At 50.3% G+C, this 57,671-nt stretch carries 31 protein-coding genes (2 of these 31 running past the window's edge); 20 read left to right on the top strand and 11 right to left on the bottom strand.

Translation table 11 applies throughout. From position 1 onward, the window contains the following. The 6 genes from ACYVFD_RS06845 to ACYVFD_RS06820 all read left to right on the top strand — a co-directional run. Window positions 1–2,056 carry the 3' portion of an ABC transporter permease gene (locus ACYVFD_RS06845; RefSeq protein ID WP_461089040.1) on the top strand. It extends 386 nt beyond the left edge of the window, so 2,056 of the gene's 2,442 nt are visible here — the last part of the coding sequence; its start codon lies beyond the left edge, outside the window; the stop codon is at window positions 2,054–2,056. 105 nt (window positions 2,057–2,161) lie between these two features. Further along, entirely contained in the window at window positions 2,162–4,594 is a 2,433-nt protein-coding gene (locus ACYVFD_RS06840) for an ABC transporter permease (RefSeq protein ID WP_461089039.1), read from the top strand. 73 nt (window positions 4,595–4,667) lie between these two features. Next, window positions 4,668–7,067: an ABC transporter permease gene (locus ACYVFD_RS06835; protein WP_461089038.1), complete on the top strand. Its 2,400-nt coding sequence runs from the start codon at window positions 4,668–4,670 to the stop codon at window positions 7,065–7,067. 226 nt (window positions 7,068–7,293) lie between these two features. Next, window positions 7,294–7,482 (top strand): hypothetical protein, encoded by a 189-nt coding sequence (locus ACYVFD_RS06830; protein WP_461089037.1) that lies wholly within the window; start codon window positions 7,294–7,296, stop codon window positions 7,480–7,482. Between the two features lie 45 nt (window positions 7,483–7,527). Next, window positions 7,528–8,637, top strand: a complete 1,110-nt coding sequence (locus tag ACYVFD_RS06825) for a DUF2911 domain-containing protein (RefSeq protein WP_461089036.1) — start codon at window positions 7,528–7,530, stop codon at window positions 8,635–8,637. 7 nt (window positions 8,638–8,644) lie between these two features. Next, the gene (locus ACYVFD_RS06820; RefSeq protein ID WP_461089035.1) at window positions 8,645–11,086 is read left to right on the top strand and encodes an ABC transporter permease; all 2,442 of its coding nucleotides are present in this window, start codon (window positions 8,645–8,647) and stop codon (window positions 11,084–11,086) included. Window positions 11,087–11,139: 53 nt separating this feature from the next. Here ACYVFD_RS06820 and ACYVFD_RS06815 read toward each other — a convergent pair whose 3' ends face one another. Next, window positions 11,140–13,125 carry a sensor histidine kinase gene (locus ACYVFD_RS06815; protein ID WP_461089034.1) on the bottom strand — a complete coding sequence of 662 codons (1,986 nt, stop codon included), beginning with the start codon at window positions 13,123–13,125 and terminating at the stop codon, window positions 11,140–11,142. Window positions 13,126–13,592: 467 nt separating this feature from the next. Between ACYVFD_RS06815 and mgtA the strand changes: the two genes are divergently transcribed. The 3 genes from mgtA to ACYVFD_RS06800 all read left to right on the top strand — a co-directional run bounded on the left by mgtA (window position 13,593) and on the right by ACYVFD_RS06800 (window position 21,268). After that, window positions 13,593–16,115 (top strand): magnesium-translocating P-type ATPase, encoded by a 2,523-nt coding sequence (mgtA, locus tag ACYVFD_RS06810; protein WP_461089033.1) that lies wholly within the window; start codon window positions 13,593–13,595, stop codon window positions 16,113–16,115. 209 nt (window positions 16,116–16,324) lie between these two features. After that, window positions 16,325–18,742 carry an ABC transporter permease gene (locus ACYVFD_RS06805; protein ID WP_461089032.1) on the top strand — a complete coding sequence of 806 codons (2,418 nt, stop codon included), beginning with the start codon at window positions 16,325–16,327 and terminating at the stop codon, window positions 18,740–18,742. A gap of 123 nt (window positions 18,743–18,865) precedes the next feature. Further along, window positions 18,866–21,268, top strand: a complete 2,403-nt coding sequence (locus ACYVFD_RS06800) for an ABC transporter permease (RefSeq protein ID WP_461089031.1) — start codon at window positions 18,866–18,868, stop codon at window positions 21,266–21,268. Between the two features lie 177 nt (window positions 21,269–21,445). Here the strand turns inward: ACYVFD_RS06800 and ACYVFD_RS06795 are convergent, their stop codons facing one another. The 4 genes from ACYVFD_RS06795 to ACYVFD_RS06780 form a co-directional block, all read right to left on the bottom strand. Then, on the bottom strand, window positions 21,446–23,725 hold the full coding sequence (locus tag ACYVFD_RS06795) for a family 20 glycosylhydrolase (RefSeq protein ID WP_461089030.1): 2,280 nt from the start codon (window positions 23,723–23,725) through the stop codon (window positions 21,446–21,448). Between the two features lie 245 nt (window positions 23,726–23,970). Then, window positions 23,971–26,523 (bottom strand): carboxylesterase family protein, encoded by a 2,553-nt coding sequence (locus tag ACYVFD_RS06790; protein WP_461089029.1) that lies wholly within the window; start codon window positions 26,521–26,523, stop codon window positions 23,971–23,973. Between the two features lie 61 nt (window positions 26,524–26,584). Next, window positions 26,585–28,045: an alpha-L-fucosidase gene (locus tag ACYVFD_RS06785; protein WP_461089028.1), complete on the bottom strand. Its 1,461-nt coding sequence runs from the start codon at window positions 28,043–28,045 to the stop codon at window positions 26,585–26,587. Between the two features lie 26 nt (window positions 28,046–28,071). Then, window positions 28,072–29,181, bottom strand: coding sequence for a glycoside hydrolase family 18 protein (locus ACYVFD_RS06780; RefSeq protein WP_461089460.1), 1,110 nt, complete (start codon window positions 29,179–29,181; stop codon window positions 28,072–28,074). Window positions 29,182–29,475: 294 nt separating this feature from the next. Here ACYVFD_RS06780 and ACYVFD_RS06775 point away from each other — a divergent pair, with 294 nt between their 5' ends. Both ACYVFD_RS06775 and ACYVFD_RS06770 read left to right on the top strand, forming a co-directional pair. Beyond that, window positions 29,476–30,708 carry an ROK family transcriptional regulator gene (locus tag ACYVFD_RS06775; RefSeq protein WP_461089027.1) on the top strand — a complete coding sequence of 411 codons (1,233 nt, stop codon included), beginning with the start codon at window positions 29,476–29,478 and terminating at the stop codon, window positions 30,706–30,708. Between the two features lie 32 nt (window positions 30,709–30,740). Continuing rightward, window positions 30,741–32,303, top strand: a complete 1,563-nt coding sequence (locus tag ACYVFD_RS06770) for an FG-GAP repeat domain-containing protein (protein ID WP_461089026.1) — start codon at window positions 30,741–30,743, stop codon at window positions 32,301–32,303. 221 nt (window positions 32,304–32,524) lie between these two features. Here ACYVFD_RS06770 and ACYVFD_RS06765 read toward each other — a convergent pair whose 3' ends face one another. Together ACYVFD_RS06765 and ACYVFD_RS06760 are read right to left on the bottom strand one after the other, a co-directional pair. Continuing rightward, the gene (locus ACYVFD_RS06765) at window positions 32,525–34,129 is read right to left on the bottom strand and encodes a SusD/RagB family nutrient-binding outer membrane lipoprotein (RefSeq protein WP_461089025.1); all 1,605 of its coding nucleotides are present in this window, start codon (window positions 34,127–34,129) and stop codon (window positions 32,525–32,527) included. 14 nt (window positions 34,130–34,143) lie between these two features. Beyond that, on the bottom strand, window positions 34,144–37,458 hold the full coding sequence (locus tag ACYVFD_RS06760; RefSeq protein ID WP_461089024.1) for a SusC/RagA family TonB-linked outer membrane protein: 3,315 nt from the start codon (window positions 37,456–37,458) through the stop codon (window positions 34,144–34,146). Window positions 37,459–37,765: 307 nt separating this feature from the next. Here ACYVFD_RS06760 and ACYVFD_RS06755 point away from each other — a divergent pair, with 307 nt between their 5' ends. Then, entirely contained in the window at window positions 37,766–38,260 is a 495-nt protein-coding gene (locus tag ACYVFD_RS06755) for an SRPBCC family protein (protein ID WP_461089023.1), read from the top strand. A gap of 31 nt (window positions 38,261–38,291) precedes the next feature. Here the strand turns inward: ACYVFD_RS06755 and ACYVFD_RS06750 are convergent, their stop codons facing one another. Then, complete coding sequence (locus ACYVFD_RS06750; RefSeq protein ID WP_461089022.1) at window positions 38,292–39,470, bottom strand: hypothetical protein; 1,179 nt, start codon at window positions 39,468–39,470, stop codon at window positions 38,292–38,294. Between the two features lie 264 nt (window positions 39,471–39,734). Here ACYVFD_RS06750 and ACYVFD_RS06745 point away from each other — a divergent pair, with 264 nt between their 5' ends. After that, window positions 39,735–40,448 (top strand): DUF5020 family protein, encoded by a 714-nt coding sequence (locus tag ACYVFD_RS06745; RefSeq protein WP_461089021.1) that lies wholly within the window; start codon window positions 39,735–39,737, stop codon window positions 40,446–40,448. A gap of 6 nt (window positions 40,449–40,454) precedes the next feature. Here the strand turns inward: ACYVFD_RS06745 and ACYVFD_RS06740 are convergent, their stop codons facing one another. Continuing rightward, complete coding sequence (locus ACYVFD_RS06740) at window positions 40,455–40,886, bottom strand: putative toxin-antitoxin system toxin component, PIN family (protein ID WP_461089020.1); 432 nt, start codon at window positions 40,884–40,886, stop codon at window positions 40,455–40,457. After that, the gene (locus ACYVFD_RS06735) at window positions 40,886–41,104 is read right to left on the bottom strand and encodes a hypothetical protein (protein WP_461089019.1); all 219 of its coding nucleotides are present in this window, start codon (window positions 41,102–41,104) and stop codon (window positions 40,886–40,888) included. The genes ACYVFD_RS06740 and ACYVFD_RS06735 overlap by 1 nt, the downstream gene beginning before the upstream one ends. 199 nt (window positions 41,105–41,303) lie before the next feature. Between ACYVFD_RS06735 and ACYVFD_RS06730 the strand changes: the two genes are divergently transcribed. The 3 genes from ACYVFD_RS06730 (at window position 41,304) to ACYVFD_RS06720 (ending at window position 46,952) form a co-directional block, all read left to right on the top strand. Beyond that, window positions 41,304–43,712: an ABC transporter permease gene (locus tag ACYVFD_RS06730; RefSeq protein ID WP_461089018.1), complete on the top strand. Its 2,409-nt coding sequence runs from the start codon at window positions 41,304–41,306 to the stop codon at window positions 43,710–43,712. 81 nt (window positions 43,713–43,793) lie between these two features. Next, a complete protein-coding gene (locus ACYVFD_RS06725; protein WP_461089017.1) occupies window positions 43,794–46,259 on the top strand; it encodes an ABC transporter permease in 2,466 nt (821 codons plus the stop codon). Between the two features lie 78 nt (window positions 46,260–46,337). Next, entirely contained in the window at window positions 46,338–46,952 is a 615-nt protein-coding gene (locus ACYVFD_RS06720; RefSeq protein WP_461089016.1) for a hypothetical protein, read from the top strand. On the opposite strand, the gene ACYVFD_RS06715 is transcribed toward ACYVFD_RS06720, so the two are convergent. Next, window positions 46,953–47,423: a Uma2 family endonuclease gene (locus ACYVFD_RS06715; protein ID WP_461089014.1), complete on the bottom strand. Its 471-nt coding sequence runs from the start codon at window positions 47,421–47,423 to the stop codon at window positions 46,953–46,955. Between the two features lie 45 nt (window positions 47,424–47,468). Between ACYVFD_RS06715 and ACYVFD_RS06710 the strand changes: the two genes are divergently transcribed. The 4 genes from ACYVFD_RS06710 to ACYVFD_RS06695 form a co-directional block, all read left to right on the top strand. Next, window positions 47,469–49,892 carry an ABC transporter permease gene (locus ACYVFD_RS06710; RefSeq protein ID WP_461089013.1) on the top strand — a complete coding sequence of 808 codons (2,424 nt, stop codon included), beginning with the start codon at window positions 47,469–47,471 and terminating at the stop codon, window positions 49,890–49,892. 79 nt (window positions 49,893–49,971) lie between these two features. Then, a complete protein-coding gene (locus ACYVFD_RS06705) occupies window positions 49,972–52,419 on the top strand; it encodes an FtsX-like permease family protein (RefSeq protein WP_461089012.1) in 2,448 nt (815 codons plus the stop codon). 230 nt (window positions 52,420–52,649) lie between these two features. After that, window positions 52,650–56,510 carry a glycoside hydrolase family 9 protein gene (locus ACYVFD_RS06700; RefSeq protein ID WP_461089011.1) on the top strand — a complete coding sequence of 1,287 codons (3,861 nt, stop codon included), beginning with the start codon at window positions 52,650–52,652 and terminating at the stop codon, window positions 56,508–56,510. A gap of 193 nt (window positions 56,511–56,703) precedes the next feature. Then, a protein-coding gene (locus tag ACYVFD_RS06695) for an ABC transporter permease (RefSeq protein WP_461089010.1) crosses the window boundary here: on the top strand, window positions 56,704–57,671 show its 5' end (the start). 1,459 nt of this gene lie beyond the right edge of the window; 968 of the gene's 2,427 nt are visible here — the first part of the coding sequence; its start codon is at window positions 56,704–56,706; the stop codon falls past the right edge of the window.

Below are 57,671 nucleotides of genomic sequence, written 5' to 3'. Positions count from 1 at the left end.
TCAGGTCTTTCAAATCCCATTGCTGCGTGGCCAGACTACTAAAGCATTGAGCCGCCCGAATACAGTTGTGTTGACCGAAAGCACAGCGAAACGATTGTTTGGTGCTACAAATCCTATTGGAAAGCAATTTGAAGTAGTGCAGGGGCCAAAACTCGAAGTGACCGGCATTTGTCCAGACCCTACGCATAATGCGCATTTCTCGTTTAACTTCCTGTCATCTACCCGTGGTTTTCCCGTGGCTGAGCAGCCCAATCACATCAGTTTTGCGGCACACACATACCTGCTCCTTCGCCCCAATACGCGCCCGGAAACTGTTCAGGCAAAACTACCCGCTGTGGTCGAAAAGTATGCGGCCGGAGAAATCGAGCGAAACTTCGGTGTTTCGTACCGCGACTATGTCAAAGCCGGAAACGGGTATTTTTATTTCCTGCAACCCCTCTCGAACATCCATCTCGATTCGCATCTGGAAGCCGAGTATCAACCGAATGGCAGCCGGGCGCTGGTGTCGATTTTCTCGATCATTGCGGCTTTCGTACTGCTGATTGCCTGCATCAATTTTATGAATCTGGCCACCGCCCGGTCGTCGGAGCGGGCGCGGGAGGTTGGGATTCGGAAGTCGCTGGGTTCCACCAAGCAACAACTGGCCGCCCAATTTCTGACCGAGTCCGTCTTGTTGAGCCTGTTCAGTCTGGTTATCGCCGGGTTATTAGTTTCGGCGCTGCTGGGCCCCTTCAACGCATTAGCCAATAAATCGCTGGCCCTGAGTTCGCTGGTACGCTGGGAAACGCTCCCCTTACTTATTGGTGGAGCCGTTGCTGTAGGCTTATTGGCAGGCAGCTATCCGGCGGGTGTATTATCCACTTTTGAACCGATAAAAGTCCTGAAAGGCAGATTCTCGTCAACCAAACAGGGGCATTTACTGCGCAACGGACTGGTCGTATTTCAGTTTGCCATCTCAGTACTGCTGATCGTTAGTACCATTGTGGTGTTCAGTCAGTTAAATTTTATTCAGCAGAAAGAGCTGGGCTTCACCAAAGAATCCGTGGTTACCGTAAAAGGTGCCTTTTTTCTGAATAAAAATACAGAAGCCTTTAAACAGGAAGTGGCCAAACTATCGGGTGTAACGAATGTGGGCGGAACCAGTAGCGCTCCAGGCGAAGAAGGTTTTTTTGGCATTGTCTTCCGCAAAAAAGGCGATAATGAAACCGTAACAGGCAAAGGTTGCGTGGTCGATGAGCAATATCTCCAGACCATGCAGATGAACATGCTGGCCGGGCGTCCATTCAGCCGACAGTTCGACGATTCGCTCTCGGTTATTCTCAATGAAGAAGCCTCCCGGCAGATGGGTCTGTCCGATCCTATCGGCAAACAGATTACCAGCCCCGACAATTTTACCCAGCAAAATGGTCCGCCGGTTACCTACACAATAGTGGGCATCGTCCACAATTTTCACTTTGGATCGCTACACCAACGTATCAGCCCACTATTTATCCTGAACAATCGTATTTTCCGCCAGACCGACAATCAGGTAGCCGTACGGGTCCGGGCCGATAATCCGAACGCGGTTGTGGGCCAGATCGAACAGATCTGGAAGCACTACCTACCCGACCAACCGTTTCATTACTCCTTTCTGTCGTCTGACTGGAGTGATTTGTACAAGTCGGAGCAGGTGGCTCAACGCATTTTCGGTGTATTTGCCCTGCTTGCCATTTTCATCGCCTGTATGGGATTACTGGGTCTGGCTATGTACGTGATCCGGCTGCGAACCAAAGAAATTGGCATTCGGAAAGTGCTGGGGGCAACCACCCCTGGCCTGGTGGCCCTGCTCTCGAAAGATTTCCTGAAACTGGTCCTGATTGCCATTGTCATTGCTACGCCTATTGCCTGGTACATGATGAACCGCTGGCTTCAGGATTTCGCCTATAAAATCGACATCGAATGGTGGATGTTTGCGGTGGCTGGGCTACTGGCCGTCGGAATTGCCATACTTACCGTAAGTTTTCAGTCGATCAAAGCAGCGTTGACCAATCCGGTTACGTCTTTACGAAGTGAATAACTAGCAGGGAGCATGGGGCTAGGAGCAAGGTGCATAGAGTGATTCAACCCTTGCACCTTTCTCCACGCTCCCAGCTCCCTGCTCCACGCTCCTAGCTCCTGTCCTATGCTTCAAAACTATTTCAAAATCGCCTGGCGGAATCTGGTCCGCAACAAAGCCTTTTCGGCTATCAATATCCTGGGGCTTGCCATCGGCATTGCGGCCTGTGTGCTCATTCTGCAATACGTCACGTTTGAGCTGAGCTACGATGATTTTCATACCAAAGGCAACCGAATCTACCGAGTTCTTCAGGATCGGTACGACAAAGGCAAGCTTAGTACGCAATGGGCGGGTGGCGCTCAGGCAGCCGGCAATTCGTTTAAGGCAGCCTTCGGCGAAGTTGAGGATTATGTAAAAGTCCTGAAACGCGGGGCACTCATTGCCGACTATGGCGAAAAAAGCCTGAAAGTAGAGCATGTCTTTATTGCCAGTGAATCGTTCTTCAAGATTTTCTCCTATCCGCTCGTCGCTGGCGATGTCAACACCATTCTGGCCGAGCCGAACACGATTGCCTTGTCGGAATCGGTAGCGCATCGGCTGTTCGGGAATGAGAATCCGATGGGGAAAACCATCCGAATCAATCAAAATCGGGCGGTTAAAGTAACGGGTGTGTATCAGGATATGCCCGCTAATACACATCTCCATGCCGACCTGCTGATTCCACATGTCACTTTCATCAAGGAAGTGGGCAAGGACAATAACCCCGATCAAGCCTGGATGTGGGACGGTGCCCTATCTTATCTGCTACTTCGGCCCGATCGCAACGGCGAACCGGCTAACCCTAAGGCCCTCGAAGCCAAATTTGTACCTTATATCCAGAAAACCATTGGCGCTGAACTGAAGAAATACGACGCCGATGCGGTGTACAAACTCCAGCCCCTGCGCGACATTCATCTGTACTCACACTTTATGGAGGAAGCCGAGCCCAATGGTGATGGCAACACGGTCTATCTGCTGCTAGGCATTGCGTTTTTCATTGTTGTGATTGCCTGGGTCAACTACATCAATCTAGCTACCGCACGCGCCATCAATCGGGCGAAGGAAGTGGGGGTTCGAAAAGCCGTAGGTTCGTTGAGGGGGCAGCTTATGCGTCAGTTTATGACCGAGTCGGTGGTGCTGAACGGATTGGCGGTTGCACTAGCGCTGCTCATTGTCGTTATAGCCATACCCATCTTCAATCAGTTATCCGGTCAGCAGATGTCCTTTTCGTTGTTAGGAAGCTCCACATTCTGGTTGCCTCTGATCGGGTTATTTGTGGTAGGAGCGTTTCTATCCGGGCTGTACCCTGCCTTTGTTTTGTCAGGCTATAAGCCCGTGTCGGTGCTGAAAGGGAAAGTTAGTACCTCATCGCAGGGTATTTTATTGCGCAAGTCACTGGTTGTATTCCAGTTTGCCGCATCGCTGTTTTTGCTGGTTGGTACGCTGGCCGTTTTCCATCAGATTCAATTTATGCGGGCACAAAGCCTTGGCCTCAACATCGATCAGACGCTGGTCATTAATCCACCCATTGTCAAAACCGATTCGACATTCATGCGGCAGATGCTGGCTTTTAAGGATGAATTGCTTCGACGGCCCGGCATCCAGTCCATTGCCGCTTCAACAGTGGTGCCGGGTCAGGCTTCGGACTGGAATGCGGGCGGTATCCGGCTAAAGGGAACCGACGAAAGCAAAAGCCAGCAGTATCGAATTATTGGCGTCGATTACGATTTCCTGAAAACTTTCGATCTGAAACTAGTGGCCGGGCGCAACTTTTCCAAAGAGTTCGGCAGCGACCCCAAAGCACTCATCTTCAACAAAAAGGCCGTGCAGCAACTGGGTTTCAACCGGCCCGAGGATGCCATTGGCAAGCAGATCGAGTTCTGGGGCGAAACGTTTACACTGGTTGGGGTTACGGATAATTTTCATCAGCAGTCGTTGCGCGATGCGTATGAACCACTCATCCTCCGTCTGATTCCCGACGTGCGGGGTTATTTCTCGATCAAGCTGGCATCCAGCGAACTCAACAGTACCATCTCAACCATTCGGACGGAGTGGAATCATTTTTTCCCCGGCAATCCGTTCGAGTATTCGTTTCTGGACGAGCGGTTTAACGAGCAGTACCGAGCCGACCAGCGATTTGGGCAGGTCTTTGGTCTATTTACTGGGTTAGCGATTCTGGTCGCCTGTCTGGGCCTGTTCGGATTGGCGTCCTTTACAACCGCGCAGCGCACCAAAGAAATCGGCATTCGGAAAGTGCTGGGCGCATCGGTAACCGAGATTGTGCAGATGCTGTATCGTGAGTTTGCTATATTGATTCTGATTGCCTTTATCGTGGCCACTCCATTAGCCTGGTACGCTGTCAGTCAATGGCTTAAGGGGTATGCGTTCCGGGCAGCGATCCAATGGTGGCTGTTTGCCCTACCGTTTGCCTTAGTACTGATAATTGCGTTACTTACCGTAAGTTTCCAGAGCGTCAAAGCCGCTTTAGTTAATCCCGTAAAATCACTTCGTTCTGAATAGCGGGGAGCGTGGTGCCTGGAGCAGGGAGTTATTTAGCCTTGCACCACGCTCCCCGCCCCTAGCTCCAAACTCCATGCTCACAAACTACCTCAAAATCGCCTGGCGGGGTCTGCTGAAAAACCGCCTGTTCACCTCTCTGAATTTGCTTGGGCTGGCTACGGGACTAGCCGTAGCGTTGCTGCTGATCCTGTATGTGAAAGACGAACTCCAGTTCGATAAGTACCATACCAAAGTCGATCGCATTTACCGGGTTGGGTTAACGGCCACCTTCGATGGCAAAAGCATGAACTGGGCCAATGCCCCCAATGCTGTTGGGCCAGCCCTCAAAACCGATATTCCTGCGGTAGAGCAACAGGTCCGGTTTCTCCGTCATAATTTCGGACAAACGGCTTTTGTCAAATCCGGCGATAAGAAATTTGCCGAGAACAATTTTTACTGGGCCGATGGTAGTCTGTTCGATATCTTCGACGTCGCGCTGGCAAAAGGAAATCCCAAAACTGCGCTGGATAGCCCACACAAGGTTGTACTGAGTCAAGCGACAGCCGAACGGTATTTTGGCAACGATAACCCGGTCGGCAAAACCCTGTACGTCGACAACCGAGATACGCTGGAAGTAACGGGCGTATACGAGAACTTTCCGGGCACCTCGACGCTGGATGCCGATATGATTGGCTCATTCAGCAGTGTTCGATGGGCGCGGAATCCAAGCTGGAGCAATGCCAGTTTTGAAACCTATGTTCTCCTCAGCCCGCAGGCGCAGGAAGCCCAAGTCGAAAGTCAGATGGCAGGGCTTGTGGATAAAAACGTTCCCAAAGCCGAGCAATGGTTCAAAATCTGGCTTCAGCCCTTTACAGACATTCACCTGCACTCAGCCGATATCACCAATGCCAACACGACCCGTATCGGCGACCTTCGTCAGGTAAAAATTCTGCTGATACTAGCTGTCGTTATTCTGCTGATTGCTTCGATCAATTACATGAATCTGGCGACGGCTAAAGCGCAGATTCGTTTCCGTGAAGTCGGCGTTATCAAAACAGTTGGCGCATCGGTTCAGCACCTGATTACCCGCTTTTATCTGGAAACCGGCCTGATGGTTACGCTGGCGCTCATGCTGGCGATTGGGCTGGTTACCCTAGGTCTACCGCTTTTCAATCAGATGACGGGCAAGCAAGTACCGTTTGTGGCACTGCTGACTCCAGAAGTAATCATCGGTCTATTGCTGATCGGATTACTCATCACGCTCATTGCCGGTTCGTACCCGGCTTTTTACCTATCGTCGTTTTCGCCAAAATACCTGCTCAGTACCTCTTTCCGAAATCAGTCGGGAGCGGGGTTATTCCGGCGCTCGCTGGTCGTGATTCAGTTTGCGGCATCGGTGATTCTGATGGTCTGTACCTTTATTTTTTATCAGCAGTTGCAGTTTATCCAGACGCAGAAACTGGGGTACGAACCAACACAGGTAGTCGCAATTATGACCTCGGCTGCGAAGGATAAAACGCAGATCGACGCGCTGATGAACGACTACCGAAGCCTCAGTAATGTAGAGGAAGTCTGTCGGGCGCAAACGTTTCCGGGGCGCGGTGGCAGCGGCCGTACGATCAGCCGGCCAGGCAGTTCGGGTAGTTCCAACGAAGGCATGGCTATTCAGACCAACCGGGTTGGAAACGAATTTATCAATGTACTGGGTCTGAAGCTCCTGGCCGGACGTACCTTACCCGCCACAAAAGACGAGAAAGACACGACGGTACAAGTTGTTCTGAACAAAACCGCTGTCGATTATTTAGGTCTGACTCCCCAAAAAGCTATTGGTCAGAAAGCACATAATCTGTTTGACCTAGACCGGGCCGAAATCATAGGTGTAGTTGACGATTTCCACTTCCAATCGCTGCATATGCCGATTGGTGCGTATGCCTTTCATAATGCCGATACCGAATCGCGACCTTATCTGCTGGTCAAAACCCGTACAGCCCAGTTGAGCCAGACCATGCGCCAACTGGAAGCTATTTTCCAGAAAGACATGCCCGATTCGGCCTTTGAGTATACCTTCCTGGATGAGTTTCTGAACACACTCTATCGGTCGGAGCAGCGCACGGCTCAGGTGGTACTGGTATTCTCGGCCCTGGCTATCCTGATTGCCTGTCTAGGACTCTTCGGGCTGGCAGCCTTCACCGCCGAACAACGCACCAAGGAAATTGGGGTTCGGAAAGTGCTGGGAGCATCCGTTTCCAGCATTGTTGCCCTGCTGTCAAAAGACTTTCTCAAGCCTGTACTGATCGCCATTTTGATTGCCAGCCCGATAGCCTGGTGGGCGATGAGTCAATGGCTGGAAGATTTTGCGTATCGCGTCAACATCGAGTGGTGGGTCTTCGTACTGGCGGGTCTTCTGGCCGTTGGCATAGCGTTACTAACGATCAGTTTCCAAAGCATCAAAGCCGCACTGACGAACCCAGTGAAGTCACTTCGTTCTGAATAGCAGCGGGCAAAGGGGTAAGGGCAAAGGGTCATTGCGACATCTTACCCCTTACCCCTTACCCCTTACCCCAGGCCCTATGCTCCTCTTCCCTGTCCACCCCCGTACAAATCCTGTCCGATAGCGGACACCGCCACCAATATAATCCCCTAAAATCCAACCAGTTAACTAGATGGCATAATCTTCGCTGTGTTGTAGTATAACCTTTCCTATTGACTACAACCGAACGATGAAAGCACAACTAATCTTTCTTAGCCTGTTCCTAAAAGGATTATGTATGCTGTTGATTATTGCTCTTTGCTTCCTGATTAAACCACCTCAGCCAGCCGATACACAGAAAGCTCAATCCTGTTTGACCCCTAAAAAAGGGGCCCTGGCTTTAGATACCATCAGGCAGGCTGACCTGATGAAGATTTAAAAGCCATTATCGTTGGCCTATCTGAAAAATCCCCTGTTTAGTCCCATGCGTAACTTAACTTTTACTATCAGCCTTTTTTTGTATGCTCTGGTTTGCCAGGCACAACTGACGACAGCCCCCATTGGAGGCAACAAAAAAGCATCCGTCTCCGAGCAAATTGGCCTTACAACCGTTACGATTCATTACGATCGGCCGGGTGTAAAAGGCCGGGAAGGGAAAATCTGGGGGACACCCATTGCGCATTATGGTTTTCAGGACCTCGGCTACGGACCGGGCAAACCGGCTCCCTGGCGGGCAGGAGCCAACGAAACCACGACAATCACATTTTCGGATGATGTGAAAGTAGAAGGAAAACCCCTCGCAGCCGGAACTTATGGACTGTTCATGAACCTGGGTGAGCAGGAAACGACCGTTATTTTCTCCAAAATTGTCGTCTCCTGGGGAAGTTTCTACTATGATCCGGCCCTGGATGTTCTTAAGGTGACCGTAAAAAATCAACCGCTGGATCGATCCGTCGAATTGCTTACGTATTCGTTCTTGAACCAGACCGATAGTTCGGCAGCCGTGGCGCTTTCGTGGGAAAAGCGTATGATTCCGTTTACGGTCAGCGTTGATCTGGTTTGGCAGCAAATGGCTTCGTTTCGAAAAGAATTACTTTCCAAACCGGGCTTTACCTGGCAATCGCTGGTGCAGGCGGCTACTTACTGCCTGGAAACCAGCCACGACCTGAATCAGGGGCTTATCTGGGCCGATCAGTCGATTAATGCCCGCTACATTGGCCAGAAAAACTTTCAGACGCTAAGTACAAAAGCTGCTGTTCTGACAGCCATGAATAAACCTGACGAAGCCTCTGCGCTCATGAAAGAAGCTATGCCGTTGGGTACGCTAAACGAATTGCATCAATATGGCCGTAGCCTGTTGAACCAGAAACGGAATCAGGAAGCGTATGCTGTCTTTAAAACCAACTACGACAAAAACCCGAATCAGTTTACTACAAACCTCGGCATGAGCCGGGCGTTGGTGGCATTAGGGAAGCCCAAAGATGCCCTGCCGTATTTGCAGGCAGCCCTCCCACAGGCACCCAATGCATTGAATAAAACGAACGTGGAGTCCATGATCAAAGCTATTACCGAAGGCAAGCCGATTATAAACTGATTTCTTTATGCTAACCAACTATATCAAAATCGCCTGGCGGACCTTGCAGAAGCAACGGGGCTTTTCGGCCATCAACATTTTTGGATTGGCCGTCGGTCTGGCTTGTTGTCTGCTCATAACACTCTATGTGCTGGATGAACTCAGTTACGACCGCTATAACGAGAAAGCCGATCGGATTTACCGAATACATTCCGACATAAAATTCGGTGGAAACGATATGCGGTTTGCTGTTTCGCCCGATCCAGTAGGCCCTACGCTCAAAAAAGATTATCCGCAGGTTGAACAGTACGTACGGCTGCATCAGCGAGGCACCTGGCTGGTAAAACGGGCGGGCGAAACTACCAATCTGCGCGAAGACAACGTTACATTCGCCGACTCTACGCTGTTCGACGTTTTTACGTTACCACTCATCGCCGGCGATCCAAAACGCGCACTGGCAGAGCCCAATACAATTGTCATCAGCGAATCAGCGGCAAAACGACATTTTGGTAATCAGAACCCAATCGGGCAAACGCTGCTTCTTGACAACCGACTGACGTTCAAAGTAACGGGCGTTATGCGCGACATGCCCAAAAACGCTCATTTCCATGCCGACCTTTTTCCGACTATGCTCAACGACGATTACCCATGGGGACAATGGCTGAGCAATAATCATTATACCTACATTGTGCTCAAGCCGGGCACCGATCCAGCCACTTTTGCCAAGAATTTTGAGACCGTTATCGAAAAATACGTAGGGCCTCAGGCACAGCAGATGATTGGTACCTCAATGGCTGAGTTCCGTAAGGCCGGAAATAGCATCCGATACTGGATGATGCCGCTAACCGACATTCATCTGTACTCAAAACAACAGATTGAACTGGCTCCTAATGGCGACATCCAGTATGTGTATATTTTCTCGGCGGTAGCGTTGTTTATCCTGCTGATTGCCTGCATCAATTTCATGAATCTGGCCACGGCCCGCTCGGCCAATCGGGCGCGGGAAGTGGGTGTCCGGAAAGTGATGGGTTCGGAACGGCAGCAACTGATTGGCCAGTTCATGACCGAATCGGTGCTGACATCGACGCTGGCAATGGTTCTGGCTATAGCCTTTGTGGCGTTGGCGTTACCCGGTTTTAATACCATTGCTGCTAAAGAACTAACCCTCGATCAACTTACCTCGTCCTACCTGTTACCCGCACTTGTGCTATTACCGTTCATTGTAGGTGCATTTGCCGGAAGTTATCCCGCTTTTTTCCTATCGTCGTTCCAGCCAATAAAAGTCCTGAAAGGAGGATTATCAGCCCTGAAAATGGGCTCAGGTATTGGCGGTGGTAGCCTGCGAAGTGGGCTAGTGGTGTTTCAGTTCATGATGTCGGTTATTCTGATTGTGGGTACCATTATCGTTTACCGACAGATTACCTACATCCAGACAAAAAATGTCGGCTTCAATCGCGAACAGGTCCTGACGGTCAACGATGCCTATGCCATTGGCAAGCAGGCTGAAACCTTCCGGCAGGAAGTATTGCGACTACCCGGCGTTCTGAATGGCAGTATATCGGGCTATTTACCTACCCCATCGAGTCGGAACGACAATGCGTTTTTTGCCGAAGGGCAAACCGATTTAAACAAAGGAGCCAACATGCAAACCTGGGGTGTCGATCACGACTATGTAAAAACGATGGGGATGCAGCTCGTCAGGGGCCGTGATTTTTCACGTGATTTCGGTTCCGATTCATCAGGAATTATTTTGAACGAAGCAGCCGTGCGTGTTTTTGGCTTTAAAGATCCGATTGGCAAACACGTCTGGCGATTCAATGATAATGAAGGAAAAACCCGGAAGTCGTACACGGTTATCGGCGTTATGAAAAACTTCCATTTCGAATCACTTCGACGGAATATCGGGGCATTATCGCTTGTTCTGGATTCAAACTCGGGAGCGGTATCGTTCCGGCTAAGTGGCAGTAATGTACCTGTGCTGGTCAAACAAATTGAAGCGAAATGGAAGCAGTTGGCACCAGGGCAACCGTTCAGCTACCAATTTATGAACCAAAGCTTCGACGAGATGTACCGGGCCGAACAGCGTGTTGGCACCATCGCCCTAACATTCGCGGCATTGGCCGTACTGATCGCTTGCCTGGGTTTGTTTGGACTGGCGGCTTTCATGGCCGAACAACGGACCAAAGAAATTGGGGTACGGAAAGTACTGGGGGCCAGTGTTACCAGCATTGTCGGTCTTCTCTCCAAAGACTTTCTGAAACTCGTGCTGATTGCGATTGTCATTGCCAGTCCAGTTGCCTGGTGGGCAATGAACCAGTGGCTGGCCGATTTTGCCTATAAAATTGACATCGAGTGGTGGATGTTTGCGCTAGCCGGGCTACTAGCCGTCGGTATTGCGTTGCTCACCGTCAGCTTTCAGAGTATCAAAGCCGCCTTGATGAATCCGGTCAAATCACTTCGTTCTGAATAGCGTGGAGCAAGGAGTGATTTAGCTATTGCCCCATGCTCCTTGTTCCACGCTGTCTACCGCCGAACGGGAAGATAAACCCGAAAAATACTTCCCTTTCCGGGCTGGCTGCTGGCCGTGATGGTTCCTCCATGGCGTTCAACGATTTTATGGCAGATGGCCAACCCAATGCCTGAGCCGGTGAACTCGCTACGTCCATGCAGTCGCTGGAATACCTGGAAAATCCGGTCCAGGTATTTTTCGTCGAAGCCGATGCCATTATCGGCAATGGAAATTTCGGCAAATTGGACATCTGACGACTTCTTTTTCATAGTCTTTGACGACGCCATTAGTCCGGCAGGCAAATCGGCATCATCGACCAAACGACCACTTATGTTCACAATGGGCATGGTGTCGTAGTAGCAGAACTTGATGGCGTTTGACAGCAGATTCTGGAATAACTGACGCATCTGCACCTGATCGGCCATGACCAAAGGTAGCCCACTCAGACGAATCTCCGCCTTTCGCTGATAAATCATTTCCCAAAGCTCATGCTCCTGCAATTCCTGAATCAAACTACCTATGTTTACCAGCCTAAACGAATCCTGTCGCGTTTCTACCTGCGAGTAGGCCAGTAAGTCATGAATCAGCAGACGCATGCGAATGGCGGATACATTAATTCGCCGAACAATATCCGAGGCTTCTCCATTGAACTGATCTGCATATTGAGTAGCCAGCATATCGGAAAAGGAAATTATTTTGCGTAGCGGCTCCTGCAAATCATGCGAAGCCACAAACGCAAACGACTGAAGATTTTCGTTGGACCGTTTCAGTTCGATATTTGCCTGTTCAAGTTGCTCCCAATATTGATGCGCAGGGGTAATGTCCTGCGCAGCCAGTACGACTCCGTCGCCAAAACGAACTACCGAAAAATCATACCAGCGATCAGCCCAGGGCACTTCCATCCGAATCGGTACGCCCGTTTCGATCACCTGCTTGCATTGGTCAAACAAAGGGGTATCGGCCGAACCAGAAATGTAGCGGGATACGCGTCGGTACTGAATCTTTTCAATTGGATTTTGAAGAATGTCGGCAGCCATCTGATTCAGCTTCATCATGCGTAAGTCGATGATTTCACCGGCTTCATCCCGAATGCTCTGGTTAAGCACAATGGCTGCGGGGGTCATATTCATCACCTGTTCGAGCAGGGCTACGTTCTGCTGCTGTTCCAGCTCGGCTTCTTTGTAAGCTGTCACATCGGTGTAGGTATACAGAATGCACCCATCCACACAGCTAAACGTCCCATCGAACCAGCCCTTCATGCCATACTGCTCATAAAAAAAGGTAATCCGTTTAATTTGCCGAGTCTCAACGGCTTCTATATAGTGCCGAAATAGATCGGAATTCTGCCAGCCCGGAAATAAGTCACCTACCAGGGCACCCGTCATCTCAGCCACCGATCGACCGGTGATGCGGGCATTGTATTCGTTGGTCAGTATGTATTGAAAGTCGATAATTTCGGCCCGTTCATTCCGAATGGGCTTAGCCAGCAACATACCAGCCTGGGTATTGTCTACTACCTGCTGATAAATCATGTCGCGATGCAACATACTCCGCTGAGACTGCTCCATCGCTATTGTAGCTGCGGGTGCGTTACTCAGAACAGACTCGGTAATAAGTTGCTGACGGCTAATGCTATTGTTATAACTCACCAGGACTCCATCCTCAAGCTTCGTCAACTGCATCTCATACGACGAGCCATTGCCCAACCAGCGACAATCCATCTGCAACTGAACAGGTCGTTCAAACTCCACGACAAGGCTAAACTGCCGGATCAAATACGAGCCATCGACACCAGTTATTAACCGGCTAAGTAATTGATCAACGAGTTCGGCTTGCGGCTGTCCCCATAACGCCAGCGCAGGGGCATTCAGCATAACGAGCCGAAAGTCTGTAATTTGACCATCAGAACCGCGAATGGTCCGATACAATTCCATGCTGGCAGTCGACGAATTCAAGCCAATATCAGGGAACACACTGGTTGGTGCAAACAAGGATTCCATACGGGTACATAACAAGTTGACGGTAGTATCACAGAGTAACGTATTCGATCGGGGCTATCAGAAAAATTCAGGAACTGGCCTGACAAACGAACCATTACTCACCAAAAGAAAGCGGTGTATAAATCTAATCTTTTTCAGCGTATAAATTGTCACCAATTTTTATGACCGGTATCTGAGCTCTCCCATACTCGACTATTTCCCTCGAGGGAAATAGCTTACTCACCATCAGCCTGCAAAGCCTAAAACCGCATTGGCCAACCCCGTAAAAAGCTTACGAAGCGACTAACGCCTTCGTTCATACGACCGCATGCTCCAGATCAGGCCCGCATTTATCGGTAGCAAGCCAACACTTGTCACCGACAAATGAAGGCTTTTTGTCTGATTTTTATCATAGGTCACCGACGGCCATCAATCGTATCATTGCGTCCAGGCAGTTAATTCTTTAACTGTCTTAACCTCTCATTACGTTGAACTCCGCCGAAAAAACAGACGCTTTCTGGACGCAGACAAGTGCTTACTGGTCGCAACAACTTGGCAGCTCCGAACATGGATTAACCGAGCAAGTCGCTCAACAACGACTAAAAGCTGCGACGGTAAAGCACCCCGAATCCGTTTGGCAAAAAGACATCCGGCTGTTTATTGTCCAGTTCAAAAGCCCGCTGATGCTTCTGCTCATCGGTGCTGTTCTCCTGTCTACGTTTTTAGGCGATACTTCGGATGTCTTGATTATCCTGTTCATCCTGCTATCGACGGGATTGATCAGCTTTTTTCAGGAGCGCAATGCCGGGCGGGTTGTGGAAAAATTGCAAGCCCTGATCACCATCAAAAGCGCCGTTCTTCGAGACGGTCAGGAAAAGGAGATTCCGGCTTCGCAGCTCGTACCGGGCGATGTGGTCTTATTCAATGCCGGGGACGTCGTTCCCGCCGATTGCCTGCTCATTCAGGCCAATGAACTGCAAGCGAATGAAGCTAGTCTGACGGGTGAATCGTTTCCGGTACGCAAGAAACCCTGTGTTTCAGACGAGAAAGCGGCTTTGTCGCAACGCCCGAATTGCCTATGGGAAGGCAGTAACATTGTCAGTGGCAGTGCCAAAGCTATGGTTATTCATACCGGAGCGAATACAGTATTTGGTAACGTCGTCCAAAGCGCCAGTTCGGTTGTCGAAACGGCTTTCGATAAAGGCCTGAAGGACTTTGGGTTTATGCTTATGCGGATTACGCTGGCGTTAAGCGGCTTCATTCTGGTTATTAACCTGATTAATCAGAAAAGCCTGATCGAATCGGCGCTGTTTGCGCTGGCGCTGGCCGTTGGCATGGCTCCCGAATTATTACCGGCCATCACCACCATTGCCATGAGTGCGGGTGCCAAACGCCTGCTGGACAAAAAAGTGATCGTTAAAAAACTGAATTCCATCCAGAATCTCGGCGAAATCAATCTGCTCTGTACCGACAAAACGGGCACCATTACCGAAGGCGCTATTCAGATCAACGGGCTTGTCGATGCGTGGGGCCAATCCAGCGACTTTGTCAAAACGATGGTGTATTACAATGCCCTTTTCGAAACGGGCTACTCCAACCCCATCGACGAAGCCATACGCGCCCTAACCTTCGATACATCCGTCGCGAAACCAACCAAACTTGGCGAAATCCCTTACGATTTTACCCGCAAACGGTTAAGCATTGCCATCGATACCGGTATCGAAAAACGGCTCATCAGCAAAGGAGCCTTTACCGAATGCCTCGCCATCTGCGCCACCGTACGCATGCCCGACGGAACCACGAACCCAATTGCCAGTTACCGACAGGCCATTGAACAGCAGTTCGAACAGTTTGGGCAAAACGGCATGAGAGCGATTGCGGTTTGCTACAAGAACAGCCAGCAGGTAACCTTTACCAAAGTCGATGAAAGCGATATGACGTTTGCGGGTTTTGTGCTGATGAAAGACCCGATCAAAGCGGGCGTTGTGGAGGCCATTGATGCCTTAAAACAACTCAACATCGACTTTAAAATTATTTCGGGCGATAACCGAATCGTAGCCCAGGCCATCGGCAGGCAGATTGGCATCAGCAATCCAGTGGTGATTACGGGTAAAGAACTGCTGGAAATTGACTCAGCCGAACTTCCCCAAAAAGTAAAATCAGCGCATATTTTCTCCGAAGTTGAACCACAGCAAAAAGAGCATATTATTCAGGCACTGCGGCACTCGTACACGGTGGCCTACATGGGCGACGGGATCAACGATGTGCCCGCCATCAATGCCGCCGATGTGGGAATCACCGTCGATAATGCGACCGATGTGGCCCGCGATGCCGCCGATTTTATCCTGCTCGAAAAAGATTTATCAGTTATTGCTGATGGCATTAGCGAAGGGCGAAAAACATTCGCCAATACGCTGAAATACATCTACATCAGCACCGGATCGACGTTCGGCAATATGTGCAGTGTGGCGCTGGCTTCGCTGTTTCTGCCCTTCCTGCCGATGTTACCCAAGCAAATTCTGCTGACCAACTTCCTGACCGACTTCCCGTTTCTGAGCATCCCATCCGACAATGTCGATCAGGAACAGATTGCCAAACCCGGTAAATGGGACATCCAACAAATTAAGCGCTACATGCTTGTGTTCGGCATTCATAGCTCGTTGTTCGATGTCATCACGTTCAGTACGCTTCTATTTGGTTTTCGCCTAAAAGAATCGGGTTTTCAATCGGGCTGGTTCATCGAGTCGATCCTCACTGAGTTGCTTATTTTCTTCATCATCCGTACCCGCAAAAATTTCTTTAAGAGCAGGCCCGCCCTGTGGATCAGCCTGTTGAGTATCCTGTGCATTCTGCTGACGGTATTCCTACCCTATTCGCCCTTTTCGGCGACGTTCGGTCTTACCCCGCCACCCGTTCACCAACTCGCAGCTATCCTACTGATCATACTAGGGTACGTAATCACCGCCGATCTGCTAAAGGTTTGGTTTTTCCGACGGTATAAGGGGGAATAGGCAGGGAGCGGGGAGCAAGGAGCTGGAGATAGCACGGTTTTGTCCCTGCCATTCCCGCAACCCCTACACCCTGCACCCTGCACCTCGCTCCCCGCTCCCTGCCCCTTAACATTTTTTAACAGCCTGTCAATCAGATTAAAAGGCAAACAAAACGCGATAGTCGATACCTTCACGGCATCAACTAGAAGGTCGCGCAAATCGTTTGTCTTATGCTCCAGAATTACCTTAAAATCGCTCTTCGCAATCTACGCCAGCGTCGGTTCTATGCGCTGGTTACGCTCCTCGGTCTTACGGTTGGTATTACCTTTCTGCTCCTGATCGGCAACTACATCCAGGGCGAACTGGCCGTCAATAAAACGCTACGGAATGTAAACCAACAGTATTTGATACAAAGCCGCTGGAAGGAGCCAACCATGGGCATGGACATCACCAGTCTGGGGCTTCTGGGGCCGACGCTCAAACAACGATACCCCAATCTGGTGGCTAATTACTACCGGTTCTACGGTGTTACGGCGATTGTGTCGAATGGCGACAAGCATTTCCGGGAAAGCATTGAGGTTGGCGACTCGACGCTGGTGTCGATGTTTGGATTTCCACTGGCCTACGGCGATCCAAAAACAGCCATGCTCGCACCCAATTCGATTGTGATTACGGAAGCGATGGCGCTGAAACTGTTTGGCCGTACCAACGTGCTCCGGCAACCTGTAACGGTCCAGACACCGCTGGGCGGCAAGCAGATTTTTACGGTAACGGGCGTGTTACAGGAACCACCCCGCAACAGTGTGCTCGATTTACTGCCTACTCGTGACCAGATTTTCATTCCGATGCGCGATGTGGGTTACTTCACCCCCAAAGCAAGCATCGACTCCTGGCAAAACCAATACATCCCGAACTATCTGGAACTACAACCGGGTGTTACGGCCGATCAACTTACCAAACCCCTTACGGATGTGCTGGCCAACTATGCACCACCAGGTTATAAAGAGAATTTGCATACCTATCTGAGCCCACTGACAACCTTTTATCTGGAGGCTAACAACGGGCTGGTCGAGAAAATGGTGCTGGCGCTGACCCTGATCGGTGTATTCATTTTGCTGATGGCCGTAGTCAATTTTGTCAATATCACCATTGGCATGTCGGCCACCCGCATACGCGAAATTGGTGTCCGAAAGGCATTAGGTGGGCTAAAAAAGCAGTTGATTGGCCAATTCCTGACCGAGTCGCTTTTGCTTACTGCTGGTGCTACTGTGCTGGCGCTGGGCTGTCACGAAATTTTCCGACCGATGTTTGCCAGTATACTGGAGCGCTCTATCCCCTCATTCATTAGCTGGTCGCCAGTGGCGTATGGGACACTTATTGGGCTGGTCCTGCTCATTGCCGTACTGGCGGGCAGTTACCCGGCTTTTATCCTATCGAATTTACCCTCGGTCGAATCGCTAAAAGGCAAGCTGACGGCATCGGTCCAGAAAGGAATTGGTTTGCGCCGGGCCCTGATCGTCTTTCAGTTTACGGTAGCCATTTTCGTATTTGTCGGGGCCATGGTGGTGGGTCGGCAGGTGACGTATTTTTTCAAGAAAGACCTGGGCTACACCAAAGATCAGGTCCTGACGGTAGCTTCGGTGCCACGTGACTGGTCGCCAGCAGGGGTGCAGCGCATGGAAGGTATCCGCAACCAACTGGCGCGGGTGCCGGGTGTCAGCGATGTCAGCTTTTCGTTTATCATTCCCGATGGACGAAGCAGTGGCAGTGGCCAGGTATTTCGGCATGGGCAGGACAGTACGAAAGCGGCTACCATAGAGGTACTAACTTCTGATGAACGATTTGCTCAAACATATGGGCTTCAACTCCATTCTGGCCAATTTTTCAACGCCAAGGGTGGCGGGTACGATTCTACAGAAGTAGTTTTAAACGAATCGGCAGTTAAAGCTCTGGGTTGGAACGATCCAGCCAAAGCCATCGGCCAACAGGTGCGATTTTATGGAGGAGGCTACCCCTTAAAGATCGGGGGGATACTCAAAGACTTTCATTTTAATTCGCTGCACCAGACCATTAAGCCACTTATCTTCATTAACGTTCGATCAAATCCGGTTTACCGTTATTTCTCGTTCCGGCTCAGGCCGGGGCAGTTACCCGAAACGGTAGCCGCCATTGGGCAGGAATGGGCCCGTTTATTTCCCGATGCACCGTTTGAATACTCATTCATGGACGATACGCTTCAAAAGCTCTACCAGACTGAACTTCAATTGCAGAAAGCCTCCCGGTTAGCCACGACATTAGCCCTGATCATTGTATTGCTGGGTGTGCTGGGGCTGGTTTCGCTCAACGTGACCCGCCGAACCAAAGAAATTGGTATTCGGAAAGTGCTGGGAGCCAATACCATCGGCATCGTCAATCTGTTCATGAAGGAGTTTGTGCTGATTTTGCTGATGGCCAACCTGATTGCCTGGCCGCTGGCGTATTACCTCTTACGCGACTGGCTCACGCACTTCGCCTACCGCATCGACTTAGGCTGGTCGCCGTTTGCGCTGGTCGCCGTTGTCCTGGCCTTGTTAACCGCCCTAGTTGTCAGTACGCAGGCGATTCGGGCGGCATTGGCCAATCCGGTAAAGAGCTTGCGAAGCGAATAACGTAGAGACGCAATCCTTTGCGTCTCCTTGGCGTCAGCAATAAAGACCATACGGTACAAAAACCATCTAGTACAAAAAACCATCCGGACATGAGACGCGAAGGATCGCGTCTCTACATAACATATGCTTCGCTCCTACCTAAAAATCGCCCTCCGCAACCTGCGTTCACAACGCATCTATACACTTCTGAACGTGGTTGGCCTGACTATTGGCATGGCGGGTGGACTACTCATTTTTCTGTTTGTTCGGTACCACCTCAGCACCGACCGGCATCACACCAACTTCGACCGTATTTACCGCATTGTCGTCGATCTCCATCTCGATGACGGATCTGTTGAATACTATCCCGAAGCGCCATTACCCATGGCCAAAGTGCTCCGAACCGAGTACGCGCAGATCGAGCAGGCGGCTTTTTTAATGGTCAATCGATCCGTGACGGTCAGTATACCCCAGTCGGGTCAGGTAGCTCCCAAACGGTTTCTGGAGCATGATGGTACGGCACTGGCTGAAGGTGAACTACTTCAGATTTTCGATTACCGATGGCTGAGCGGTGACCCGAAAACGGCCTTACGCGAACCTAATACGGTCGTTATGACCGAATCGTGGGCGAAGCGGTATTTTGGTACAAGCAACGCTATAGGCCGCACCCTTGACCTTAATCATACAGTCAAGGCCACTGTAACGGGCATTGTTGCCGATCCAACGGAGCCTACCGATACACACATTGGTCTGTATCTCTCAATGCCCACCATTCGACAGTTCGACCCTGATTTCAACGTGAACGAGTGGGGACAACTGAACAGTACTTATCGGCTCTATTGTACGTTGAAAGACAATGCACCAGCCACAGCGCAGCGGATTGAAGCAACGTTTTCTGACTTATCGAAAAAGCATTTTGGCGATGTAGCACACGTTTTTCAATTTCATATCCAGCCACTGGCCGATGTCCATTTCGATGTTGACCGTGTGGGGGGCGTTATTCGACCGTCGTTGCTCTGGTCGCTGGAACTGATCGGCCTATTTCTGGTGCTAACCGCCTGCATCAATTTTGTCAACCTGGCGACGGCGCAGGCGTTTCGACGCAGCAAAGAAGTGGGTGTACGCAAAACGCTGGGCAGCTCGCGCACACAACTGGCCTGGCAATTCCTGCTCGAAACCGGCCTGATTGTGATGGCGGCTACGATACTGGCCATACTGGCAGCCTTACTTAGCTTGCCTTTATTCAACAACTGGGTACACGTCCAACTTTCTTTCCAGCCAGACATTTCCATGCTGGTGTTTATTAGCCTGTTGATAGGGCTAGTCATTCTACTGGCTGGCGGGTATCCGGCTTTTGTGTTGTCGGGGTTCAGCCCGTGGGCAAGCCTACGGGGGAAACTCACGGCTGCATCCGTGGGTAGATATTCGATACGGAAAGGGTTGGTTATTCTACAATTCGTCGTTTGTCAGGCGCTACTGGTCGGGGCACTGGTGGTGATGAAACAAATGGCCTTTATTCGACAAACCGACCTGGGCTTTCAGCAGGACAACACGCTGATTGTAAACCTTCCTCTTTCCGAAAACAAGTCATGGGAAGCCTTTAAAAATGAACTCCGCCAATACCCCGACATCAAATCGGTAACGTTGCAATACCGTCCCCCCTCGGCCAATGTTATGAACGGCGGCTCCTTCAAATTCGGTCCTAAAAATGATTGGACGACCTTCCCGGTACGGGAACGACTTGCCGATGCCGATTATCTGAAAACGTATAACCTACAACTCGTAGCGGGCCGCAACATTACCGAAGGCGATTCGATCCGGGAGTATGTCATCAACGAAACCTTGCTTCATAAACTCGGCTTCCGCGACCCACAGGCCATCCTTGGCAAACGAATGCAATATTACCTGTCGTCGGTGCCGCTGCCTATTGTGGGCGTAGTCAAGGACTTTCATCAGAAATCGCTACATGAAGTAATTGCTCCCTGCTTTATTGCCACGTACCCCAACATGTACAAGCAGGCTGGCATTCGAATGTCCGGGGCTTCATCAACGCAGACGCTCGCACACATTCGGACGGTCTGGCAACGGCTTTACCCGAACGATGTGTTTGAGTACGAGTTCCTGACCGATCAACTGGCCAAATTCTACGAAACGGAAACGACCATATCCAAACTCGTCAATACGTTTGCGCTGATGGCGATGGTCATTTGCGGGCTTGGCCTATATGGCTTGGTGGCGTTTACGGTTGGACAACGAACCAAAGAAATTGGCATTCGAAAGGTGTTGGGCGCATCCGTCGCGAGTATTGTGGCCTTGCTCTCCAAAGACTTTCTGAAACTGGTGCTAGCGGCTATCCTACTGGCTTCGCCCCTGGCCTGGTACGCCATGAACGAATGGCTGACCGGGTTTGCCTATAAGATCACCATTGCCTGGTGGGTCTATGCACTGGCGGGGGCTTTTGCCATTGGCCTCGCCTTACTGACCATTAGTTTCCAAAGCATCAAAGCCGCCCTGATGAACCCCATAAAGAGTTTGCGTTCGGAGTAAGGCTCGTCCGCGATTGTATCGCGGATGCCTGAGGTCCGCGTCTGCGACGCGACAAAGATTCCTGTTAATCAAATCGGGTTTGTCGACGCGTCGCAGACGCGAACCTCGTACATCCGCGATACAATCGCGGACGAGCGGAGAGCGGAGGACGAGCTGTCCCCTTATCACGTAAGCCGTTTAATGCGTAAACCAGCTATCGGGAATGTCTGTTGGCTCGGAGCCGTTCAGACTGTATTTCAGTTTGAGGGTAAAGCCACCACCACCTTCGATAAAATCTGCTTCGAATGGATGAGTGCCTTTTTGTAAAGCCACCTGTCCACTTTTTTCGATAGGAAAATGATTGCCATCGTTATCGACCACCATTCGGTCGGCAATGCGCAGGATACCCCCATCGTCGCAAGTGTAGAAGAAGCTATAAACGCCCGTTTCGGGTACCGTCAGATACCCCCGAAACTGAATACCGAAGCTGGGCGCGCTGACCGATTTCGGAACTACCAGATTGTTGACCGTATAAGTACTGTCGGCAGTTCGCTGTTTCATCAGTTTGGTTTCTTTGAAATAGGCTTTGAAGTAGCTGCTTTGTAACCCGGCTTGCTGACTGGCAGGTGTGGCTGGCGTTGCATAGGCTTGCTGCTGATAGCGCAAGGTGTAAACATCTCCGCGTACACCCGATGGCGTAAAAGCTGCTACTTTAACGGTTTGGGGTTTGGTAATGGATAAACCCATCGGAAGCTCGGGCGAGGCTGGCTGTGGCTGTGATCCATCGACTGTGTAGCGAAGCACATAACTTTCCAATGGCTTATTGATGCGAAGCGTAGCCCGGTCAATAAAAACGTTTTCTTCGGCAAAACCAGTCAGATCGGGTAATCGGTAATGAATCCCCATTTTTTCCATCCGTAGAAAATGCGGCAATAGTCGTTGCTGGAACGATGGGAAATCATTTTTGCCTGTCCAGACCACTTCCGAAAGTGCCGTCATGCGGGGCATACTCATGTAATCGACCCGGTTTTCGGTGGGAATATACTCCGTCCAGACATTGGCCTGTGCGCCCAGAAACTGCTTTATCTGCTCTACCGTAACACCCGGAGGTACGACCGCCAGATTATACACATTTTCGACTGACCGGATGCCGGGCGGGCTGTCGAAATAAAGGGCACTTACGGGCGTCATGACCACATCATTTCCGTTTCGAGCGGCTTTCTGGGCCGCATCTTTCACCCAACTACGCCAGTACATAACGGCCGTAGACGGCTTGAGACCTCCTTCCAGAGCATCGTCCCAAACCAGGAGTTTCTTGCCCTTAGACTGTACAAATTTTTCAATCCGATGCACGAAGTAGCTCTGTAACTCCTCAACATTCCGAATGCCTTCCCGCTTCATCAACTCCTGACAAGCCTGCGACTTGGCCCAGGTTGACTTCTCCACTTCATCAGCTCCAATATGCACGTATTCGCTGGGGAACAGGGCTATCACTTCGCTCAGGACGGTTTCCATAAACGTGTACGTCGGCTCATTACAGGGGCAAATCGGCACCGAAAATGTTTTTCCCCACCCTTCCTGGCCCGTGCAACTCAGGAATGGATACGCTTTGATGGCGGCTGTCAGGTGACCGGGCATGTCGATTTCGGGTATGATCGTAATGTGTCGGGCGGCAGCATAGGCAATCAGGTCCCGCATTTGCGCCTGGGTGTAGAATCCACCGTACTGGGTCTGGCCGTTCTGCTGGCGGATAAATTGCTTCGGCAGGTCAAAATCGGGATCTGTGACGGCCCGCTTCAGCACCACTGAATCCTGATTATTGAACGTTCGCCAGGCGCCCTCGCTTGTCAGTTTAGGATATGCCTTAATTTCCAGCCGCCAACCCTGATCGTCGGTCAGGTGCAGGTGAAACGTATTGAATTTATACAGCGCCAGCCGGTCGATGAATTTCCGCAAATAAGCGGTTGAAAAGAAATGACGTGATACATCGAGGTGCATACCTCGCCAGGCATAGGCTGGTTGATCCTGAATCTGAACCGCCGGAAGGGTGAGCGACACCGACGTTTTCGAATGCCCTTCGATAACTACAGGCAGCAATTGGCGGATCGTCTGAACGGCACGAAACATACCGGCTGGCTGACTTGCTTTCAGCGTAACCTGCTGGGGCGTTATCACCAATGCATATCCTTCGTGCGCTGTAATAGTTGGGTCCTGTCGCAGTACAATTTTCGGCCCGTTACCTTTTGCAGGCAATCGTTTTCCCAATCCCCACTGGATTAACTCCTGCAACTGAGCGGCCTCGGCAGCAAACCGACGATCCTCAACAACCAATACGGTTTGAGCCGTTATGGTAAACTGCCCGGATGCGGGCGTAAGCGATGTTGGGTATGGAATAAGTGGATACCGCTGAGCGAGATCCTGAGCCTGTATACTTTCGGTAAGAACCAGAGCCAGCAACAGGACATACAATCGAATCATGAGAATACCGGTAAATGTAGCATCTTATTCCAGCCTCTTGATTTGAAGAAGTTAAATGCAGAAATAAGAATTATTAGCCCACGGCTTTAGTCGTGGATTCGTCAACAATCAATCGTATAGAAATCAACCGTTAAAACGGTTGAACATTTTCTCTTCTTTTTCGCGGCCCACAGCCAAAGCGCTGGGTTGATAGGAGTTGGAGATGAAATAGGCTGTTTCTAGTTAGCTATACTTAGGTGACAGCTCTACTTGCTTCCACTCATCAGGCCATTGACAACGGAATGTTCTGGTGTTAACGCCCAGTTGTTCGTATAAAAACCGGCCATTCGAACGCCTTTGCTGCCATCCCGAACCATATCGAGTCCGAAAATCATAAAATCGGGGAATCCGCTGGCTCCGGCAAAATACTGATTGGCCGAAGCCGCTTTCATACCTTTTAGCCCAGTGCCGCCAATAACCGCTACCAATGCTGTTTTCGACCCTTTGATGGGCCAAACGAAATACGTACCCAGGTCGTCGCCCTGCCATTGCTGGCTACCCGCCCGAATTTGGTTGCGCTCTACCCGAATGGGACAATCGGCTAACAGCGACTGCCAGGCTGCATTATTGGTGGCATTACCAAACAGAACTACGCCCCGATCGGCGTATTTAGATGTTGAATAATCCGTGTCGGCGATGATGTCGACGGCCCCATTACCCCGATACAACCAGGTTTCGGCATCGTAGCGGGCTTTCTGAAGGTTCCAGTCATTTTCGTCCTTTGTGCCCTTAGTACCGTATACAAACACCATCCGGTTGTTGAATGCATCTTTAAACGTACCGTTTCGATGGGGGCCTTTCTGCCAGGCATCCGGTTGTTTCGTCTGTACCCATTGCCCGTTTTCCCGGCGCAGGAAAAGCGTATCCTGTGCACTTGTTGTGGTATAGGTCAGCCCAGAAGCACCATCCAGCGTAATCGTTACGGGCGTTTTTGGGCTAAACTCATTCAGCGCCAGTTTGAGTAGCGCAACATTGGTGGTCGTTCCTGTAATGGACTTACCCCGACGGCTAAGTTGAATATGGCTGTATAATAATGGCTGGGTCTGCTGCTCAATCGACGCCCACCGATAGGCCGATGAAATACCCGGATTTGCCGTTGTGAAATCAATCGTGTTCACGGCTGAATCAACAGGAATCTCATGCCATTTGAAAAAATCGAACAGGGGTTTCCAGTCAACACTATGATCGCCGAACCAATGGCTACCACCGGGGTATTCGTAATAGCTCAGGTCGGGCTGCGACTGGCCCAGCAACTTGCGCATTTGTCGGGCATAGGTAACCGGCACCGTGCGGTCGGCATCGCCATGGAATACGTAAACACCCAATGGCTTATAATTGGCCGTTAGTTTTAATACATCGCTCTGATTGCCCGAACGAAGTAGTATCTGTTCCAGCGGATTACTGCTGGAATCGGGAATTACGCCATCGGCCGAACCGTATTCTTTCAGGGTCGGATAACCGGCGCAGGGCGCAATAGCCGCCCACTTATCGGGATAGGTAGCGCCCAAAAACCAGGTGCCATGGCCACCCATGGAATGGCCCGTCAGGTAAATATGCCGTGGATCGGGTTTAAACTGATTCTTCGCAATGGCCAATACTTCCAGCGCATCGATCCGTCCCCAATCTTCCCAGTTGAATCCGCGTGGTCGCCGATTGGTAGCCGCCACCAGATTGCCCCAGTCTTTCGCCTTGTATGCCCGTGCCTGGCCACTGGCCTCTACCCCAGCTCCATGTACGGACAGAAATAAAGCCGATGAAGCAGTCGTACCCGACGATTGGGGTGTTACGGCATAGTATTGCAGGCTCCCATCAATATGGCTGACGAACGTTTGGCTATAGGAGGCACCGGGCGGAACGGCTTCGACGGAGATACGACCGGCATCAAGCGTCTTTCCTTTCTGAACCAGGCTTAGCTCACAGGATTGTGCACCGTTTGCCACAACGCCACTCCCATCGAATCCAAACGCTACTTTCCGACTCGACAAAGGCGGTATGGCGGGCAGCGTCGTTGTTTGTGTTTTACCCGCCAGTTTGCTAGTCAGTTGCAGATCGGTGAGCGGTTTAGCTGATGTGTTAATGACAACCACTGCCCCTTGTAGTGTAGCGTTCAATTCGCCCAGGCGGATACTGGGTAACGTAGGATCGTCGGTGCTTAGTAAGGCCGGTTTCGTTGGGAAATCCAGTGCAGCCGTTATCATAATACCCCGCACGTAAAACTCATTCATCCCTTTGCGAAGCTTTACCGGAATATGCATATACCCCATGTTGTAGGCATCGCCCATGTGCAGTTCGCCGTTTACGTAAACATTACTGTTTCCTTTGATCGTGAGCAATCCCACTTGCTCACGTGGCGATGGGTAAGTCAGATAGATATAGCCGCCACTACCGCCAATTCCACCACGCAGGCTACCAGCGACTACCCCCGGTCCGGCCGGGGCTCCTCCATTACCCCGATTATTGCCCCGCAGCCGAATCCGGTTCAGGCTGTCGGCTTCAACGGCAACCCACTTAATCTCGCGTCCTTGTTCATCGGTGCCAAACACGGTCCCTTCGGAGGGTGACTTGAGCGCACCGGCATACAACTGATACGCCAACGGATCGGTATAGATGGCTTCTCGTCCGTAGCGGCTACCGGTCAGCGCTGCCAGTCCTTTTGTAAAGGTGTAAGTTGTTGGCTGAGCAGGTGTCGGAGCCATCTGAGCCCACAGTTGACTTGTTGAACACAGCAGGAAAGCCAGGAAAGAAAAACGTTTTGTCATCGTTGATCGTGATCAAGGGATATGTGTGAGCGTATGAGAGCTACGCATTGCTAACGGCATACTATTGTCTGGATACTTTAAACACCCAGGCTGGTTGCGTGCTCAGCCATGTTCGTGCCGCATCGGGCAGCGATACGGTAACGCCTTCCGGTGACTTACTGACTTTCAAGGGCTTTGCATAGCCCAACAGTCGCACAACCAGCTTTTTACTATTGGGAGCATTGTTGAGTGTAATTGTAGCCGGGGGCGTTTCCTGTTCCGCAGGCAGGTAGGTCTGGTATAGGGTCGAGCCATTACCCGTATACGCCCATTGTTTTTGCCGGTAGGGAGCCACAGGCTTGGTATTGTAAATAGACTCCCCGTTGACGCGTAGCCAGGCGCCTATTTCCTGCAAGCGCTGGTATGCTTCCGGGTGCCAGTCGCCATCGGGGCTGGGCGCGATGTTCAGGAGCAGGTTACCGTTTTTGGCCACAATATCCACCAACGTATGAATCAACTTACGCGTCGACTTAAAATTTTCTTTCGGAATGTATGACCACGAATCACCCATCGTCATGCACGACTCCCACGGAATGGGCATGTATGCGTCAGGAATGGACTGTTCGGGGGTTACGTAATTCTCAAACTCACCCGTCACGGTACGGTCTACAACCAGCAACCCCGGCTGATGGCTACGGCCCATGCGGGCAATACGTGCCATGTCGATGTCCTGATCGTAGGGGATAGTACGCTGCCAGCTAATAGTGGAGTCGATGGTTGCGGCCGGGCGAACCCAGCCCCCGTCGAGCCAGAGAATATCAACTTTACCGTAATCGGTCATCAGCTCCTGAATCTGATTGTAGGTGAAATCTTTAAATTGCTGCCAGCGCTCGGGGTATTTTTTTGGTGCATACGATACGTTTCGGTCTTTAGGCGGGAAATAAGGGTCCCAATAATAAGGCGTATGCCAGTCGGGTTTCGAAAAATAAGCACCTACCATGAAATCCTGGGCCCGGAACGCATTGAACACTTCTTTGGCCACATTACTGCGCGGATTCGACGAGAACGGCGATTTCGGATCGGTGATTTTGTAATCCGTTTGTTTGGTGTCGAACATGCAGAAGCCGTCGTGGTGCTTGGTCGTAAACACCACGTATTTCATACCAGCGTCCTTGGCCGCATTAGCCCAGCGTTCGGGATTGAACTGGGTAGGATTGAAGGAAGTCTGAAGGTTCTCGTAAGCCCGTTTATAATCGTACCAATTGGCTGCGTATGGACCCCTCCGTACGCACCAGCCTTCGTCTTCAGGACACAAGGACCAGGATTCCACAATACCCCATTGGCTGTATGTCCCCCAGTGCATCAATAGCCCGAACTTAATATCCTGCCACTGAGCGAGTTTCTGACGAACCAGACTGTCTTTAGGCGTTACATAGTGGGCATGGTTCTGTTCGGAATGCTGCTGAGCCAGCAACGAACCGGGTAGCAGGCAAATGGCGAGTAACGAACTGGTGAGAAACGAGCGGAACGGGTTGCTTTTCATAGGTATTTTTCTGCCTGACTTTTCCATTACTTTAGTCCATTAACGACGGTATCGAGCAGGGCTTTGTGCTTCAGATCATAAATATACTCCCAGAACATAATGCCCCCCAATCCTTTGTTTTTCACATAGTTAAGCTTCGGAATAAACGATTCGGTATCGGCATACGAAATAAAGGTTCGCGATGTCGGATTCCACAGATAAGGCGCTTTGGCATCAGCATCCCAGTAGCGCACAAACCCGTTTTTGTTGATGTATTTATCCACCAGTTCATCATGACTAATGAACGAATGTTTGCCCGTTGACGGCTGATATAGACCATTATCGACCGGTCGGACATCCGCCCAGCCACGTCCGTAGAACGGAATACCCAATACAATTTTACGAGCCGGAACCCCCGCCTTAATATGCCCATCTACTGCCGACATCGAACTGTTTCGCGACTGATCCCCTTTTTTCGATTGCGCCAATGGGCTGTGGTGGCCCGTTACTTTATCGTTGCCGTGGTAGAGGTCATACGTCATGATGTTTACGTAATCTAGGTACTGCTGCGCTTCGCCCAGGTTGGTGTGACTCACAAAAGCAGTATCGCCCCCGGTAGCGGCCGTCAGCAGGTAATGATTGGCTCCTGTACGCTTATCGAGTTTCCCCTGTTTGTCGAGCTGGTCCCGGATTGCCTTGAGAAACAGCGTAAACGTCTCTTTGTCTTCGGGACGGTAGATGTTTCCAGCCCCGATCTGAGCGGGGTACTCCCAGTCGATGTCAACACCATCGAGCTTGTATTTTTTCAGAAAAGCCACGGCACTGGCGGCAAACTTCTGGCGGGATGCATCGGTTAGAGCAGCATCTGAAAAGTACTTGCAGCCACCCCAGCCGCCAACCGAGATTAGTATTTTCAGGTCTTTATTAACCGTTCGAAGCGAGGTTAGTGCTACCAGATTGGCCGAATCTTTTGGCGATATGCGAGCCAGCTCACCATGCTGGTCCGGAACGGCAAAGGCGTAGTTGATGTGGGTAAGTTTCTGGGCTTCAATCTGCTCTTTGGTCCATCCATGCCCACTCACGTAGCCAATCAGTACGTATCGCTTTGAGACCGGCTGGGCCGTGCCCGTAAATGAAGTGACTAGAAATATGCCGATGAGGTAAACGGCCAACGAAATAGATGGTAATTGCCGATGAGACTTCACTATTTTTTGGTCAAAATGAGTACAGGACAAAGGTATCGATATTTTAATTTTTTTTATAAATTATAAGATTATTAAGAAAAATATTTAGTAACTATGTTGAAAAATGGCACAAACGTTGCTCAACGTTATGTAATTGGTAAGTTTCCTGAGTTTATCAATAGAAAAAGCACGTCTATGTCTTATAAAGCCTAAGACTCATTCTCTTCTAACTAAACGACTGCTTTCAGAAGGTAGTCGTTCATGTATATGCTCTCATCCACTGCTCCGGAAGGAAATCTTACCACTAAACGCTCCATTGTTGCTTTTAAAAAAAACCAGCAAGTCAAAAAGGCGCTTCTCTATCTCTACCAGGATGGTTCGTTAACATTGGCTAAGCTAGCCGAATTATTGAACACCAGTATTCCTTCTGCAACACAGATTATTGATCAGTTGACGGATGACGGCTGGGTCAATACCGTTGGAACGGTATCAGGCAACAGTGGTCGGCGCCCAGTTCTTTTCAGCCTAAATCCAGCAGGTCATTACGCCATTATTCTGGACAGCAACACGCACGGCACATCGTTGCTACTGGTCAATCCGTTACGGGAAATTGTTTTTCAACGGAGCGTCGACACGGTATTAGAAGACACAAGGGCCTTCTCCAATTTTCTGGTCTCATTTGTCAATGAAGCAGTTGCCGAGTCGGGTGTTGCCAAATCCAGCATCATTGGCGTGGGCTTATCTTTACCGGGCCTGATTGATTCACGGCATGGACTTAACCTGAGCTATCCAAATCTCGGTTTACCTGAACAGTCGCTTACGGCCTGGCTGGAGCAGCAATGGGAGTTGCCCGTATTTATGATCAACGATACCAAAGCCACGGCTCTGGGCGAACATCGATTTGGGAGTAGTGTGGGTAAACAGCACGCCCTGACCATCAATATCGACTGGGGTGTGGGCTTAGGGATTATTATCAATGGCGAGGTTTTTCATGGTGCGTCGGGCTTTGCGGGCGAACTGGGGCACATTCAGGTAGCTCCTCAAGGAGAGTTATGCTATTGCGGTAAAATTGGTTGTCTGGATACACTTACATCGGCTTCGTCATTAGTCAAGCGTGTACAGCGGGAGGTGCAAGCCGGTCAGGCTACTAAACTGGCCATATACCGCAACGATCCGAGCCAGATTACCATCAGCCATGTGATTCAGGCAGCCACGCAGGGCGATACCTTTGCGATCGATCAACTCCACGAAACCGGCTATCAACTCGGAAAAGGGCTGGCCATCGCCGTTACGCTGTTCAACCCAGAAATTATTGTGATCGATGGGGTGCTGGCCGAAGCCTCTCTGTTCATCACCAACTCCATCAAGCTGGCCATCAATAAACATTGCCTGAGTGGATTCCGCAATGACTTACTGGTGGAGGTCACGCAACTAAATGGGGCAGCCAAGTGGTTAGGTACGCATGCGCATGTGCTCGAAAGCCTGTTCGCCGATACCTGATTTTTTAAGTTATTTCTGTAAACGAATACCTGATGCTTCCCCTAAAAACTGGTCTGCTTCTCTTTATTGCGGTTGGCATAACCTCTTTTGCCACTATTGACCAGAATTTCGATACGGTTCGTCAGGCAACAGTCGTCAAGGATTCAGCTTTAACCGGGAAACAACTGGCATCACGTTACTGCGGAAGCTGCCACCTGGTTCCCGAACCTGAATTACTGAATAAAAAAACCTGGACCAATCGCGTTCTGCCCATCATGGCCATGCGCCTTGGGCTTAAATTGCCAGGACAGGATACGCTCCGATCCCTTCCGCCAGAGGAAGAAAAAGCCATTAGTGACTTGCATCTCTATCTGGATACGCCCGTACTGTCGATGAGCGACTGGGAGAAGATCGTGAACTACTACGAACGGGCCGCTCCAGAAGAACCTTTACCGCAAAAGCCTCATGCTCCAATAACGGACAACCTGCCGTTTTTTGCCGTTAAAGCCGTATCGCTCGGCGATAAGCCCGTACCCCAAACAACGTTATTAAAATATAATCCTACCACTGCACAGCTCTACGTGGGCGATGCGCAGAATGCGCTTTACGTGCTGGATAAAAATCTCCAACTGGCCGATACCTGGTGGATCGATACCCCACCAACCGATATAGATTTTCCTCAAAACGCCCCTCCACGTCTGTTAACTATCGGCGTATTTAGCCCATCCGATCAGCATCTGGGTCGACTGATGACGCTGGAACGCTCGGCCAAACCGGGTTCTACCCCCATCAATATCAAAGGCTTACCGCGCCCTGTTCAATTTGCAGCCAGCGACCTGAATGGCGATGGCCAACAGGATGCGGTTATTTGTGGGTTTGGGAATAATGCTGGAAAACTGTTCTGGTACGATAATTTCGACCCCGCAAAAGAGCATGTTCTGAAAGCATTGCCTGGCGCCCGAAACGTACAGATTGCCGATTTCAATCACGACAAAAAGCCCGATATTATGGTCCTGATGGCCCAGGCGCGGGAAGAAGTGACGATCTTCTATAATCAGGGCAACGGTAGCTTCTCTGAAAAAACGGTGTTGCGTTTTTCCCCTTTGTTTGGGTCCAGCTATGTTGAGCTGGTTGATTTTAACAAGGATGGTTTCCAGGATATTCTGCTGGCCAATGGCGACAATTGGGATTATTCGGCTATCCATAAAAACTACCACGGTGTACACATCTACCTCAACGACCGGAAAGACAATTTCAAAGAAGCCTGGTTTTTCCCCATCTATGGTGCCAGCAAAGCCATTGCCCGCGACTTCGACAACGATGGCGATCTTGATATAGCGGCTACCGCTTTTTATACCACGCTGGAGCAGCCCGAACAGAGCTTTGTTTATTTCTCGAACGAAGGCAAGCTGACCTTTACCCCCTTCAGCACACCAGAGGCCGCGTATGGAAAATGGCTAACCATGGAAGCTGCCGATGTCGATCAGGACGGCGATACCGACATTGTTCTGGGATCGTATTTTCATACGGTTGGCGAAATGACCCAACTCCTCTTTAAGGGCATTACAACCTTTCCGCAGCTATTGGTACTGGAAAACCAGCAGCAAAAAAAATAGGCAGACCATCAGTCTACCTATTTTATGCTTAACCAAACCTACTCTAACTTTAACTATATCGATTGCCGTTATAACGGATACTTATTTACCCCACCCTAAATCCCTCCCCTGAAATCAGGAGAGGGACTTTACCAACTTCCGGTTTAAGCCCCTCTCCTGATTTCAGGGGAGGGATTGGGGTGGGGTAAGACGCAAAAGCCAGTTAAATTCGGCATCACGGATCACTTCACATCCCAGAAAACCTTGGTTGTCAGTTTATCCGACGCCCGTACCGTCTCGTAATTGGCGGTATTGTAGGTAATTTCGTTGCCAGGGATTGTCCACTTCACGGGCGGTAACGTCTGGTTGTTCGAATTATCAGTCCAGAAGCTCAGCACGGGATAATCCAGCCGACGAATATCCGACCAGTTCTCGTAAGGCTGAACCAGGTTAGAATGCAGCCATTTTTGGGTAGCAATCAGCTTTAGTTTGTCGGAATTGGTAGCCGCTTTGGTCCAGCTTACCCCGTTGCTCGCTATGTAGGTAGCAATCGAAGCATCCGTAGCGGGCGCGGGTTTCGCCGAACCCGTGATACCCGTCGCATTGGTAAGTGCCAAAATGCCATTGTAGAACTGAACCGACTGGCCAATTGCCGTTTCGTAGGCCGTTTTGGCAGCGGCATCGTTATTGGCTCGTAGGTAATACTCGGCCTTGATCAAATTGACCTGGGCCGCATTGATCAGAATGCCGGGGAAGAACTGGTTCCGGCTCAGCGTATAGCGGTTATAGATCGCAATCTGTCCACCATTGATTTGCGCTGTCTGGGTTGCCGAGGTAGCCATTGGATCAACGCCAACATATTTACCACCCGCATTGGCACCAGGTTCAAACAACAGGGGCAGACGTGGATCACCGTTGGCATTCATGTTGTCGATAATAGCTTTACCTGCCGTATTGCCATACCAGCCATCGCCCTCAATACCACTTTGAAATCCTTTGGAGTTAATGTCAGTGTTAATATCATAGACATTCATCTGGATGTTCTGTGCGTTTGTCTCAACAACCGGATAGGTAGTTGGATTACCCAGAATTTCAGCCATTTCAGCAGTGGAACGCGCCTTAAAGCTATCGACATCCGAAACCCGGTTCAGCAATCGCAACCGGAGCGAGTTGGTATACCGTTTCCAGAGCGAAATATCACCTTTGTTGAGGAAATCCTGCGTCTGGAACGACTTCTGGTAGCCCGCGTTCAGCGTGATGCCGTTCATCTCGGTGGCAATGCTCTTCAGGTCGTCGAGCAGGAAGGTATAAACACCATCGGCGGTATCGAACTTAGCACTCGACGCCTGGTAATCCCCTCCATTCGTACTTAACAAACCAGCCTGACTAAATGGAATCGAGCCGAACAGATCAACCATTTTGGCGGTATAATCGTACACAAAAACCGCAGCACTCAGCATGAATATGCGCAGTTCTTTCTGCTGATCGGTTGGCTTTGCCGCATACACTTTTTGCAGTTCACGATACTGCGCCAGTACGTTGTAATAGTTGTACCATACATCTTCGACACCCGACGAACCGGGTACATACTGACCCGATTCGTTGGGCCAGCCTACGGCCTGGTTGTATCGGTTCAGGGATGTACGTAGCGTAACGAAGTAAAACCGATAGCCCGGAAGTACGTAATCACGGCTGGCGTAGAGAACGCCGGTAAATTGCTTTTCAACCGTCGTGGTCGAAATCTTGGACGGATCTGGATAAGCTTCCGTAAACTCAGCATCCTTACAGGCTACGTTTGCCAGGAGCAGGCCTGATAAAAGCAGTAATGATATATGTTTCTTTTTCATGATTGCAGTAAGATTTAGAAGCTAGCCCGTAGCATGACGCCCATTGTACGGAATGATGGGTTGTTCCCGGCATTGCTGATGTTATCGGTCCAGCGGGTTCCGGTATTGGCCTGTTCAGCATCCATGTCTTTAATGGTTCTGTAGATAAAGAACAGGTTCCGGCCAAACACCGACAACGTCAGGTTCTGCGTTCCGATTTTACGGGTAAGGGCAGCCGGCAATCGATAACCCAGCGATAGCTCCCGCATTTTGATGTAGGTGTTTTCCTTTACATACAGCTCATACCGTGAGTTGCCATATTGTGGACCACCCCAGTTATACGTCGAGTTGTAGTATACCGCCTGCGACACCACGTTGGTATTCTTTTCGCCCGTAGCCAGCACTCCATCCATCAGCATACCGTCGTGGTAAACCGTTTCGCCGTTAGGACCAGCTGCACCCGTTGTCTGAACCCCCTTGCCAGTGGCATCCAGATAGTAGGCAAGTCCACCGTGCTCGGCATCCATCGCATTGAGGCTCTCTTCGGTCAACCCACGAGAGGTCAGCCAGTTGATACCCGTTGGCATAATGGCGCCACCAAAGCGAAAGTCGGTAATCACATCCAGCGTCAGGCCTTTGTAGGTGAAGTTATTCAGCAAACCACCCGTTAGTTTCGGCATAGCATTACCAGCCTTGATCCAGTTATTACCATCCAATTGATAGATACCGTTCGGACCTACAATTTTCTGGCCCTGTGCATTGGTCAGGATACCATGTACATAGATATCGCCCATTGGCTGGCCTACAATCGAACGAAGCTGAGCGGCATTACCGTCGTAGTCAGCATGCAGAAGTTCGGTGGAACCGTTGGCCAGTTTCTCTACCTTGTTGGTGTTTTTGGCCAGGTTCAGCGTCAGATCCCAGCGGAAGTCGGTTGTCCGAATGGGCGCTATGTTCAACGCCATTTCCAAACCCTGGTTGCGAAGTGTACCGATGTTGGCCAGTACAGTTTTAGCACCCGACGAAGCGGCAATGGTCAACGGCAGTATCTGGTCGACGATCTGAGCGTTGTAGTAAGCCAGGTCGATCCGTAACCGATCTTTAAACAGACGGGTCTCTAAACCGAACTCAAACTCACGCTTCTGTTCAGGACGAATTTTGTCATTGCCAAAATCGCTGCTGATGTTTGTGTACAACACAGAGTTTCCGCCCGACTGCTGCACGTTCAGGTTCCCCTGCGTATAGGCATTGTTGGCCCGATAAATGGACGGATAGTTACCCACAATACCATACGACGCTCTCAGTTTGGCATAGCTGATAGCGGTAGGCAGTCTGAACAGATCACTTATGATAAACGAGGAGTTTACGGATGGGTACACAAAGGCGTTGTTGCCAGGGGCCAGTGTCGATGTTTTATCCCGGCGCAAGGTACCTTCTATGTACACAATGTCTTTATAGTTGAAATTCAACGTACCCAGGAATGCATCCCGCACCCAACGATCACGCGAACTGCTACCACCTACTGTATTTACAGAGGCCGACAGATCAAAGAAATTCTCAGTGCTCAAGCCACCATTGGTCGAACGGGTCATCAGGGTGTTCAACTGCTTGTAGGCATTATAACCGCCCATGGCCGAAAGCGTGATATCGTCGTTCAGCTTTTTGGTATACGACAGCAATACGTCGGTATAGACATTGCTGTACAGGTTGTTGCTCAGCCCAAACGAACCTGAGTAGCCAAACGCCAAGGGCTTATCGCTGCGCTGTTTGTCTTCGATACGTTCCGAGGTAAAATCGGTTCCGACACGACCGCGTAGGTTCAGGTTCGGCAGGATTTCCCAGTTCTGGGTAATGCTGGCAATAACCCGGTTGCTGTATTCATCGTAGGTATTCGCCCGTGTACTCCATACGTAATCGGCAATATCCGTTTTAAACCCGTTCCGAATGATATTTTCGTTCGGCGTCAGGCTCTGGTTCGTACCGGTCACGTATTTGTAGCCCAGGCTGGTCTGATACTTGTTGAAATACCAATCGGCCGATTCAAAGCGGTTCATCATCCCGGTGAAGTTGTTGATCATCCGGTCCACTTTAAACGGGCGATTGTGCGTGTATTGATTGATGTAGTTCACCACCAGATCCGTCTTCAGACTTTTGCTTTCGCTGAAGCTGGCATTCAGGTTCATGATGTTCTTTTCGTTTTTCGCTTTGTAGCTGATCATGCCATTGTCCTGGCGGGTATACGAAAAACGAACCGATGAGTTTTCGGTAGCTTTAGAAACAGACAGGTTGATGTTGGCACTGCTTGCATTTTGAAACAGATCGGCATAACTGTTGTTCGAGGCTGAGAAAGGCCGAACAACCCCATCGAATCCCATTATGGGCTGTCCGTCGAATTTAGGACCGAAGTTAACCGTGGCGTTAAGCAGTCCCCGCGTATCGCCTTTCCCGTCGCCATTCGTATCGTAGTAAATAAACCCATTGGCATCCTGACCACCATTGGCGTAGTTCAGCATGTAGCCCGGACCGCGCACGTTCTGATACCGGGGTAGGTAGGCAATTTTATCGACGCTATAGCTGGCGCTGAAATCCACCCCGAGCCCTTTTTTGCCTTTACCACTTTTGGTGGTTACCAGAATAACCCCGTTAACGGCTTCAGAACCATAGAGGGCAGCCGCTGATGCACCTTTCAGAATCGACAGGTTTTCAATGTCGGCTGGGTTCAGGTCCAGAATACCATTTCCCCGAATCCGCTGGTCGCCCCAGTAGTCGTTGTTTCTGGCTTCGCCGTTCCGAATGGGGATACCGTCCATTACGATTAGTGGCTGCGTATTGCCCGTAATCGACGACAGGCCACGGATATTGATGTTTACAGCACTCGTAGCACCGCCCGGTGTTGCGTTGATCGTTACGCCGGGTGCCTTTCCGTACAGAGCGGTGGCAAAGTTTGGCGTTGCCGTTTTGACCAGTTGGTCATTGTTCACAATGGCTGTGGCATACCCCAACGCCCGTTCTTCTTTCTTGATACCTAGTGCTGTAACGACAAACTCATTCAGCATGGTGGCATCTTCTTCCAGCGTCACATCCACCGTTGTCCGGTTGTCGATCGCAACTTCTTTGGTTTTGTAGCCAATGTACGAGAACACCAACGTTCGATTTCCACCGGCTGCAATTCTGTATTTGCCTTGTGCATCCGTCACTGTTCCTGAAGCGGACCCTTTTACCACAATAGATACACCCGGTAAAGTCTGTCCATCCGTAGTTGTGGTAACCTTACCCGAAATGGTCTGAGCCAATACGGGACTACTTATTATCAGCAGTAGGATAATAAGCCTGAGTACAGTTTTTGCCATAGATAAATCTGAAGATTTATTAAATAGGTTAATTTAACACAATATTAATATTTTTTTTTAAGTCAATAGTATAAAATAAATTATTTTAAAAATAACCCGTTTAATTAAAATATATTATTTTAAATATATAAATAAAGGGCTCGTTAGATTAACTGATCGATTATTTCAGGTAGATGATTGATAGTAAATAATTTACCATAAGGATATCATGTATTTACCCTTCACTGGCAAAACCTCATTCATCATAAGCAACGACATATGATTTAAATATAATACATAAACGTGTTACGATGAACAAATCAGAATTATGATGACTAACATTATCCATCCGAATAGTCAGCCTGAACATATAATAGCCAGGACAATCCAGATCGATGCTCCCATCACAGCCGTGTGGGACTCATTAACGAAGCCAGATTTGATAAAACTATGGATATGGGAATCCGATGTAGCCGTGTACACCGACTGGCGCGTTGGCAGCCCAATCAGGATACAGGGGAATTTCCACGGGCTGGGTTTTGAAAACAAAGGAACCGTTTTGCACTATGTACCGGAGCGCAGCCTTCAGTATAGCTATTGGAGCACATTATCCGAAATCGCCGATGTACCCGAAAACTATTCGGTCATCGAATTTTCGTTAGATGAACATAATGATCAGACGAATCTTACGTTTCGGCAAAGTCAGTTCGCTACCTACGCCATTTTCAAACATTTCGAATTCTATTGGGGTACAACGCTTTATATCCTGAAGCAACTCTTGGAGACCTCTCTTTCAATAGAGCAGAATTATACAAGAAGTTAACCGTATGACCCCGATGGAGTTATACTTCTTATTAGTTGCAGGATTGCCCTTCCAGCCGGAAATATCTAATTTTCACGGGCATTATCGCCGTTGAATCCACAAATCCTTTGAGCGCAAATAGACCGATATACTTGGGCGTCATACCAAATTCGTAGGTAGTTAGCTCTTTAAATGAAAAATTGTCGACCGGACTGGCTGAGTAGAGAATCCGAAATTTCCGGTCCTGTTTCTCAACGCGAAAGGCAAAATTTTTCAGATTAGTGTTGGCAATCCGCTGGTCATCGGCATTACTAATGTGAAACAGGGGCTGATGAATAAACTCTTCCAGATTCGTATCCGCTTTCCCGTATGACGAAATAGCCTGAATCAGAATCTCAGCCGGGCGACGGAAGCCGCCGAAGAAATCGTTGTACGAGAGCGACAGCCGAATGCTTTTACCCGTAAACAAAGTATCTTCCATCAATAACAAACCCGCCTGCTGCCAGTTTCCCCCAGGAACGAAATCGTTGATGTGCATTTCGGCCCGAAAGCAATCGTTGCGTATTTCGCGAATGAGCAGGTTCTGCACCTGTGGTGTTTCGCCGGTTTTGGGCCAGTTATCCCCCTTGAGCGTAAACAGCGTCAGCCGACCGGGGTTTTCGTTCCGTCGTTTCCAGTAGGATTCATTTTTATGCTGTATTACCCAACCGTTCTGGCTAAGATAGTCATCGGCTGTGTTGCGAAAATCTTCCTGGATCTGCTCCAGATTCGACTGGTGCAAAAAGAGATAACCTACTCCCAGCACGATCAATACCAGAATAGCTGCATGCCAGCCATCGCCTGTTCTTTTTGGTTTACTGGCCGGTTCTTCAACCCGCATAGGCGTACCGATCTGCTCCCGATACCGAAACCAGTACGAAAAATTCTCACCTGATCGTTTACGTTCAGCTTCAGTTGTCGGCGGTATATCCAGCACATAACGCGCCAGTGTATCGAGCGTAGCCAGGGAGGGGTTCTCCTGCTTATAGGGCGAAGGATTTAGGACAAACGCCGTATAGTTTTTAATGCTTCGCCAGCCAATCACCAATCCAGTCTGTTCTTCGATTTCAGCACTCAGGTGTTTGCTCTCCGGCTCCGAAAGCGGGCTGTTCAGCGTATGGTCGAAGCATTTCCTGACCACCGCATTCATCAATTCGGCAAAAGCCCGCCGGTCGAAGTCGTCTCTATACATAGGTTATATGAATGGATAATGTACGATGAATAATAACCTGCGATGACCAACGTACCTATTTAAACTTTTTAGAATGACTTAGAATGAGCGTATTTTTTGTCATTCCGAATGACAAAAAAACAGTCAAATCGACTTGAAAAATAAACGGTTAAACAGGTTTAACACATTCATTTTTGCAGAATCCGCGTTTCCGTGACGTTTCCGCCCTAATTCCGCCCGATTCTGTTCGTGCGATGAAGTTTTGTCGAAACAATTTAGTCATCGATGAAAACTCTGCTTCTGTCTTTTTTATGTCTGATTGTGCTGGCTGGCAAAGCGCAGCAACTTCAGCTTCATTACGATTTCCGCCACTCACTCAACCCCGCTTTGAACCGAACGAATTTTGCTTCGCTTTCTTTTGAGTATTTCAAGAGCAATGACTCTACCGGCTCGTTTCTCCTGAAAATGCAAACCGATTTTTCGGGCGAAAATAACAACATCGGGCAGCTTTTTTTCCAGGTGTCGAAGAATCTGCGATTCTGGCGTCCGAAGGTTTATCTGGCGCTCACCTACAGCGGTGGACTGGGTGTAGCTCCGCCGTCGTACGGCTACTACCTCACCAATACGTTTGTGGGGGCCGCCTATCCGTTTCAATGGCGTGGTGCCTGGTTCAGTACAAGTCTGGTCTATCGATACAATGCATTTCCGAAGCCAAGCTATGACCCACAGCTTACCTTCTATTTTGGTAAAGGCTTTTTTAATTATCGAATTATGATTGCCGGAAGTCTGGTAGCCTGGAGCGAAAACCGAAATCAGGGTACTGATTTCACGAAGGAGTTAACCGGCAAAAAAGTAGCGTTTTTTGCCGATCCGCAATGCTGGGTTAAAGTGGGCAAAACAGTTTCTATCGGCTCCCGCATCAACCTGTTTTACCACACCTTGACGAACGAAAACCGTATTCAGGTGTTCCCTACGCTGGCGCTGAAAAATCAGTTTTAATTTCTATTAACTATTTTTCCCCTCAGATGAAGGTTGCTTAAGAAGAGAGCAAAAAGCGTCGAATGTCAGTACATCAATTTTAGGAAAAGGAATCGTAGGCAAGTGTCCAAAATGCCCGTCGTTTGTCACGATATAATCAGCATTTCCAATTATAGCGGCATCGGTGAATTTATTGTCATCGGGATCGTTCGGAATAAGCAGGAATCGAAACGCGGGCTCTACCCGAATCACTGTTGGAAAATTATCTAAAGCTAACAAAGTACGTTCGGCGAATGTGGCTGAGTACTGACGTTCAAGCAATTCAGCGTACTCATCTAAAATCTCGGTTGATACCACTAATTCAAACCGACCTTCCTTCAGGGCATCATACACCCAGCGATAAGCGGAAAAATAAGGTGTAATGACCAAAATAATATTGGTGTCGAGTAAGACCCTCATTATGGTTTGTAGGGAGTACGGAGATGCGCAGTTAATAACTCATCCATATCTTTCTGAGTCATTGATTTTTGTTCTTGCAATCTGACCATTTCTTCATCGGCTCTTCTGATAAAGTAGTCTGCTAATAAGTTTTTAATGTCCTTGAGTTCACTTTGGCTCAGGTCATGCGAGAACAATTGCAGCAGATGTAATTGTACGGGGTTGAGTTTTGTTGTCATTGTCATTGATGGATAGTCCCAACCAAAGTTACACAATCTAAGGAATTAGATTGTGATATCTCTGTCCGTAACTGTACCCTCAAACGTCCGCAAACGGACACGCAGCCCTAAAAGCCCAAAACACCTACTTGACAATCAACAATTTAACTTTCTGGTACGGCATTTGGGCAAGTTTTATGGATAAACTTCTGATGCTGGTATGCTACGCAATTATTTGCTAATCGCTTTTCGTAATCTGCGGAAGCACAAAACATTTAGTTTCATCAACATTGTGGGCGTAGCCGTCGGGTTGGCGTGTTTTCTGCTCATTGCACTTTACGTACAGGACGAACTTAGCTACGACCGATACAACGCCAATGCCGACCGGGTTTACCGGCTTACCCGAACGTTTCTTACGTCGGATGGATCACCTTCGCTGAAACTGGCGCAGGCAGCACCGCCCTTCGGGCCGCTGATCAAACAGGATTTTTCGGAAATCGAACAGGTAGTCCGAACGCTGGACATAAGCAATGGATTATTACGTGTCGGGGAGCATTCGTTCAACGAGCCGGACATTTTCCTGGCCGAGGCCAATCTGTTTAAGGTATTGAGTTTCGATGTCGTGAGTGGCAATCCCGATCAGGCACTGGCCAATCCGTTTTCGATCATGTTCTCCCGGCCGATGGCCCAGAAATATTTCGGCAACGAAAACCCTGTAGGCAAGACAGTCCGGTTCAATAACCAGTTCGACCTGACTGTTACGGGCGTGTATGAACCGCTACCGGCTCAGGCGCATTTCCACCCCGGCTTTCTGATCTCATTTTCTACCCTGAACGACAACCGGATTTATGGGGCCGAAGGTTTGCGGACCAGTTGGAGCAACAACTCTTTCAATACGTATGTGCTGCTAAAACCGAATACTGACCCTAAGCGGGTCGAAGGGGTTTTCCCGGCTTTTCAGGATAAATATGTTCCGGCCGAAGAAGGGCGCAAGGCTTCAACCTGGTCGGTGCTAAACCTACAAAAACTGGCGGACATTCATCTGCGGTCGCACACCGATTCGGAAGTGGAACCTACGGGCGACATTACCTACATCTATCTTTTTTCGGCCATCGGTTTATTCATTTTGCTGATTGCCTGCATCAACTACATGAATCTGGCCACTGCCCGCTCGGCGGGGCGAGCCAAAGAGGTTGGTATGCGCAAGGTTGTAGGGGCCTTGCGCAACCAGCTCATTGGTCAATTTCTGAGCGAATCCCTGGTACTGGTACTGTTTGCCCTGGGCGTTGCTGTTTTCCTGGTCATGCTCGGCCTGCCAGCCCTCAACGATTTCACCAACAAGCAACTGTCGTTCAGCCAACTCCTGAATCCGGTTTTTCTGGCCGTTCTGGTCGGCATTACGCTTCTGACGGGGCTGGTGGCTGGTAGCTATCCCGCCTTTTTCCTAACCGCATTCCGGCCATTGGGTGTACTGAAAGGGCAAATTGCATCGACCGTGCGGAGTGGCAAACTGCGGCAGGTGCTGGTGATCACCCAGTTCTCTATCGCCATTGTCCTGATCATCAGCACCGCCGTGGTGTACAACCAGATGAAGTATATCCAGAATTACCGGCTGGGCTATGCGAAAGATCAGGTACTCATTCTCCGCGATGTGGGCGATTCGACGACGAATTACGAAACGCTGAAACAGCAACTGGTTCAAACCGGATCCGTGCGCGATCTGGGTCGTTCATCGCGGATACCGTCGGGCCGATTGCTGGATTCGTACGGCGCTATGGCCATGAAAGGCGACACAATGGCTCCGGTCAAAATAAACCTGCGAGGTCTGAGTGTCGATTACGATTTTATTCCGGCCTATCAGATCGGCATGGCCGCTGGGCGTAACTTTGCCCGTACTTATTCGACCGATACGGCGATGGTTATTCTGAACGAAACCGCCGTTCGGCAACTCGGTTGGACACCGGAGCAGGCTATTGGCAAACCGTTTCAGTACGGACCGGCCAAAGGACAAATCATCGGTGTCACGAAAGATTTTCATTTTGAATCCCTGCATCAGCAAATGGCGGCTCTGGCGATGATTCTGCGACCTGGGCAGCTCAACTGGCTTTCAATTCCACTCAAAGGCAACACGCCCGAAGCGGTCCAGCGGGTCGAGTCGGTCTGGAAGCAGTTTTTCCCGCAGCAACCGTTCGATTACAAGTTTCTCGACGAACGCTTTGACCGGCTCTATGCCCGTGAGCAAACCCAGCAAACCCTATTCAGTATCTTTTCTGGTATCGCTATTCTGATTTCGTGCCTGGGTCTGTTCGGGCTGTCGATGTTTATGGCCGAAGCTCGTACCAAAGAAATTGGTATTCGGAAAGTGCTGGGCGCGTCGGAAGCCAGTCTGGTAGCGCTATTCTCGAAAGACTTTATGAAACTAGTGCTGGTGGCGCTGGTGATTGCTTCGCCCGTGGCCTGGTATGCCATGCACAACTGGCTGAAGGATTTTGCCTACCGCACCGACATTCAGTGGTGGGTGTTTGTGCTGGCCGGTGGCCTGACGGTACTGATCGCCCTGTTGACAGTCAGTTTCCAAAGTGTGAAAGCCGCGCTATCAAATCCTATTAAATCACTTAAATCAGAATAGCGTGGAGCAGGGGGCTAGGCGCATGGAGTCATTCAGTCCTTGCACCTTGCTCCCAGCTCCATGCTCCCAGCTCCCAGCTCCATGCTTCTCAACTATCTCAAAATAGCCGTTCGGAATCTACTGAGGAGTAAGTCGTTCTCAGCGATCAATATTTTTGGTCTTTCGGTCGGGATGACCTGCTGTATGCTCTTGCTGTTGTACATCCGCAGCGAATTGTCGTACGATAAACATCAGGAACATGCGGATAGACTGTACCTGATGGCGCAGGAAACCATCATTGGTAAGGGTAACAAAGGGGCCGGCATGGAGAAGAATTCGACGGCATCGGCTCCCTATGCATTTGCCCTGAAATCCGAATTCCCGGAAATTGAGCAGGTAACCCGCTTATGGATCAACCTGATCGACGATAAAGCGCTGTTACAGGTACGCGAAAATGGCAAATCGGTCAAGGCATTCTACGAAACAAAGGGCTATCAGGTCGATTCGACATTTTTTGACTTGTTTTCGTATTCGTTTACTGAGGGCAACGTCCGTACTGCCCTGATCGATCAGCATTCGGTGGTGTTGTCGGAGGAAATCGCCCATAAGTTATTTGGCAATGGACCCGCCCTGAATAAACTGATTCGGGTTGGTGGCACATCGGGCAATGGCGAAGATTTCAAGGTTACTGGCGTCTACCGCGACGAAAGCGCTCGCTCACATATCGACGCTAAATTCTTTTTACCGATGTCGGCCGGGTGGGTCGGCGGTTTTCTGCGCGAAGGCAAAGTGGATTTTTGCTGCAACAACATGTTTGTAACATACCTGAAGCTACAGCCCAATGCCGACCCTGCCCAGTTAACCCAAAAGTTTCCGGCTTTTATGGCGAAGTATGCCAGCAACGATTTAAAAAATGTTGGCTTCGACAAAAAGCTATTTCTGGTTCCGGTGCCCGAGATACATCTCTTTGACGAAATAAATACCATTGTTACGCCGACCAACACCACTACGTATCTCTACATTCTGGCGTCGATTGCCTTGTTTACGCTGTTGATTGCCTGCATTAATTTCATGAATCTATCGACGGCTCGATCCGCGAAACGGGCGGCTGAAGTTGGGGTTCGGAAAGTGATGGGTGCTGAGCGTGGTTCTTTGATCGGGCAGTTTCTGGGCGAATCTATGGTGCTGTCGTTACTGGCACTGGCCATTGCGCTGGCGCTGGTCATGACGCTGCTACCTGTTTTCAATCAGCTGACTCATAAGTCATTGCAGTTGCCTGAACTATTCGAACCACGTATTATTCTGACGTTTGTCGGCCTTGCGCTTCTGACGGGTCTGCTGGCCGGTAGCTACCCTGCCTTCTACCTGTCGATGTTCAATCCGGCGCAGGTACTGAAAGGCAAATTTGCCAATACGTTATCGGCAGTGGCGCTACGTCGCGGACTGGTGGTGTTTCAGTTTGTCATTTCGGTGGGGCTGGTTCTGGCTACGTTCGTGATTCAGGAACAAATGCGTTTTCTGCGAAACACATCGCTAGGCTTCACGCAGGATCAACAGATTGCGATTCCGCTCAGCAGCCGGGAAGCACACGAAAGTTACACAGCGTATCGAAACGAAATTCTGCAAAACAATCAGATAGTTGGCGCGGCTGGCACTCAATACTATCCAGGTATAAATAATGCGACTGACTTTCTTTTGTACAAACCCGAGCAAACTGCGCTAAACGGCCAAAGCGTCAAAACGAATCAGGTCGATTACGACTATCTACAAACAATGGGCTTTAAACTGGCTGCGGGTCGAATGTTTTCCCGCCAGTTTCCGGGCGATACAGCCAATCGGCTCGTGGTGAATGAAGCAACGCTACGTAAATTTCAGATTCCGCTGAATAAAGCCGTTGGACAAAAACTACAATTTGATTGGCAGGGCAAAACCCACCGTTACGAGATTGTGGGCGTGCTGAAGGATTTTCATTTCGAAAACCTCCGTCAAACGATCCAGCCGTTTACGTTTCTGCTGAACCGCCAGCCCGATTTCAATTACATTATCGTGCATGTCAATACGGCCAATATGTCGAACGTAATAAGTTTTCTGGAGCAGAAATGGAAAGTGTTGCGTCCTGATGAGCCGTTTGCCTACACGTTCCTGAACGAAGATTTTCAGAAGAATTACGAGGCCGAAGCCCGCACTTCACGCATTGTCAGCTACTTTACCATCATCTCCATTCTGATCTCGTGTCTGGGGCTATTCGGACTGGCTACGTTTGCGGCTCAGCAACGCACGAAAGAAATCGGGGTTCGGAAAGTACTGGGCGCATCCATCACCAACATTGTACTCCTGCTTGCCAAGGATTTCCTCATTCTGGTCGTCATTGCCATCGTGATTGCTTCGCCCATTGGCTGGTACGCGATGAACAAGTGGTTGCAGAATTTCGAGTATAAGATCGATATACCCTGGTGGATTTTTGCTGTGTCGGGCGTTCTGGCCATTGCCATTGCATTCATTACCGTCAGTTTCCAGAGTATCAAAGCCGCGTTGATGAATCCAGTTAAATCATTGAAAACGGAATAAATAGCAGGGAGCAAGGTGCAGGGAGTAAATTCAGCCACTGCCCCATGCACCCTGCTCCATGCACCTTGCTGAAAAACTATGAAAACCCTCATTACAACTCTCCTGGCGCTGGCAAGCACATTGGCAATGGCGCAAAAACATTCCTCGATTAGCACGAGCATCAACGACGATGAGAAGACCCTCTCGATTCGTGTAAACGGTACGGTCGATGGACAGAAGATCGATTACGACCGCCGTTTCGATGTATCGGGGTTAAACCTGACCGAGCGGAACGCCCTTCGTGAGCGCATTCTGGATTCACTGCACATCAGCAGACCCGAGCCACCGATTCCGCCCATAGAGCCTTCGGTCAGTATGGCACCCCCAGTTCCGCCAAAGGCCCCAAAGGCACCTAAACCTCCTCGTTTTGAGGGTAGTGAGTCAGTCACGATCATCAGTAGCGATGGCCCGACCGTAACGAGTAGTAATGGCGGTAATCAGGCTGTAGCCGTTGGCGGGAAGAATCCGTACACTAAAGAGGTGAACTACGATCAGGAGACGGGGAAGCTTTTCCTGCGCTATCGGTTCACAAAAGATGGTGAAGACATTACCTACGAACGCACGCTCAACGCCCGCGACAAGTCGCAGCAGGAACGGCAGCAGCTTATTGAGCGGATTGAAAAAGAAATTGGTGTACCGAAGAGCGGAAAGTGATTAGCCTTCAAAGATTTCGCTCAACTGGAGTTGAATGCCGGTTACGGGGTCAGCAACGAGGCCATTCGCAAAATTAAGTTGACGACGATCTGGCAATAGGATGGAAACGGTTTGGACAGTGGGCACTACTAGCCAAACCGATTTAACGCCAGCCGGGAAATGTTTTTTGTAGATACGCTCGGTCAGGTTGTTCAGGCTTTGCTCAGGGGATAGAATCTCAATAGTTGTTAACGGAACGTCCTGAACAACGATCTCATCGGCCAACCAGTCTGCTTTCCGTTTGGGCATAATAGCGAGGTCAGGGCGGGTCTTGCCGGATGCAAAATCGAAATCAAGCTCAGTCAGGATACTGTATTGGGTACGATAGGAGAGTTTCAGCAGGAAAGCCAGATGGCTCTGCAACTCAGAATGATTATAACTCGACATTTTTTCGTCTTCGAACTCGGTGGGTTGATCAATGACTGCCTCCATAACGCAACGAAGTTTTTTTACCAAAGATAACAAAAAGGCCATAAGATGCTCCTTAACTATATCAAAATCGCCTGGCGAAATCTGGTTCGCAACAAAGCCTTTTCAGCCATCAATATTATTGGATTAGCCCTTGGGCTGGCTACCTGTCTGCTCATCAGTTTGTACCTGTTCAATGAACTGAGCTATGACCGATACAGCGACAAAGCCAACCGGATTGTGCGGGTTGTTTTTCGGGGAACTATGAACGGTGGCCAGATCAATGAGGCCAATGTGATGCCGCCAGTTGGTCCGACACTAAAAGCAGATTACCCCGAAGTGGAAGAAGCGACCCGTATTCGTACGGTTGGCTCACCGAGCCTTACCGTCGACGATAAAACGTTTCGGGATGATCAGCTGGCCTATGTCGACTCCAACTTCTTTCAGGTTTTCACCTTGCCACTGCTTCAGGGCGATGCCAAAACGGCGCTGATCCAGCCCAACACGGCTGTGATCACCCAGGCGATGGCGCGGAAGCTTTTCGGTACTGACAATCCAATTGGGAAATCCATTAGCATCAAAAGCTGGAACGCCCTCTTCCGTGTAACGGGCGTAATCGATAAAGTACCCATCAATTCGCACTTCCATTTCGATATGTTTATGTCGATGGCCGGGGTATCCGATGCGAAATCGAATTCGTGGATGACATCCGGTTTTTTCACCTATCTGGTACTGTCCAAAGGTTACGATCCGGCAAAGCTGGAAGCGAAACTGCCACAGATGGTCAGTAAATACATGGGGCCACAACTTCAGCAAGCTTTTGGTATGAGTCTGAGCCAGTTTCGTCAGAAGGGTAACGATGTCAGCTTCCTGATTCAACCCTTAACCGACATTCATCTGCGCTCGAATCTGACGGGCGAGCTGGAACCCAACGGCGACGCCCAGTACGTCTATATTTTTGGGGCTATTGCCCTGTTTATGCTGATTATTGCCTGTATCAACTTCATGAACCTGAGTACTGCCGGGGCCTCGAAACGGGCGAAAGAAGTGGGCATTCGGAAGGTGATGGGCTCGGTGCGCCAAAGCCTGACCAGCCAGTTTCTGATCGAGTCATTGCTCCTGACGGCCATTGCGCTGGTGCTGGCTGTCGGGCTGGTTTATCTGACCTTACCACTTTTCAATGAACTGGCGGGAAAAGAACTCACCTTCAACTTTTCGACCAAACCCTGGCTCCTACCCGGTCTGCTGCTGCTAGGTGTTGTAGTGGGCGTACTAGCCGGAAGTTATCCTGCCTTTTTCCTATCGTCGTTCAGGCCCGTTCAGGTGCTAAAAGGTACCAAGTTTACGGGCGACCGAAAAAGTATTGGGCTGCGAAGCGGCCTGGTAGTGGTTCAGTTTTTTATCTCGATCACGTTGATGATCGGCACAACAGTCGTGTATCGGCAGCTTAGCTACATCCAGAATAAACGACTGGGCTACGAAAAAGATCAGGTGCTGGTACTGCCCGAAACGTGGCAACTCGGCAAACAGGCAGAGGTGTTCCGCAACCTGGTTATGCAGGACTCTCGGGTGGTTAACGTCAGTACATCGGGGTACCTGCCAGCCGGACCGAGCTACAACAATAACTACATGATCTACCCCGAAACTCGTTCAACTCAGTTGATAAAAGCGCTTCGGTACGAGGTCGATTACAATTATATTCCGACACTGGGCATGCAAATGGCTTATGGACGAAATTTCTCCAAAGGCTACGGTACCGATTCCTCGGGGGTAATCCTGAACGAAACGGCCGCTCGAACGTTTGGCTGGAAAGGCAATGCCCTTGGCCATACAATTACCCATACCGAAAACGACGGAAAACTAGGAACCTACCGGGTTATTGGTGTGGTGAAAGATTTTCATTTCCGCTCGATGCATGAAGCCATTGCGCCCCTGGTCATGGTATTGGGCAGAAACTCTGGTGCGGTCATTGTGAAGATTAAGACCAAAGACATCAGTGGGTTACTGGCTACGCTGAAAAAGCAGTGGGAGCAACTAACGACCGAAGCGCCATTTGCCTACTCGTTCCTGGACGAACGCTTCAACAGTACGTATCTGGCCGAACAGAAAACCGGGCGCATTCTGGGCATTTTCGCCGGCTTGACCATTTTCGTAGCCTGTCTGGGTCTGTTTGGCCTGGCAACGTTCATGGCTGAGCAACGTACCAAAGAGATTGGGGTTCGGAAAGTACTAGGTGCCAGCGTCCCCAGCCTGGTTGGGCTGCTTTCCAAAGATTTTCTCAAGCTGGTTGCTATTGCCATTGTGCTGGCGAGTCCGGTTGCCTGGTACGCCATGAACCGATGGTTGCAGGATTTCGCCTATAAGATCGACATCGAATGGTGGATGTTTGCTGTGGCGGGTGTGCTGGCAGTCGGCATTGCTCTACTGACGGTCAGCTTCCAGAGTATCAAAGCCGCCCTGATGAATCCAGTCAAATCGTTACGAGCGGAATAAATAGCGGGGTGCAGGGAGCAGGGAGTAAATTTAGCTATTGCCCCATGCTCCATGCACCTTGCTCCCTGCCCCTCGCCATATGCTTCTTAACTACCTTAAAATCGCTATTCGGAATCTGAGTCGTAATCGACTGACCACGCTTCTTAACGTTGCGGGTCTATCAGTCGGGGTTGCCTCCTGTCTGGTCATTTATCTGATCGTACAGTTCGAACTGAGTTTCGACAAACGAGTGCCTGATCGTGAGCAGGTTTACCGACTCGTCTCCAAATTCAAGTTCGGGGATGATTTTTACCACAATCCCGGCTTATCGGCGCCCATCCCGGAATTGGTACGAACCAAACTGACCGGCGTCAGAACTATAGCTCCGTTCCATTCCAGCAGTTTCCAGGTCGTTGAAGTACCCAGGCCGGGTAAAGAACCGCTTCAGGTTCGGGCTGGAAAGGATGGGCCAGAGTGGATGGTTAGTACGAACGAAGCATTTTTCGAGATTTTGCCCCGAGAGTGGTTGGCGGGTTCGCCTAAAACATCGTTGTCGAAACCCGGACAGGTAGTGCTTACCGAGAAGCAGGCCCGGTTATATTTTGGCGACGCCAGTCCGGCACTTGTCGGCCGACAGTTGATCGGCAAGCAATACAAAGACACCCTGATGCTTACCGTTTCGGGATTGATAAAAGACCTTGAAACGCCCAGCGATTTCGATTTTCAGGCTTTCATATCCTTATCGACACAAACCACCAGCAAAAAACGTCGGGATAATTTAGGGTACAATCAGTGGAACAGTACTAATTCGTCGTCGCAATGTCTGCTCAAACTAGCACCCGGTACCGGCCCAAAACGCGTTGGTGAGCAAACCACCAAACTAGCCGAAGCCAACGTACCACCTGAAGAAGATTCGGGCGATCGCTGGCTGTTACTCCAGCCACTAGCCGACGTTCATTTCAATGCCGATTACGCCAGCGGTCACCACATTGCCCATAAGCCAACCTTACTCATTCTGGGCTTAGTGGGTGGGTTTCTGTTGCTGTTGGCCTGTATCAACTTCATCAATCTGGCCACGGCCCAATCGACACAACGAGCGAAGGAAATTGGCATTCGTAAATCGCTGGGCAGTGAACGAAAGCAGTTGATGGCCCAATTTCTGGGTGAAACCCTATTGCTAACACTGCTGGCCGGTCTTCTATCCATTCTGCTTTCGCAGGCAGCCCTGACGTATCTGGACAAAATAGTCCCGAAAGGCGTTGTCCTCGATTATACCCGACCGAGTCTGTACCTCTTTCTGCTGGGCGTAGCCCTAATTACAGCACTACTGGCTGGTTTTTACCCCGGCACCCTACTGGCCCGACTCTCGCCCGTGGCTACCTTACGCAACCAAACCGGACAGGCGAGTGGGAATGCAACGTTGCGAAAAGGACTCATTGTCGGGCAATTCACCATAGCCCAGGTATTCATTATTGGGGCTTTACTGGTCGGCCAGCAACTCCGTTTTATGATCAACGCCGATCAGGGCTTTCAGCGGGAAGCCATTGTTACGTTTCACACGCCAACCAGCTCGTTTTTCAATGGCGATCACCACGATGTTCGGTTTACGCTGGCCGACCGAATTCGCAAACTGGCGGGTGTCGAGCAGGTCAGTATGGCCAATCAAACCCCTCTTTCGGGTGGCTGGTCTACTTCTACATTGGAATTTACGGGCAAAAAAGGCAAGTCGGAGGTAAACGTGTACCGTAAGGAAGTGGATACTAACTTCATCGCTCTGTATGGGCTAAAGCTGTTGGCGGGTCGAAATCTGGTGGCAAGCGATACCGCCAATGAATTTGTCATCAACGAAACCCTGGCCCGGCATATGGGGTATCAAAAACCATCGCAAGCCATTGGCAAGATGCTGGCCAAAATGCCGATTGTCGGTGTTATCCGGGATTTCAATCACCGTTCACTACACAATACCATCCAGCCTACGGCCCTGATGAGCCAGAAAGAGAACCTGCATATGTTTAATGTACGCTTCAGGCGGACCGGAGCCACTTCGTTCGACCAGACACTGGCTCAGGTCAAAGCCCTCTGGGACGGTACGTATCCAGGGGAGACCTTTGAGCCCAAATTCGTTGACGAATCGATAGCTGAACTCTACGGCACCGAACGCGACCTGGGCAAACTCATTTCACTGGCAACGGGGATCGCTGTCTTTATTAGCTGCCTGGGACTATTTGGTCTGGTCACCTTCACGGCCGAACGTCGTACCAAAGAAATTGGTATTCGGAAGATTTTAGGAGCCTCCGTCGCCAGTCTGGCCGCTTTGCTCTCGAAGGATTTTCTGGTCCTTATCCTGATTGCCATTGTCATTGCATCGCCCCTGGCCTGGTGGGGTGTTCGTACATGGCTGGACGGGTTCGCCTACCGCATCGACCTGCCTTGGGGTATGTTCATTCTGGCCGGAATGCTGGTCATTGGTATTGCTCTATTGACCGTGAGTTTTCAAAGCATCAAAGCGGCTCTGATGAATCCGGTGAAAAGTTTAAAAGCGGAGTAAGGGAGCAGGGAGCAAGGTGCAGGGAGCGTGGAGCAGAGAGAAAGGAGGAGCGAATCCCACTATTCCTCCCTGCTCCTTGCACCCTGCTCCACGCTCCCTGCACCTTGCTCTTTTTACCACCTTTTCCCATCAACCCAAATCCCAATTCTGACGGTTCAACCAGGTTACCCTATCTAATTTTTTGCTCACGTTCTACCTTGCTGACTTAACTAATTTAAACAGCAGGTAACATGAACAGATGGTTTATGGGTACCCGATGGCAGTACTGGCTCAGCCTGAGCTGGCTCATCGGGAGTGTATTATTGACAACGGCCACCCTGGCACAGTCGGTCAGTAAACAGATTATTGTCGACCAGTTCGGCTGGCGACCGTTGGCGAAAAAGGTGGTGGTTTTCGCCAATCCCATTACGGGACAAAATGCCGGGACACCCAACTCGCCCGGTAGTCAGTTTCAGGTACGCCGATCGGCCGATCATGTCGCGGTGTTTACGGGTAATGTAGTACAGTGGAATGGCGGTAACACGCATACCGACTCGGGCGACAAAGCCTGGCACGGTGACTTTTCGAGCCTGACTACGCCCGGAACGTACTATGTATACGACCCGGCCACGAACCTTCGGTCGTATGATTTTGAGCTTCGAAACGACATCTACGCAGCTCCGCTCAAAGCTTCGACCCGTACGTTCTATTACCAACGGTCAGGAACGGCTATTCCGGCACAGTATGGTGCAAATTGGACGCATGCGCCTGCACATATGCAGGATGCCAACGCCCTACTGTACACGACCTCAGCGCAAGCCGGTACGCAACGGAATGTGACAGGTGGCTGGTATGATGCGGGGGATTACAACAAGTACATTCCGTTTCTGAACCACACGCTCTGGAACCTGATGGTCGGATTTGAACTGCGCCCGTCGGCTTTTACGGACAATACGAACATCCCCGAATCAGGGAATGGGGTGCCCGACATGCTAGACGAACTGAAATGGGAACTGGACTGGATGCTACGCATGCAGGAAAGCAACGGCGGAGTACACAACCGCGTGACCGTAACCAGCTACGAAAACGGTACTGACGATCCATCGACGGATACCCAGCCGCGTTATTATACCAACGTAACGACCTGGGCAACGGCGACTTTTGCGGCCGTGATGGCCCATGCGGCCCGGATTTACAGCGGTTACAACGGAGCCTATCCGAACTACGCTAACACGCTGCGAACAGCCGCCGAAAACGCCTGGAACTACCTCGAAGCCAATCCAACCATGCAGCCTGCTTCGGGGAAAGACGGAGCATCGACCGCAGCAGCCGATGCCGGTTCGGACTCCCGCGACGACAAACGGCGTCGGGTAGCTGCGGCTGCCGAACTGTTTGCGACGACGGGGACGGCGAAGTACAAGTCGTTTTTTGAAGCCTCGTACAACGACGTTAACGGAACCAGTGAAAACAATTTCCATCCGTTTTCGAGTGGTTACCTCGATGCATCGCTCTGCTGGGAATTGAACCGGGCCTATTACGTGTATGCCAAAGCAGCCGGGGCCAATCCTTCCATTGTTTCGGAAATCAAGACCCGTTATCAGAACACCATGGACTGGTTTATCGAGTCGTATTACAATCAGAAACTCGATCCCTACCTCGGCTTTATGTGGAGTGGCCATTACACCTGGGGCTCCAACCTGCAAAAAGCGCTGTGGGCCATGATTCCCATTCTAACGGTGGAACTGGGCATCAATCCAGGGAAGGCGATGCTCTATAAAGAGATTGCTGAAGAATACCTGCACTATTTTCACGGACGGAACCCATTATCCTGGATCTATCTCAGTAACATGGGCAGTCGGGGAGCCAATGCCGGGGGCGACAATAGCGTCGATGAGTTTTACCATAGTTGGTTCCGGGATGGCTCGGCCAGGTACGATGGCGCTTCCTCGCAGTACGGTCCTCCACCGGGTTACATTGTGGGTGGCCCAAATCAGAACTATTCGGGCTCGGCAACCCCACCGAAAGGTCAACCACCCATGAAGGCCTATCGAAACTGGAACACCTCGTACCCGGAACCCTCGTGGGAAATTACCGAACCCGCCATTTACAACCAGGCAGGCTATACATTCCTGGTCGCTTATTTCACGAACATATCGAGCCAGGACCCTCCTACCTCGAACATCACCGTAAGCAGCAATAGCCCGCTGTGTCCAGGTCAAACCTTAACCCTGAATGTCAGTGGCGCCCCTAACGGATCGACTTACCAATGGAGTGGACCCAACGGTTTTAGCGCGACCGCCGGGAATCCATCCTTGAGTAACGTGACAACGACCGCAACAGGAACCTATTCGGTAACGGTAACCATACCATCCGAAGCGCCCCGAATCCTGAGCGTTAACGTAACCGTCAATCCAACACCAACGGCCGTAGCCTCCAGCAATACACCGGTAGCTACTGGCCAAACGCTAACCCTGAGTGCCGCCGACGCAGGACCTGGCGCTACGTATAGTTGGCAGGGGCCGAACAACTACAGCGCCAGTGGTCCTGCCCAAACCATTCCGAACGTAACTCCCGCTGTTGCCGGAACTTATACGCTAACCGTCGGGCAGAATGGGTGTACGAACATCACGACTACGGTGGTATCGGTCACCGGGACAACGCCTACGCCCTCGGGCAATTCGCTCATCATTTACGAAGATGTGTTACAGGCTGGCTGGTCCGACTGGTCGTGGAGTACAGCCCGGACTTACAGCAATACAAGCCCGGTTTATAGCGGTGCCAAGTCACTGGCCGTTCAGTACACGTCGGGGTGGGGCGCGTTGTATCTTCATCCTAACGACGCCATTACGCTCAGCCCTTATCCGTACCTCAAATTCTGGTTACACGGTGGCACAACGGGCGGGCATCGGATGCAGGTGGTTATCAACAGCAGTGGTTCGTTTGAATTCAGTACTACCGCCAATCAGTGGACCCAGGTGATTGTGCCATTTGCTTCGCTCGGAAATCCAGCTACGTTGCGCGACATGTTTATTCAGGACATAACCGGCAAAACCCTACCTGCGTTTTACATCGACCAACTGATGCTGTCGTCTTCGGCTGGCGATACGCCTACACCACCTATTTCGGTCAGCGCCAGCAGCAACAGTCCCGTCTGTGCTGGTCAATCGGTCAGTTTATCGGCCGTTACAGTGAATGCACCCAATGGTGTAACGTACAACTGGGTTGGGCCAAATGGATTTACGGCATCGATTGCGAATCCGACGATACCCAATGCGACTACAGCCGCAACGGGTTTGTATCGACTAACAGTCGTGAGCAATGGGCAATCGTATACAACCAGCGTTCCGGTCAACGTATCCAACTGCTCAACGACGCCCGATCCAACGCCAGACCCCAATGCGTATCTGATCTATGACGATGCGCTGAAAGCCAACTGGTACGACTGGTCGTGGAGTACAACCCGCACCTACACCAATACAGCGCCCGTAAAAGCAGGAAGTCGGTCGCTGGCCGTTCAATACACAGCTGGCTGGGGTGGATTATATCTGCATCCTGAAACACCGGTCAATCTGTCGGCTTACGCTTACCTGCAATTCTGGGTACATGGTGGCGCATCGGGTGGCCAGAAATTCGATGTAATCATCAATGACAACTACAAAACGTATACCGTACGACCAACCTCCAATAGCTGGACGCTGGTGAATGTTCCCCTGTCGGCATTAGGCAATCCAGCCACGTTGCGCGATTTGTACATTCAGGATACAGGTGGTGGATTGGGCACGTATTACATCGATAACCTGCAACTGACGACCTCGACTGCATCGGCACGGGTAGCTGCGTCCAGCCCCGAATTCGAACCAGCCGTACTGCTCTTCCCGAATCCAGTACGTGAACCTCAAGCCCGTCTGCAACTAATCTTTAGCGGTTTCGCAAGTGGTGAAGATGTGATCGTCAAGCTAACCGACCTGCAAGGCCGTCTGCTTCAACGACATCAACTAACGTTGACGACGCCCAATCAGGAGGTGGCGCTGGACAAACTAACACCCGGCCTGTATTTGGTAACCGTGCAGGGCCAATCAGCCCAACTGACCAGGAAGTTATTAGTAGAGTAAGGCACACCTAAATTCATTTCCTATCCTGTCCGCAAACGAATAAACAACCGTCCGTTTGCGGACATTTTCAATCTAAACCTTACCGTAACTCCCTGACAGTAAGGTACTTACTTTCGTGGTACATCATTTGAGGGCATTTATATAAAGAAGATAAGCCAAGAAGCCAATCCCTCTGTTTCTGCCTTTCTCTATTATGCTGAAAAATTATTTCACCACAGCTCTCCGTGCGCTCCGACGCAACTGGAACTACACGGTTATCAATGTCCTTGGGTTAACCTTTGGCCTGGCCTGCTGCCTGATTCTGTTTCTGGCCATTCGGCATGAACTGAGCTACGACCGACATAATGCCAACGCAGATCATACGTACCGACTCATCTCGTACAATAAAAAATCGGAAGATGATGGGCGTAATGTAGGCATTCCATTACCTGCCTTAGCCGCCCTACGCAACGACTTCCCCGAACTGAAGCAGCAGGTCACGATGGCGTATGGACTGTATGATGGCCTGGTTAAAGTGAATGACAAAAAGTACAGCAAATTTCAGGAGCGTAGTGGCGTGATTGCCTTCATAGAGCCGGAATACTTCCGCATTTTCGATTACCAGTGGAAAGCCGGAAATCCACAAACAGCCCTTAAAAATCCGAACACGGTTGTGCTTTCGGAGGCCATAGCGCATAAATACTTCGGGGATGCTGACCCAATGGGTAAAAGCATCCGGGTAGAGAATAAAGCAGACTTTACCGTAACAGGCATTGTTCAGAATCCCTCTGCCACCAGCAGTGTCCCCTTTGACGTGCTGCTGTCCTTCGCATCCCTCAAACAGTACGGTGCTAACGGCGGCTGGGATGATTGGGGCTCTTCGTACAGTGGTGCTCATATCTACCTGACCCTCCCCAATCAGATTACCTCGGCGCAAATGGAAGCCCAACTGGTTCCGTTTATCAGGAAATACATGCAGCCTGAGCAGGCCAGCGAACTACAATATGAACTACAGCCGCTAACCAGCATTCATTCCGATACGCGCACCGAAAATGCAGCCGGACGTACCGTGAGCAAACAGATGATCTGGGCAATGGGCCTGATTGGCCTGTTCATCCTGTTTACGGCCTGCATCAACTTCATCAATCTGGCTACAGCACAGGCCATTCGTCGGGCCAAAGA

It is taken from the genome of Spirosoma gilvum, assembly GCF_054776815.1.
The sequence above is the reverse complement of the archived record's forward strand: the minus strand, read 5'-3'. Positions and strand labels throughout refer to the sequence as shown.

Excerpts from the sequence above, each read along its gene's own strand:
- ACYVFD_RS06840 (WP_461089039.1), top strand. The coding sequence starts at position 2,162 with ATGCTTCAAAACTATTTCAAAATCGCCTGGCGGAATCTGGTCCGCAAC.
- ACYVFD_RS06835 (WP_461089038.1), top strand. The coding sequence starts at position 4,668 with ATGCTCACAAACTACCTCAAAATCGCCTGGCGGGGTCTGCTGAAAAAC.
- ACYVFD_RS06830 (WP_461089037.1), top strand. The coding sequence starts at position 7,294 with ATGAAAGCACAACTAATCTTTCTTAGCCTGTTCCTAAAAGGATTATGT.
- ACYVFD_RS06825 (WP_461089036.1), top strand. The coding sequence starts at position 7,528 with ATGCGTAACTTAACTTTTACTATCAGCCTTTTTTTGTATGCTCTGGTT.
- ACYVFD_RS06820 (WP_461089035.1), top strand. The coding sequence starts at position 8,645 with ATGCTAACCAACTATATCAAAATCGCCTGGCGGACCTTGCAGAAGCAA.
- ACYVFD_RS06815 (WP_461089034.1), bottom strand. The coding sequence starts at position 13,125 with ATGGAATCCTTGTTTGCACCAACCAGTGTGTTCCCTGATATTGGCTTG.
- ACYVFD_RS06805 (WP_461089032.1), top strand. The coding sequence starts at position 16,325 with ATGCTCCAGAATTACCTTAAAATCGCTCTTCGCAATCTACGCCAGCGT.
- ACYVFD_RS06800 (WP_461089031.1), top strand. The coding sequence starts at position 18,866 with ATGCTTCGCTCCTACCTAAAAATCGCCCTCCGCAACCTGCGTTCACAA.
- ACYVFD_RS06795 (WP_461089030.1), bottom strand. The coding sequence starts at position 23,725 with ATGATTCGATTGTATGTCCTGTTGCTGGCTCTGGTTCTTACCGAAAGT.
- ACYVFD_RS06790 (WP_461089029.1), bottom strand. The coding sequence starts at position 26,523 with ATGACAAAACGTTTTTCTTTCCTGGCTTTCCTGCTGTGTTCAACAAGT.
- ACYVFD_RS06785 (WP_461089028.1), bottom strand. The coding sequence starts at position 28,045 with ATGAAAAGCAACCCGTTCCGCTCGTTTCTCACCAGTTCGTTACTCGCC.
- ACYVFD_RS06775 (WP_461089027.1), top strand. The coding sequence starts at position 29,476 with ATGCTCTCATCCACTGCTCCGGAAGGAAATCTTACCACTAAACGCTCC.
- ACYVFD_RS06770 (WP_461089026.1), top strand. The coding sequence starts at position 30,741 with ATGCTTCCCCTAAAAACTGGTCTGCTTCTCTTTATTGCGGTTGGCATA.
- ACYVFD_RS06765 (WP_461089025.1), bottom strand. The coding sequence starts at position 34,129 with ATGAAAAAGAAACATATATCATTACTGCTTTTATCAGGCCTGCTCCTG.
- ACYVFD_RS06760 (WP_461089024.1), bottom strand. The coding sequence starts at position 37,458 with ATGGCAAAAACTGTACTCAGGCTTATTATCCTACTGCTGATAATAAGT.
- ACYVFD_RS06755 (WP_461089023.1), top strand. The coding sequence starts at position 37,766 with ATGATGACTAACATTATCCATCCGAATAGTCAGCCTGAACATATAATA.
- ACYVFD_RS06750 (WP_461089022.1), bottom strand. The coding sequence starts at position 39,470 with ATGTATAGAGACGACTTCGACCGGCGGGCTTTTGCCGAATTGATGAAT.
- ACYVFD_RS06745 (WP_461089021.1), top strand. The coding sequence starts at position 39,735 with ATGAAAACTCTGCTTCTGTCTTTTTTATGTCTGATTGTGCTGGCTGGC.
- ACYVFD_RS06740 (WP_461089020.1), bottom strand. The coding sequence starts at position 40,886 with ATGAGGGTCTTACTCGACACCAATATTATTTTGGTCATTACACCTTAT.
- ACYVFD_RS06735 (WP_461089019.1), bottom strand. The coding sequence starts at position 41,104 with ATGACAACAAAACTCAACCCCGTACAATTACATCTGCTGCAATTGTTC.
- ACYVFD_RS06730 (WP_461089018.1), top strand. The coding sequence starts at position 41,304 with ATGCTACGCAATTATTTGCTAATCGCTTTTCGTAATCTGCGGAAGCAC.
- ACYVFD_RS06725 (WP_461089017.1), top strand. The coding sequence starts at position 43,794 with ATGCTTCTCAACTATCTCAAAATAGCCGTTCGGAATCTACTGAGGAGT.
- ACYVFD_RS06720 (WP_461089016.1), top strand. The coding sequence starts at position 46,338 with ATGAAAACCCTCATTACAACTCTCCTGGCGCTGGCAAGCACATTGGCA.
- ACYVFD_RS06715 (WP_461089014.1), bottom strand. The coding sequence starts at position 47,423 with ATGGAGGCAGTCATTGATCAACCCACCGAGTTCGAAGACGAAAAAATG.
- ACYVFD_RS06710 (WP_461089013.1), top strand. The coding sequence starts at position 47,469 with ATGCTCCTTAACTATATCAAAATCGCCTGGCGAAATCTGGTTCGCAAC.
- ACYVFD_RS06705 (WP_461089012.1), top strand. The coding sequence starts at position 49,972 with ATGCTTCTTAACTACCTTAAAATCGCTATTCGGAATCTGAGTCGTAAT.
- ACYVFD_RS06700 (WP_461089011.1), top strand. The coding sequence starts at position 52,650 with ATGAACAGATGGTTTATGGGTACCCGATGGCAGTACTGGCTCAGCCTG.